This is a genomic window from Pseudomonas sp. URMO17WK12:I7 (assembly GCF_003269045.1).
In the GTDB taxonomy this organism is placed as follows: Bacteria; Pseudomonadota; Gammaproteobacteria; order Pseudomonadales; family Pseudomonadaceae; genus Aquipseudomonas; species Aquipseudomonas putida_J.
In genome coordinates this window covers 1-57671 of record NZ_QLTL01000025.1, presented here as the reverse complement: position 1 = coordinate 57671, position 57671 = coordinate 1, and the positions used below count along the sequence as shown (strand labels likewise).

The following is a 57671-nucleotide window of genomic DNA, read 5'->3' as shown; positions in this document are numbered from 1 at the left end:
GTAATAAACAAGCCGCTCACAGGCAGTCCTTAATGTTGTTCGTCGGGCGTCGGCACGTCGACCGGTGCAGCCTCGCTGGCGGGATCCTGCTCAGCAGGCCCGGCTGCGTCCTCGGGCGCACTTTGCGGAGCCGGACTGGACCGGTAATCCGCGCGACGCTTGAGCTGAAACTCGCGCACCGCCGAGTTGTGATCGTCCAGGTCATCGGAGAACACGTGGCTACCGTCGCCACGGGCGACAAAGTACAGGCTGGTGCCATCGGACGGATTGAGCGCGGCATGGATCGCCTCGCGCCCGACCATGGCGATCGGTGTCGGTGGCAGGCCCGTCATGGTGTAGGTGTTGTAAGGCGTCGGCTCGCGCAGGTCGGAGCGGGTGATCTTGCCGTTGTAGCGTTCACCCATGCCATAGATAACGGTCGGGTCAGTCTGCAGCATCATGCCTAGGCGCAGGCGGCGGACGAAGACCCCGGCGATCTGCCCGCGCTCCTGGGGGATACCGGTTTCCTTCTCCACCAGCGAGGCCATGATCAGAGCCTGGTAAGGGTCACGGTAAGGCAGGTCAGTCGTACGCTCTGCCCACTCCTTGGCCAGTACCTCGTCCAGGCGCATGTATGCCTGCTGCAGCAACTCGACGTCGCTCATGCCACGCACGAAGCGATAGGTGTCGGGGAAAAAGCGGCCTTCAGGGAACACACCGGTGTGGCCGAGCTTGTCCATCACCTCAGAATCGGAAAGCCCTTCCAGGGTGTGCTTGATCTTTTCATGCTTGGCCACCGCCGAGCGCACCTGGCGGAACGTCCAGCCTTCGACCAGGGTCAGGTTGTACTGCACCACATCGCCACGACGCCAGACGTCGAACAGCTCTTCCACGGTCATGCCGGGGGTGAGGCGGTACTCGCCGGTATGCAGCTGTGTGCCGGCCATATTGAAGCGCCAGTAAAGGCGCAGCCAGACAGCGTCATCGAGCAGGCCATCGGCCTGCATGCGATAGAACATGCGGTTGGGGTTGGTGCCACTGGGCACGTCGAGCATGCGCTCTTCAGCCACATGCAGGGGCTGTTCCAGTACCGAGTTGATCTTCCACGCCGACCAGCCCAGGGCCAGGCCGGCGAGGATCAAGCCCATTTCCAGCAGCAGCAGGAATTTGCGTCTCACGAATTCAGGTATCCAGTAACGTACGGGCAACGGCCTGCAGTTTACGGGTGAGCGGGCCCGGCGACCAGTTCAGCGCGGCAATTGCGCGCACGGGCCAGACACCGTAGACACTGTTGCAGACGAACACTTCATCCGCCTGCTGCAGTTCGTCGAACGCGATATCACGCACCTGCACCGTCATGCCCAGCCGTTGCGCCTGCTCCAGCAGGGCACCACGCATCACGCCAGCAACACCGCAACGGCTGAGGTCAGCCGTAAGCAGCACGCCATCGCGCACCAGGAACAGGTTGCTGTATACGCCTTCGACCACCCTGCCCTGCCCGTCACGCATCAGGCCTTCGGCATGCTCGCTGTCCTGCCATTCGGCACGGGCCAGCACCTGCTCAAGGCGGTTGAGGTGTTTGAGACCAGCCAGCAACGGTTGTTCCCCAAGCCGGGTCTGACAAGGGAACAGCCGCACGCCATGCTCGGCATTTTCGACAGGATAGCTGGGCAGCGGGCTGCCCTGGAGGATCCGGCGCGGCGCAATGCCGGCAACCGGCGCGTAGCCACGCTGGCTGTCGCCACGGGTAAGGACCAGTTTGGCGACACCGTCACCGAGCTGGCTGGCGAAACGCAGGATTTCATCACGCACCAGCGCCAGGTCGGCGTCGATGGCCAGGCGCTGACAACCCAGCGCCAGACGGGCCAGATGGCCGTCCAGCAGGCTGGGCCGTGCACCGCGCACAGCGAGGGTCTCGAACAGGCCATCGCCGTAGGCCAGGCCGCGGTTCTGCAAATTGATCGCAGTCGCGGGCTGGCCGTCGATCCAGCTGTGCATCAACCGGCGAACCGGCGGAACACCAGCGAACCGTTGGTGCCACCAAAGCCGAACGAGTTGGACAGCACCACATCGATCGGCATGCTGCGCGCCTGGTGCGGCACGAAGTCGAGGTCGCAGCCCTCGTCCGGCTCGTCGAGGTTGATGGTTGGCGGTGCCATCTGGCTGTTGATCGCCAGCACGCTGAAGATCGCCTCTACCGCACCGGCAGCGCCAAGCAGGTGCCCTGTCATCGACTTGGTCGAGCTGACGGCCAGCTTGTAGGCATGTTCACCGAACACGCGCTTGATCGCCGCGACTTCGGCGATGTCACCGGCCGGCGTCGAGGTGCCATGGGCGTTGATGTAGCTGACTGCTTCAGGCTGGATGCCAGCATCGCGCAGGGCATTGGCCATGCAACGGGCAGCGCCTTCGCCGCTGTCGGGTGGCGAAGTCATGTGGTAGGCGTCACCGCTCATGCCGAAACCGACCAGCTCGGCATAGATGGTCGCACCACGGGCCTTGGCGTGTTCGAGTTCTTCGAGCACGAGGGCACCGGCGCCGTCGGACAACACGAAGCCATCACGGCCCTTGTCCCACGGACGGCTGGCACGGGTTGGCTCATCGTTGCGGGTCGACAGCGCACGGGACGCACCAAAACCACCCATGCCCAGGCCGCAAGCCGCCATTTCGGCGCCACCGGCGATCATCACGTCGGCTTCACCGTAGGCGATGTTGCGCGCGGCCATGCCGATGCAGTGGGTGCCAGTGGTACAGGCGGTGGCAATGGCGTAGTTCGGCCCCTGCAGCCCCAGGTGGATAGACAGGAAACCGGAGATCATGTTGATGATCGAACCCGGTACGAAGAACGGCGAAATACGGCGCGGGCCCTGCTCGTGCAGGGTACGGCTGGTTTCTTCGATGTTGGTCAGGCCACCGATACCCGAGCCCATGGCCACGCCAATGCGCTCACGATTGGCATCGGTGACTTCCAGGCCGGCGTTGCGCACCGCCTGGAAACCGGCTGCCAGGCCGTACTGGATGAACAGATCAAGCTTGCGGGCCTCTTTGGCCGACAGGTACTGCTCAACCTCGAAGCCTTTCACCGAGCCGCCAAAACGGGTGGAGTAGGCAGACAGGTCCGTGTGTTCGATCGGACCAATGCCACTGCGGCCAGCCAGAATGCCCTGCCAGGTGCTCGGTACATCGGTACCCAGTGGCGACAGCATACCCATACCGGTGACCACGACGCGTCTACGCGACACAGTACTCTCCTTTTCTAATCACAGAGTTTCTTGCCATTGCATTCAAGCAATGGAATGAAATGGCAACAAGCTCTCGGTGCCAGCGAAGCGACGCTGGAGGCTCGCAAAGAAAAAACCGCACGCCGGCAAAGGCAGTGCGGTTCTTCTCGACAAGAAGCGTCGACTACAACGTCTTACGCCTTGTGGCTGTTGACGTAGTCGATTGCAGCTTGAACGGTAGTGATCTTCTCGGCTTCTTCGTCAGGGATTTCGGTCTCGAATTCCTCTTCCAGAGCCATCACCAGCTCAACGGTGTCAAGCGAATCGGCACCCAGGTCTTCGACGAAGGACTTATCGTTGGTCACTTCCTCTTCCTTGACGCCCAGTTGCTCGGCGACGATTTTCTTGACGCGTTCTTCGATGGTGCTCATACCTAGTTTTCACTCCTAATGGACATATGTCAGGCAGCTGGCCGGTGACCAAGTTTATAGAAAGACGTTCGCTTTTCAAGCGGAACGAACCTTCCCTTTAGCCACTTCAACCGCTGCCTGGAATCTGGTTGCAGCTTTATAACGGATTTTAGGCTCGCAGTATGACTCTTTTTTGAAGCAATCCGTCACATTGCATTGCAGTTTTACATGTACATCCCGCCGTTGACCGGCACGGTCGCGCCGGTAACGTAGCCAGCGCCGTCCGACGCCAGGAACGAAACCACCTTGGCGATTTCGTCAGCCTGGCCCAGGCGGCCCAGCGGAATCTGGGTCTGCAGGGCTTCGCGCTGCGCTTCAGGCAGCTCGCGGGTCATGTCGGTGTCGATGAAGCCCGGGGTCACCGAATTGACGGTGATGCCACGCGAACCCACTTCACGCGCCAGGGCGCGGCTGAAGCCTTCGAGGCCGGCCTTGGCCGCCGCGTAGTTGGCCTGGCCGGCGTTGCCCATGGCACCGACGACCGAACCGATGCTGATGATACGACCCCAGCGCGCCTTGGTCATGCCACGCAGCACGCCCTTGGACAGACGGTAGAGGCTGTTCAGGTTGGTGTCGATCACGTCGAACCACTCGTCGTCCTTCATGCGCAGCATGAGGTTGTCGCGGGTGATGCCAGCGTTGTTGACCAGAATGGTCGGCGCGCCGAACTGCTCGCCAATGGCGCCCAGCACTGCTTCCACGGACTCGGCGCTGGTAACGTTCAGTTCCATGCCGGTGCCGGTGATGCCGTGTTCTTTCAGGGTGGCGGCGATGCGCTCGGCACCGGAAGCCGAGGTGGCGGTACCGATCACGGTCGCGCCCTGGCGGCCCAGCTCGAGGGCGATGGCCTGGCCAATACCACGGCTGGCGCCGGTGACCAGTGCAACTTTACCTTGCAGGCTCATGCAAGCTTCTCCAAATCAGGCCAGCGCCGCACGGGTGGCGGCGACAGCGTCAGGGGTATTGAGGTTGTAGGTGGTCACGCCGTCGGCGCAACGCTTGTTCAGGCCGGCCAGAACCTTGCCCGGGCCGCATTCGACCAGGTTGACAGCACCGTTGGCTGCCAGGGTCTGCACGCACTCGACCCAGCGTACCGGCTGGTAAAGCTGCGCCAGCAGGTCCTGCTTCAGCGCATCGAGGTCGGCGGCGACGGCAGCGGTGACATTCTGCACCACCGGGATCTGCGGAGCCTTCCATTCGATGGCGTTGACGAACTCGGCAAAACGCTCGGCAGCCGGCTTCATCAGGGCGCAATGCGACGGCACACTGACCGCCAGAGGCAAGGCGCGCTTGGCACCTTTGGCCTTGCAAAGCTCCATGGCGCGATCGACCGCAGCCTTGTTACCGGCGATGACCACCTGGCCTGGCGAGTTGAAGTTGACGGCACTCACCACTTCGTCTTCGGCCGCCTCGGCGCAGATTTCCACGACCACGGCGTCGTCCAGCCCCAGGATCGCAGCCATGGCACCGTGGCCGGCTGGCACGGCTTCCTGCATCAGCTGGCCACGGCGCTCGACCAGGCGCACGGCGTCTTTAAGCGACAGAGCACCGGCAGCGACCAGGGCGCTGTATTCACCCAGGCTGTGGCCGGAAACGAAAGCCGGCTGCGCGCCACCTTCTTCCAGCCACAGGCGCCACAGGGCGATGGAGGCGGTGAGGATCGCCGGCTGGGTCTTGTCGGTTTGGTTGAGTTGTTCTTCCGGGCCTTCCTGGACCAGCTTCCACAGGTCGTAACCCAGAGCGTCGGAGGCCTCCTTGAAGGTCTCGACGATCACCGGTTTTTCGGCGCCCAGCTCTTTGAGCATGCCCAGCGACTGGGAACCTTGACCGGGGAAGACGAATGCGAGGGATGCAGACATTGAACAAGCCCTTATGATCTTGTCGTCGAATGGGGTGCGCCGAGCCCTGAGCTAGACGCAGAATTTGAAAACTTGGATGGATACGCAGACCAAGCGGTCACATTTAAGCACTTCATCGGCGAAATGCCTAAGGCAACAAATCTTCAAGGCGGCCATGCAGCCGCTGCGGAAGGTTTTCCTGGATCTCGATCAGCGCCCGCTGGATCGCACTTTGAAAACCCTGCACACCCGCTGAGCCATGGCTCTTGATGACGATGCCCTGCAGCCCGAGGAAGCTCGCGCCATTATGCCGCGCTGGCGCCAGGTCGGCCTGCAGGCGCTTGAGCAGCGGCATCGCCACCGCCCCGGCTACCCGCGACAACGCGCCACCCTTGAACAGCTTCTCGATACGCTCGCCGATCATGGTCGCCAGGCCTTCGCTGGACTTGAGCAGGATGTTGCCGACAAAGCCGTCACACACCACCACATCCGCCTCGCCGCGGTACAGGCCGTCACCTTCGACGAAGCCGACATAATTGAGGCCGCGGGCATTCTGCAGCAACGTGGCAGCCAGCTTGACCTGCTGATTGCCCTTGATGTCCTCGGTACCGATGTTCAACAGCGCTACACGCGGCCGGTGAATGCCCAAGGCCTGGGCAGCCACGGAGCCCATGACGGCGAACTGGTAGAGGTTCTCGGCACTGCAGTCGACGTTGGCACCCAGGTCGAGCAGCTGGCAGTAGCCTGCCTGCGTCGGAATGGCCGCGACCATGGCAGGCCGATCGATACCCGGCAGGGTCTTGAGCACAAAACGCGACAACGCCATCAGCGCCCCGGTATTGCCAGCACTGACGCAGGCCTGAGCCTTGCCGTCCCGCACCAGTTCAAGGGCGATGCGCATCGACGAATCCGGCTTGCCACGCAACGCCTGGGATGGCCGCTCGTCCATACCGATCACCTCACTGGCGGCGACAATCTGCAGGCGCGCGCGATCCGCAGCTGCAAGGCCGCTGACAAGATCTTCAAGGAGGGAGGGTTGACCGACGAGGGTCAGGTGCAGCGAGGGGGTAGCCGAAAGGCAGGCAATGCTAGCCTGGACAATGCTGCGGGGACCGAAGTCCCCGCCCATTGCGTCGATCGCGATGATCTGAGCGGACAAGGATTACTCGTCAGCGCCCTTGTCGATCACTTTACGACCACGGTATACGCCTTCTGGCGAAACGTGGTGACGCAGGTGTACTTCACCAGTGGTCTTTTCTACCGACAGCGCGTTTTCCGACAGAGCGTCGTGCGAACGGCGCATGTCACGGGCAGAGCGGGATTTTTTGTTCTGCTGAACAGCCATAATTGATTAACTCCTAAACGTTTGGGTCACGCTTTAACTGCGCCAAAACACTGAACGGGTTGGACCGCGATACCTCGTCCTTGCTCGATTCGGGCTCGTCTGCGCCCGCCGGCTGCTGGCATTCTTCCGGATGATGAGCAGGCACGATAGGCAAGGCGAGCAGCAGCTCCTCCTCGACCAAGGCCTGCAGATCCAAAGGATCTTCGCCCAGTTCCAGCACGTCATAGCCTTTCGGCAACGACTGGGTATTCGCACCCTCCTTCACCACGGCGTAAGTACATTCGCTGTGGATCGGCAGGGTGACCAGCTCAAGACAACGCTGGCAAACCATTTTGACCTCGACGTCCAGCTCGCTGTGGATAACCACCACGTGCTGTTCATCTCGTTCAAAATCGAACTTCGCCTGCACCGTACCGACATCGTCGGAAAGCGGGTCGCAGAGTCTTTCCAAATCAGCGAGTTGCAGCGTACCAGTGATGGATACGCCTCGGTCGGCTAATTTGCGCGGGTCAACGTGAGGTGGAATCGGGTCATTCAACATAGGCGCAGCATTCTAGGGATGCCCCCCGCCCCTGTCAAAGGAAATTCGGCGGCATCTTGCATGTTAGAATCAGGTTCAACTGACCAGGAGTCTATCATGCTGCCTCTGTTGCTGGCTTCCAGCTCTGCCTACCGGCGCGAACTGCTCGCGCGCTTGCGCCTGCCCTTCACCTGGGCAAGCCCCGACCTAGACGAGCAGCGCCTGGCTGACGAGCCCGCCGTGGAGCTGGTCCGGCGCCTGTCCAGGCAAAAGGCAGAAGCACTGGCTGACAGCCACCCGCAGCACCTGATCATCGGCTCAGACCAGGTAGCGGTACTCGGGGAGCAGATTCTAGGCAAGCCACACACCTTCGAGCGCGCCTGCGAGCAGTTGCTCGAAGCCAGCGGCCAGCAGGTGACTTTCCTGACCGGGCTGGCGCTGCTCAACACCGCGACCGGGCAATGCCAGGTCGACTGCGTGCCATTCACGGTAACAATGCGCGAGCTGGATCGGGAGCGCGTGGAGCGCTATGTGGAGGCAGAGCAGCCACTGGACTGCGCAGGGAGCTTCAAGGCCGAGGGGCTGGGCGTGAGCTTGTTCCAGAGCACCCACGGTTGTGACGCGACCAGCCTTATAGGGCTGCCGCTGATTCGACTGGTGGATATGCTGACCAAGGAAGGCGTGACGGTTCCCTGAGCCCGGCTTGAGGGTTGTGGCGCCTGAGAGATCGAGCGCCGCCCGCGCGGCGCATCGCGGATAAATCCGCTCCTACACCTGTTGCAACGTGCCGAACCTGTTACGCCATGATCGCCCGCCTTGGCGCATGGCTTGAGCCTTGCAAACCGACTGACAACCATGGCCTGTCAGGCATGGCCACGCTGCAGCAAATGCAGGCGCGGATTTATCCGCGATGCGCCGCGCCGGCGGCGCTCGATCGCTCAGGCGCCGCAAAACGCACGACAGGCTCAGCGCAACTGCGGCCCCTGGAAGCCCATCCACATGGCCAAGTGCTCGGCCACGCTGGCACCAATGCGCTTGGAGAAGCGATCGAATGGCGATTCCTGCACGGTGTAGTCGACCAGATCCTTCTCACCGACGATTTCACGCGCCACATAGCTGGCACTGCCCAACCCATCCACCAACCCCAGCGCCTTGGCCTGCTCACCTGACCAGACCAGGCCACTGAACAATTCCGGATGCTCCTTATCCTTCAAGCGGTCTCCCCGCCCCTGCTTGACCATGGCAATGAACTGCTGGTGGGTGGTATCCAGCACACCCTGCCAGAACGCACGCTCATCAGGCTTTTCTGGCGAGAACGGGTCAAGGAAGGCTTTGTGCTCACCCGCTGTATAGGTACGGCGCTCGACACCCAGCTTCTCCATGGAACCCACGAAGCCGTAGCCGGCCGCCGTCACGCCAATGGAGCCAACCAGACTGGCCTTGTCGGCATAGATCTCATCCGCGGCACTGGCGATGTAGTAGGCACCGGAAGCCCCCAGATCGGCGATTACCGCATACAGCTTGATATCTGGGTGCTCACCACGCAGACGACGAATTTCATCGTACACATAGCCCGCCTGCACCGGGCTGCCGCCCGGACTGTTGATGCGCATGACCACGGCTTTGGTCTTGGGGTCCTTGAACGCATCGCGCAGGCTCTTGACCAAGTTGTCGGCACTGGCGGCCTCCTGGTCGGCAATCACCCCGCGAACCTCTACCAACGCAGTGTGATTGCCGCTGCGCGAGGTGGCCTTGTCCATGTCCATCAATGGCGTGAACAGCACCAGAATGCCGAACAGGTAGACGAAGGTCAGCAGTTTGAAGAAGATCCCCCAGCGCCGGGCCCGACGCTGCTCCTGAACACCGGCCAGCAAGGTCTTCTCCAGCAGCTTCCAGCTCTTCTGCTCGACACGAACCTCTTCGTTCTGCGCTTCACGCGCCTCGCGGGCGAGGCGCTCCTCGTCGGTTTCGTTAACCGGCGCTTTCCACTCGTCAGCCATGCTCACCTACCTTGGAATTGAACTTGCCTGGAACCGGCCAGCCACTCGCGCAGCTGGGAAAAATGCTCGATACACACCTGCGGGCCGAACTCGGCCAGCGCCTGCAGCGACATGGCGCCATAGCCCACCGCCACCGAATGCATGCCGGCATTACTGGCCATTTGCAGGTCGAATGCCGAATCTCCGACCATCAGCGCCCGCCCGGGTTCGACGCCGCAATGCCCGAGGATTTCTTCGAGCATCAGTGGGTGCGGCTTGCCACGGGTTTCATCAGCGGCACGGGTGATGTCGAAGAACTGCTCCCAGCCATTGGCCTTGAGCACGCGGTCCAGCCCGCGGCGCGCCTTGCCAGTCGCCACTGCCAGGCGATAGCCTTCAGCACGGAACGCATCCAGCGACTCGACAACACCCTCGAACAAGGGCGAAGGCTGCTGATCCAGGGCCATGTAGATGTCGGCGTAGTGCCGGCGGAAAGTTTCGACCTGCAACGGATCAAGGTGCGGATACAGCGTCGAGATGGCCTCCCCCAGCGCGAGGCCGATGATGCCCTTGACCGCACCCTCGGGGCTAGGCGCTTCGCCGGCACGCTCGGCAGCGGCATTCATCGACTCGACGATGCGGCCGATGCTGTCGGCCAGGGTGCCATCCCAATCGAAAATCAGTAACTCATAGTCACGGCGCACTGAGTCGCTCCACGGTTTTCGCCCACACCTCATCCACTGGCGCCTCAAGCTTGAGCTCACCGCCATCGGGCAGCGGCACGGTCAGGGCATAGGCATGCAGGAACAGACGCTTGCCACCCAGCTCGCGAATCTCGCGACTGAAGTCTTCGTCGCCATACTTGCTGTCACCGGCGATCATGTGGCCGGCATGCAAGGTGTGCACGCGGATCTGGTGGGTGCGACCGGTAATCGGGCGCGCCTCGACAATGGTGGCGAACTCGCCGAAACGGCGCAGCACGCGGAAAAGGGTCAGCGCCTCCTTGCCTTCATCGTTGACCTCGACCATGCGCTCGCCGGAGCGCAGGTTGCTCTTGAGCAGCGGTGCATTGACCTGCTTCTTCGAAGTCGGCCAGTGGCCACGTACCAGCGCCATGTAACGCTTGTCCACGCCGTCACCACGCAGGGCGGCATGCAGGTGGCGCAGCATGCTGCGCTTCTTGGCGATCATCAGCAGGCCCGAGGTGTCGCGGTCCAGGCGGTGTACCAGCTCCAGCTCCTTGGCGTCCGGGCGCAGCTGGCGCAGCGCCTCGATCACACCAAAGCTCAGGCCGCTGCCGCCGTGCACAGCAATGCCGGCCGGCTTGTTCATCACGATCAGCGCCTTGTCTTCATAGACGATGGCTGCCTCCAGGCGCTGCAGCAGCCCCTGGGCCACAGGTGCCGGCTCGTCACGCTCGGGCAACCGGACAGGCGGAACGCGCACGATATCGCCGGCCTGGATCTTGTATTCCGGCTTGACCCGCCCTTTGTTGACCCGCACCTCACCCTTGCGCAGGATGCGGTAGACCAGGGTCTTGGGCACGCCCTTGAGCGCCGTGATGAGGAAATTGTCGATTCGTTGGCCGGCAAGTTCCGGCGCGACTTCGATCAGCTGAACGCCGGAAGTCGGAGGGGTATTGGTCGTCATGGCGGGGATCATAACAATTATTTATGGAATTGAAGCACTTAATCATTACTGCTATAGTCGCGAACGCCGCCAAAAGCGGCAGGCCAGTGAAACCAGGCCCTGGGCCGGTTCCTGACCTACGCAGTTCTCCAGGACGCGAGGCCGTCCTACGGGGTTTTCGCCAGTTTACCGAATTGCCTGGAATCGCCACCAGCGCTGTGTAGAGAAGACCGAAAAAAACGACAAGTGTGGTTTTTCACCTGCTTCCCGATTCTTTTCGCTGCACCTCTGCCCGCCCCCGTCGCTTCCACGCAACGCAAGGCGAATGCTTCGGAAATACCTGCCTTGGATATGTAATGGCGTCAGCTTCCCGTTCGAAGCTGGCGAAAAATGCAACCCGTTGCGGATTCAGCGCGCGGCAGCACCCGAATTATCAGGGATACGTGCAGGGTGGAGATGCACAGCCCTCGGACCGTGTAGCACCGCGTCCGGCCACCGGCCCACTGAATGGCCGGCGAGCGGATAAGGTCCTGAACAGATGCCTCCGGGCGTCCACGGCTGACGGTTGATTCCTCCTCCTGACTGAGTGCACGAGGCCCGCTTGGTTGATTCGGATACCCATTCGAAGCCACCGGGGCCTGGTAGGCACCGCAGCAAACAGGACGCGTCGTCGCGACAACGGCAGGCTGGGCAACCGGCTGGTGCCGAACGTTGCTCGACACGGGGGTGGCCCGGCCACCCTTTGCGCACCTTGGCACCGACCATGAGAAGTCGTGTGTGCCGAACGCCGTTTCCGGCAGCCCGGAAACCGACGGTACAACATGAAAAGAATGCTGATTAACGCAACTCAACCCGAAGAGTTGCGTGTAGCCCTGGTGGACGGCCAACGTCTCTACGACCTGGACATCGAGTCCGGCGCACGTGAGCAGAAAAAGGCCAACATCTACAAAGGCAAGATCACCCGGATCGAGCCCAGCCTCGAAGCCGCCTTCGTCGACTTCGGCTCCGAACGTCACGGCTTCCTGCCGCTGAAGGAAATCTCCCGCGAATACTTCAAGAAAGCCCCTGAAGGCCGGGTCAACATCAAGGAAGTCCTGAGCGAAGGCCAGGAAGTCATCGTCCAGGTCGAGAAGGAAGAGCGCGGCAACAAAGGCGCCGCCCTGACCACCTTCATCAGCCTGGCTGGCCGCTACCTGGTACTGATGCCGAACAACCCGCGTGCCGGTGGCATCTCCCGCCGCATCGAAGGCGAAGAGCGCAACGAGCTGCGTGAAGCCCTGAACGGCCTGACCGTGCCGGGCGACATGGGCCTGATCGTGCGCACTGCCGGCCTTGGCCGCAGCAGCGAAGAAATGCAGTGGGACCTCGACTACCTGCTGCAACTGTGGACCGCCATCAAGGAAGCGTCCCTGGACCGCGCCGCGCCGTTCCTGATCTACCAGGAAAGCAACGTCATCATCCGCGCCATCCGCGACTACCTGCGCCAGGACATCGGCGAAGTGCTGATCGACAGCATCGATGCCCAGGAAGAAGCCCTGACCTTCATCCGCCAGGTGATGCCGCAGTACGCCAGCAAGGTCAAGCTGTACGAAGACAGCGTGCCGCTGTTCAACCGTTTCCAGATCGAAAGCCAGATCGAGACCGCCTTCCAGCGCGTCGTCGACCTGCCGTCCGGTGGCTCGATCGTGATCGACCCGACCGAAGCACTGGTCTCCATCGACATCAACTCGGCGCGCGCCACCAAAGGCAGCGACATCGAGGAAACCGCCCTGCAGACAAACCTGGAAGCGGCCGAGGAAATCGCCCGCCAGCTGCGTCTGCGTGACATCGGCGGCCTGATCGTCATCGACTTCATCGACATGACCCCGGCGAAAAACCAGCGCGCAGTAGAAGAGCGCGTACGTGAGTGCCTGGAAGCCGACCGCGCCCGCGTTCAGGTCGGTCGCATCTCGCGCTTCGGCCTGCTGGAAATGTCCCGTCAGCGCCTGCGCCCATCGCTCGGCGAAAGCAGCGGCATCGTCTGCCCTCGCTGCTCCGGCACCGGCATCATCCGTGACGTCGAATCGCTGTCGCTGGCTATCCTGCGCCTGATCGAAGAAGAAGCCCTGAAAGACCGTACCGCCGAAGTACGTGCCCAGGTGCCGATCCCGGTTGCCGCCTTCCTGCTCAACGAGAAGCGCAACTCGATCACCAAGATCGAACTGCGCACTCGTGCACGCATCATCATTCTGCCGAACGACCACCTGGAAACCCCGCACTTCGAAGTCCAGCGCCTGCGCGACGACAACCCGGAAGTGCTGAACAACCAGTCCAGCTACGAAATCGCCGCTGCCGAAACTGAAGAAGCACCACAGCCAACCGCCACCCGCACCCTGGTTCGCCAGGAAGCCGCGGTGAAGACTGCGCCGGCCCGTGCCAACGCTCCAGTACCGAGCGCCGCCGAAGAGCAGCCTCAGCCTGCAGCACCGGTAGCCCCTGCACCGAGCGCACCTGAGCCAAGCCTGTTCAAAGGCCTGGTGAAGTCGCTGGTCAGCCTGTTCGCCGGCAAGGAAGAACCTGCCGCCGCACCGGTCGTCGCCGCCGCCGAGAAGCCGGCTGCCGAGCGTAACGCGCGCAACGAAGAGCGCCGTAACGGCCGCCAGCAGAGCCGCAACCGCAATGGCCGCCGCGATGAAGAACGCAAGCCACGCGAAGAGCGAGCCGAACGCGCCCCGCGTGAAGAACGCGCACCACGCGAGGAGCGTGCTCCACGTGAAGAACGCGCCCCTCGCGAAGAGCGTGCGCCACGTGAAGAGCGCGCACCACGCCAGCCACGCGAAGACCGCCGCGGCAACCGCGGTGAAGAGCGCGTACGCGAACTGCGCGAGCCGCTGGACGCCACACCGGCAGAACGCGAAGAGCGCCAGCCGCGCGAAGAGCGTGTAGCCCGCGAAGAGCGTGCGCCACGCGAAGAACGCGCCCCACGTGAAGAGCGTGCACCACGCGAAGAGCGCGCACCTCGTGAAGAACGTGCTCCTCGTGAAGAGCGCGCCCCTCGTGAAGAGCGTGCGCCCCGCGAAGAGCGTGCCCCGCGTGAAGAACGTGCTCCTCGCGAAGAACGTGCTCCTCGCGAAGAACGCCAGCCTCGCCCACCGCGCGAAGAGCGCCAGCCACGCCCAGCCGAACAGGCTGCTGAGCAGGCGGCCGAACTCGCCGAAGAGCAACTGCCGAACGAAGAGCTGCTGCAGGACGAGCAGGAAGGCACCGATGACGAGCGTCCGCGTCGTCGCTCCCGTGGCCAGCGTCGCCGCAGCAACCGCCGTGAGCGTCAGCGCAATGCCAATGGCGAGCTGATCGAAGGCAGCGACGAAGAAGGCAGCGAAGAGCAGCCGCAGCAGCATCAAGCCACCGAGCTTGGCGCCGAACTGGCTGCCGGCCTGGCCGTCACTGCCGCTGTCGCCAGCAGCCACATCAGCGCCAATGCCGAGGCTGAAGCCAACCAGCAGGCCGAGCGCGCCAGCGCCGAAGCTGTAACCACTGAAAACAGCGAAGTCGCCCAGCCGGCCGAGCAGGCCGAAGTGGTTGCTCAAGCCGAGGAAGCTGTCATCGCGCCGGTGGTCGAACAGCCTGTCAGCGAGCCGGTCACCGTAGTCGAAGCCAGCGCCGAGCCAGTGGTCGAGGTCGCACCGCAGCCAGTGGTTGAAGTAACCCCTGCCGCCGAGCCAGTGGCAGCAGCCCAAGCACCGGTTGAAGCACCTGCTGCCAAAGCCGAAGTGATCGAAGCGCCAGTGGTCGAGGGCGGTGAAGCCGAGCAGGCTCAGGTTGTGGCTGAAGAAGCACCGGTTGCCGAGCAGCCAGCTGCCGTCATCGAAGCCCAGCCGGAAGTGGCGGTAGAACCTGTTGCTGCCGAAGCTACCCCTGCGGTAGTCGTGCCAGCCCCTGTAGAAGCCCCTGCAACCGTCGAAGCCGCTACTGTCATGCTGCCTAACGGCCGCGCGCCGAACGACCCACGCGAAGTGCGTCGCCGCAAGCGTGAAGCCGAGGCCGCTGCCAAGGCTGCGCAGGAAGCTGCCAAGCCCGCACTGGAAACCGCCGATGAGCACAAGCCTCATCACGGTTGATAGCCAAGGCTGAATGAAAAAGCCCCGCCAGTGCGAACTGGCGGGGCTTTTTCTTGCCTGTCTGTTTTACCTGTTCCGGCCTCTTCGCGGGCAAGTCGGGGCCGGGAAAGGCAAAGCAATCAGTACAGGTTGGGCTCCATCTCCAGCTCCACGCCGAACCGCTGCAGGATATCTGCCTGAATCCGCTGCGCCAGCGCATGCACCTGCGCCCCGCTCGCCTGGCCATAATTGACCAGTACCAGCGACTGCAGCCGATGGACACCCGCATCGCCCTCACGGTAGCCTTTCCAGCCCGCCTGCTCGATCAACCAGCCCGCTGCCAGCTTCACCTGGCCGCCTGCCTGGGGATAGGCCACCACGCCCGGGTACTGGCTTCGAATGCTTTCGACCAGCTCAGCCGACACTACCGGATTCTTGAAGAAGCTCCCGGCGTTACCCAACTCCGCCGGGTCCGGCAGTTTTTCGCGACGAATGCTGCAAATGGCGTCGCTGATCGCCTGCGCGGTTGGCTGCTCAACGCCCTGCTCCACCAGGCGCTGGCGCACAGGGCCATAGTCCAGATGTGCCTGCAAGTCGTGGCTCAGCGCAAAGCGCACACGCAAGATCAACCAGCGCCCAGGGTTGCGCTTGAACACGCTGTCGCGGTAACCGAAGGCGCACTCCTCCAGGCTGAAATCGCGCAGCGCCCCGGTCTCCCGGTCCAGCGCGGTCAGCCCGGCGAACACATCCTTGATCTCGACGCCATAGGCGCCGACGTTCTGCATCGGCGCAGCGCCCACGGTGCCAGGTATCAGGCTGAGGTTCTCCAGGCCACAATAGCCTTGCGCCAACGACCATTGCACGAACGGGTGCCAAGGTTCACCAGCTTGCGCCTCGACCACCACCCGCTCGCCGTCATCACTCAGCACGCGCTGGCCACGGCTGGCCATGTGCAGTACCAGCGCATCGATATCGCGGGTCAGCAGCAGGTTGCTGCCCCCCCCGATCACCTGCACTCGCAACTGACGCTGGCGCGCCTGGGCCAACGCCTCGCGCACTTCGTCATCACTGTGTGCCTGGGTGAAATACCGGGCTTTTACGTCGATGCCGAAGGTGTTGTAGGGCTTTAGCGAAACCTGCTCCTGCCAAACCGCTGTCATAGCCGCCCCTTGATTTCCACGACCAGCTCGCGGCACGCAGCCTCGATCAGGTCGAGCACCTGCTCGAAGCCCTCGGCACCGCCATAGTAAGGGTCTGGCACCTCGTCCAGGGCCGCGCCGTAACGGCGCAGGAACAGGTCGAGCTCGCCACTGGCATTGTGCGGGCGCATGGCGCGCAGGTGGGCGAGGTTGCTCTCATCCATGGCCAGGATCAGGTCGTACTCGGCGAAATGCGCCGGCTTGACTTGCTGGGCACGCTGGCGCGACAGGTCATAACCACGCGTCAGCGCTGCCTTGCAGGTGCGGCTGTCTGGGGCCTTGCCAACATGCCAGTCGCCGGTACCGGCAGACGCCACATGCACCTGCTCAGCCAGGCCGGCCGCCTGCAACTGATGGCGCAGCACGCCTTCGGCGGTGGGCGAGCGGCAGATATTGCCGAGGCAGACGAACAGGACGCGCATCAGGCCTCCAGCAAGCGCCGTACGCGCTCCAGGTCTTCGGGGGTATCCACTCCCACGGCTGGCGCCTGGATGGCGTCTTCGACGTGGATACGCACGCCATGCCACAGCGCACGCAGCTGCTCCAGGGCCTCGGTCTGCTCGAGCCAGCATGGGCCCCAGCTGACGAAGTCCTGCAGGAAGCCGACGCGGTAGGCATACATGCCGATGTGGCGGCGATACGGCACGCCTTGCGGCAGCACGTCGCGGTCCTTGGCAAAGGCGTCGCGGGCCCAAGGCAGCGGCGCACGGCTGAAACTCAAGGCCAGGCCGTTCTTGTCGCTGACCACCTTGACCGCATTGGGGTTGAACACGGTTTCCGGCTCATGGATCGGCTCGGCCAGGGTGGCGATGCCGGCTTCCGGGTGGGCTGCCAGGTTGGCGGCCACCTGGTCGATGATCACCGGTGGGATCAAGGGCTCGTCGCCCTGTACGTTGACCACGATGGCATCAGCCGGCAGCCCCAGGTGCGTAGCCACTTCGGCCAGGCGGTCAGTGCCCGATTCATGGTCGGCGCGGGTCATCAGCACTTCGGCGCCAAAGGCCTGGCAGGCTTCGAGGATGCTGGCGTCATCGGTGGCGATGACCACCCGACTGGCGCCACTCTTGCGCGCCTGCTCCCAGACGTGCTGGACCATAGGCTTGCCAGCAATTGCCAGCAGCGGCTTGCCCGGCAGGCGCGTGGAGCGCAGCCGGGCGGGAATGACCACGGTGAAGTTCACGCTCATTTGTCCAGACGCTCGTCGTCGGTCAAGGTACGCGCTTCGCTTTCCAGCATCACCGGGATACCGTCACGGATCGGGTAGGCCAGGCCTGCGCCCTTGCTGATCAGCTCGGTCTTGTCAGCACTGAGCTTGAGCGGGCCCTTGGTGATCGGGCAGGCGAGGATATCGAGCAGTTTGGTGTCCATGGAGGCTTCCTTGAGGCCAGGTGGCCGGAACATTGAATTAGCTGAATGAGCGTTCAGGGCTTGCGCAGCAACCGTTGCAGCTGGTTGTCGAACCAGGCGCCGAAGGCAGGCGTGGGCTGTGCCTCGACCGCCAGGTACCACCAGTCGTCGGCGGCGAAGGCCCGGCATTTCACCGCATCCTTCTCGGTCATGATCAGCGGCAGTGCCGGGCTGAACGCCAGGCTTTCGGCACTGAACTGTGCATGGTCGGCAAAGGGGTGCGGCACCGGCTGCCAGTTTAGCTCCAGCAGGGTATTGAAGAAACGTTGCGGGTTACCGATACCGGCCACCGCATGCAGGCGCTGGCCCGGCGGGAAAAAGCCCAGTTCGCGGCGTTCGCCGCTGCGCAGGTTGACCAGGGCAGACGGCTGCAGACGGAAGCCAAAACCGTCCGCACGGTCGCCATCGGCACCGTTGTACAGCACGGCGTCCACCTCTTGCAGGCGCTCGCGCGGTTCGCGCAGCGGGCCAGCAGGCAGGCAGCAGCCATTGCCCAGACCACGTGCGGCATCGATCAGTACCAGTTCAAGGTCACGGGCCAGGCGGTAATGCTGCATGCCATCGTCGCACAGGATCAGGTCAAGTGGCTCACTGGCGAGCAGCGCCTGCACCGCGCCGGAACGGTCAGGGTCGATCATCAGCGGCACGCCAGTGCGCTGGACGATCAGCAAAGGTTCGTCGCCGGCTTGTTCGGCCGGCTGGCTCGCTTCTACCCGCCACGGGTAGTGCGGCGGCTTGGCACCGTAGCCACGGCTGACCACACCCACCTTGAGGCCCTGGCGGCGGCAATGCTCGATCAGCCAGAGAATCATCGGCGTCTTCCCGGTGCCGCCCACGGTGATGTTACCTACCACGATGACCGGCACCGGCGCCCGATAGCTGGCACTTTCGCCACTAAGGAAACGCGCGCGCTTGCGCCTCACAACGCGCCGGTACAACGCTTCAAGCGGGCGCAGCAGCGCCAGGGCCGGATGCCCGGTGTACCAGGCGGCGAGCAAGCGGTCGGCGAGCGCCATCAAGGTGTCCCCTGGGCAGCCTCGACGGTGGTCATGCGCAGGTGGCTGAAACCGAGCTTGCCGGCGGCATCCATTGCGGTGATCACGGCCTGGTGTGGGGTCTTGCCGTCGGCGCTGATGGCCAGCGGCAACTTGTTGTCACCGCCAGATTCGCGCTCGATGGCCTCGCTCAGGGTCGCCAGGTCGCTCTTGGGCAGCAGGTGGTTGTTCACCGAATACACACCATCGGCGCTGATGGTCACTTCCACCAGTTTGCCCTGATCGGCCGGTGCCTGCTCGGCGCTGGCCGCTTCGGGCAGCTCGACACGCAACTGGGTCTCGCGGGTGAAGGTGGTGGTGACCACGAAGAACAGCAGCAGGACGAACACCACATCGATCAGCGATGCAAGATTGATGTCGACGTTCTCCCGCTGGCGATTGCGCCGGAACTTCACGCCTTGCCTCCGGCCACTTCCACTTCGCGGTCGCCCTGGATCACTTCCACCAGCTTGATCGCCTCCTGCTCCATGCCCACCACCAGCTCATCGATGCGGCGCAGCAGGAAGCGGTGGAAGAATACCGCCGGGATACCAACCATCAGGCCGGCCGCAGTGGTGACCAGGGCCTTGGAGATACCGCCGGCCAGCACAGCGGCGTTGGCGGTCATCTGCGAGCCCATGAAGGCGCTGAAGATATCGATCATGCCCAGCACGGTGCCCAGCAGGCCGAGCAGCGGCGCCATGGCAGCGATGGTGCCGAGGGTGCTGATGTAGCGCTCGAGTTCGTGGATGACGCGCGAGGCGGCCTCCTCGATGCACTCTTTCATGATTTCGCGGCCATGGCGCGAGTTGGCCAGGCCAGCAGCGAGAATCTCGCCCAGCGGCGAATCGGCGCGCAGGGCCTTGAGCTTGTCACTGGTGAGTTGCTTGTCCTTGATCCACATCCATACCTGGCCCAGCAGGTGCGGCGGGCTAACGCGGCTGGCGCGCAAGGTCCACAGGCGCTCGACGACGATAGCCATGGCGGCGATGGAGCTCAGAATGATCGGCAGCATCATCCAACCACCGGACTTGACCAATTCCCACACAGTAAACGCCCCTCTGGAAAAAGGCCGCCACTCTAACACAGGAGCGCAAAGGGCTCATCTGCCGGAGGTCAGGCAAATGGCAGGGCCGGCCTCTTCGCGGGCAAGCCCGCCCCTAACGAGGCTTGCGATCGCCCGTGGGAGCGAGCTTGCCCGCGAAGAGGACCGGTCAGCCACCGCCAGCCTCCCGCCAGAATCGCCGCTGCCGACGCACACCCTCGACATCGCCATGGCTCCCCAGCACCAGCCGCAAGCCCCCTTCTTCCGCCGTGTCGTGAATGGCCACGCCATGCCGACCATAGCGTTCGACCACCTGAGCATGCGGGTGCCCGAAGCTGTTGTTGCGCCCCCGTGAAATCAGCACCCCACGCGCAGCCGTAGCGCGGATGAAGGCCTCGCTGGAAGAAGTGCGGCTACCATGGTGCGGCGCCTGCAGCCAGTCGATACGGGGCGCTTCGTTCTGTGCCAGCCAAGCCCGCTCTGCGCCGGCCTCCATATCCCCCGCCAGCAGCAAACGCTCGCCCTGCGCCTCGACCAGCAACACACAAGAGCGGTCATTGCTGCTTTGCCCGTCAGCCCAACGCCATAACGAAAAGCGTACGCCATCCCAGGTCCAGTGTTCGCCACTGGTGCAAGGTTGCAGCTGCACATCATCCAGCGCTTCGCCGCCAATCATTTGCCGGACTGGCAAACCACGCTCGATGGCCGCAGCACCGCCCGCATGGTCGGCATGGGCGTGGCTGATCAACATCAGGTCCAGGCTGCCCACCCCAAGCTTGCGCAGGGTCGGCAGCACCACCCGCTCGCCCAAGTCGATTTCGCCCTTGGCCGGCCCTGCGTCGTACAGCAGGGCGTGATGCCGCGTGCGCAACAGCACCGCCAGACCTTGACCGACGTCTAGCTGCCATACCTCTACCTGACCATGCGGCACTGGCTCTCTCGGCACCCACAAGGCCAGCAGCAGGACCCCGCCCAGGCCGCGCACCGGCACTCCGCGTGGCAGCAACCACAGCAGCGCTCCAATACACACAAGCAACCATGCATGCACCGGCAAAGCTGGCGGTGTCCATGCCGGGCGCCACGCTGCTATCGAGGCAAGCAGGCGCAACAACAAGTCCAGCATGCCTCCCGCCAGCCATAGCAAGCCCTCGCCAATGCCTGCCAGCGGCAGCAACAGGGTGCCGAGCAACGCCAACGGCAACACGCCCAGGCTGACCCAAGGCACTGCCAGCACGTTTGCCAGGGGTGCGGTCAGGCTCACCGGCAAGCCCGTGGCCAGCAACACAGGCAGCAGGCCTACGGCGATTACCCACTGGGCCCGCGTCCACGCCTCCCAAGGTCGCCAGCCGCCAAGGCGCGCGGCAAAGCTGCAGATCAGGATCGCCACTGCCGCAAACGACAACCAGAACCCGGGTAGCAACACCGCCAGGGGCTCTGCCAGCAGCACCAGGTTCAGCGCCAGCAGCAGCGGGAACATCGCACCTAGCTGACGAAAGCGCAGGCGCCACAACAGCACCACCGTCAGCATCAGGCAAGCGCGCTGCACCGGCACGCCGCCGCCTGCCAGCCAGCCATAAGCCAGCGCCGCCGTCAGCGCCAGGCCGCATGCCCAGGGCAACCATGGCCAGTCACGCGGCCACAGCCCCCAGCGCGCCAGCCCCGCTATCAAGGCATACAGTAGCCCTGCAACCAGGCCGATGTGCTGGCCGGAAATCACCATCAAGTGCACCGTGCCGGTAGCCTGCAGTACCTGCCACTGGTCGCGGGCCAACCCTGCGCCATCCCCCAGCACCAACGCCACCAAAGCAGCTTCCTGACCAAGGGCATCGACATTCAACAGCCGCTCGCGTAACGCATCTCGCCACCCCGGTGGCGCCGCGTGCAACACCTGGCCCGCTTTCACGGTGCCAGTGGCGCCGATTCGGCGCGCCAGCAGTTGAGCCTCACGGTCCGGGCCATGAGGGTTGAGCAACCCCGCCGGGCGCTGCAGGGTGACCGCCAGCCGCCAGTGCTCGCCAGCGCGAATGGCCGGGCCGTTGAACCAGCTCAATTGCAACCGCCGGGGCAACTCGGCGCGACGCGAACGTGGCTGCTCCAGCTCAAAGCGCACGCCCTGCGCAGTCCGCGTCGGCAAGCCTGCGACCCGGCCCTCCAGCCAAAGCGCGCGGCCATCGAGCCCCGCAGCCAGGCGCTCATCCAGCGCCTGCTGGGCCGACCAGCAGGCCCAACACAGCCCCAGCACAAAACAGCCCAGCGGCCACAGCCGGGTGCACGCGCAGACACCACCCCCCAGCACAAGCAGTAGCAGCCACCCGACCGACGGCAAAAAGGGGAGAAAGCCCAGGCTCAATAGCCCGAGCGCGAGCGCAAACATCCCTGTGCGCATGAGGTAGAGCTCCAGAAGCGGAATCGCCTACTGAGGCATAGCCGAAAAGCCGCCCGTGCCTGCTCAACAATTGTCACAAACTCTGAACAAGGCTGAGATGGAATCAAGGCATACTTCCCCGATCAATGCTCCGGGAGCCCACATGCCGCGCCGCCTTTTCAAACGCTACATGCCGGACCCGACCAGCATTCGGGAACACAAGTCCTTACGCTTTTTCGGCAAGTTGCTGCACGACCCTAACCTCTGGCACCTCAACCGCCACTCGGTGGCGCGGGCCATGGGCGTGGGCCTGTTCGCGGCGTTGATCCCCATCCCCATGCAGATGCTGCTGGCTGCAGCACTGGCGATCCCGGTACGCGGCAACCTGCCGATCGCCGTCAGCCTGGTCTGGCTGACCAACCCGCTGACCATGCCGCCGGTGTTCTTCGTCACCTACATGACCGGCGCCTGGCTGCTGCAGATACCGCCCCGCAGCCTGCCCGACGAACTGACCTTCGAATGGATCACCGACCAGCTGGCCACGCTGTGGCAGCCGTTCCTGCTGGGTTCGGTGGTGTGCGGGGTGGTGCTGGGCATTTTCGCCTACTTCACTACCTTGCTGTACTGGCGCTGGTGGATTGGCCGGCAGTGGCGCCGGCGCAAGCAACGGGTATCAGGCACGCATGCCGCGGCCACTGACCAGCAGGCGAACGCACAGCACATAGAGCACCGCGGTGGCCACCAGCATGAAGGTGATCGCCGTGCCAATACTGATATCCGACACCCCTAGGATGCCGTAGCGGAACGAGTTGACCATGTGCAGCACCGGGTTGGCCAGCGACACGGTCTGCCAGAACGGCGGCAGCAGGTTAATGGAGTAGAACACTCCGCCCAGGTAGGTCAGGGGCGTCAGCACGAACGTTGGAATGATCGAGATATCGTCGAAGTTGCGCGCAAACACCGCGTTGACGAAGCCCAGCAGCGAGAAGATTGTCGCGGTCAGCAGCACCACGACCACGGTCACACCCAGGTGATGCACCTGCAGGTCGGTGAAGAACATCGACAGGATGGTCACGATCACCCCAACCGCCAAGCCACGCAGCACGCCACCCAGCACATATCCCACGAGAATGGTGTGTGGCGACACCGGTGACACCATCAGCTCCTCGATGGAGCGCTGGAACTTGCTGCCGAAGAAGCTCGACACCACGTTGCCGTAGGAGTTGGTGATCACCGACATCATGATCAGCCCCGGCACGATGTACTGCATGTACGTGAAACCACCCATGTCGCCAATCTGCCGGCCGATCAGGTTGCCGAAGATGACGAAGTACAGAACCATGGTGATCGCTGGCGGCAGCAGGGTCTGCGGCCAGATACGCAGGAAGCGCCGCACTTCGCGGTAGACGATGGTGTTCAGGGCGACCCAGTTGGTGCGCAGTTCCACACTCATACGGCCACCTTCGACAGGTTTTTTTCCACCAGGGACACAAACAGCTCCTCGAGTCGGTTGGTCTTGTTGCGCAGGCTCTGTACCTCGATGTTCTGCAACGCCAGCTGGCCGAACAGTGCGGTAATGCCGATGTCCTTCTCCACCTGCACTTCCAGGGTGTGCGGGGTCAGCAGCCGGCAGGGGTAGCCTTGCAGCACAGGCGCCGAGGCCAGGTCCTGCTTGAGGTCGAGGACGAAGGTCTCGACATGCAGCTTGCCCAGCAACTGGCGCATGCTGGTGTTCTCGACGATGGTGCCGTGGTCGATGATGCCGATGTTACGGCACAGTTGCTCGGCCTCTTCCAGGTAGTGCGTGGTGAGGATGATCGTGATGCCCTTCTGGTTGAGCTCGGTGAGGAAGCTCCACATCGAGCGACGCAGCTCGATGTCCACGCCGGCAGTCGGCTCGTCGAGGATCAACAGCCGCGGCTCGTGGATCAGTGCGCGGGCGATCATCAAACGGCGCTTCATGCCACCGGACAGCGAACGCGACTGCACATCGCGCTTGTCCCACAGGCCCAGCTGGGTGAGGTACTGCTCGGCGCGCTCCTTGGCCAGCTTGGGCGGGATGCCGTAGTAACCGGCCTGGGTGACTACGATGTCGAAGGTCTTCTCGAACTGGTTGAAGTTGAATTCCTGCGGCACCACGCCCAGGCAGCGCTTGAGCGCCGAGGGCTCGCGGTCAAGGTCGTGGCCAAACACGTTGACTGTGCCACTGGTCTTGTTGACCAACGTCGAGAGGATGCCGATGGTCGTGGACTTGCCGGCGCCGTTGGGGCCGAGCAAGGCGAAGAAGTCGCCTTCGGCAACATCGAGGTCGATGCCTTTGAGGGCCTGGAAGCCGTTGCCGTAGGTCTTGGTCAGCTGTCGGATGGACAGGGCGGAACTCATAGCGGGTCACTTACCGAAGAAAAAGGTGCAGGACACGCCAGGGCAGATCACTGGCGCAGTGAGTGCGGCCATGGTGCAAGGCCCGGCCGCACAAGTACAGTCACATCTATTGATAATGACTATCGAAGCAAGCTCAGGTCAGCGCGGTCATTACGGCGGCCTGGTAGGCCGGGCGGGCCTTGAGGCGCTCGTACCAGGCTTCCAGATGACGCATGGCCGGGCGTTCGATGGGCATTTCGAACCAGGCGTAGACGAAGCTACCCAGTGGGATGTCGCCCATGCCGATCTGGTCACCGGAAAGGTACGGTTGGTGCGCCAGGGTTTCGTCGGCAATTGCCAGCAACTGCGCGCACTGCTTGTGCGCGGCGTTGATTGCCACCCAGTCGCGCTGGTCTTCAGGGGTGCGCAGCAGGCCCCAGAACAGCGGGCGGAACGGGGTGGCGAAGGATGAGGTGGTCCAGTCCATCCACTTGTCGGCCAGGGCACGCTGGCGGGGGTCTTCCAGGTACCAGCCCTGCTCTGCACCGTATTCGGCGCACAGGTAGCGGACGATGGTGTTGGATTCCCACAGAGTCAGGTCGCCATCTTCAAGCATCGGCACCAGGCCGTTGGGGTTACGTGCACGGTAGTGCGGCTCGTTGACCACGCCAAAGGCGCCACCGGCGTCAATGGATTCGAAATCAAGACCCAGCTCATGGGCGACCCACAGCGCCTTGCGCACATTGCTCGAATTCTTGCGGCCCCAGATCTTCAGCATGGCAATGTCCTTATGGAATGCAGTGGGTGAACAGTCTACTCCAGAGTTTTATTGCCTGTACTGGCCTCTTCGCGGGCAAGCCCGCTCCCACAGGATCATCACAACCTTCAAGCCGGCGATGTTCCTGTGGGAGCGGGTTTACCGGCGATGAGGCCGGCACAGGCGAACAATGATCTGAAACTCCCACCGCCACACCCTGTCACTGTTCTGAACAGGCTGTTCACAGTGTTGCGTCTACGCTGTCTGGGACGGCTCAAGCCCTTGGTTCCAAGGAGGACCGATTATGTTGCTGTTGTGGTTGGTGGTGCTGGTGATCGGCGCGGCATATCTCACGCACCGGCGCCTGGCGCCCTTGCAGATACTGGGCATCATGGCGGCCTATGTGCTGTTGATGGGCATTTTCAGCAGCGCCCCTGGCTGGCTGCTGACGCTGCTGTGGATTGTACTGGCCCTGAAAATCGCCCTGGTGGCACTGCCGGACTGGCGCCGCAAGGTGTTCACCGGCCCGGTGTTCACGTGGTTCCAGCGTACCCTGCCTCCCATGTCGCAGACCGAGCGCGAAGCCATCGACGCCGGTACTGTGTGGTGGGACGGTGAGCTGTTCAGCGGCCGCCCCGACTGGCGCACCCTGCTCGATTACCCGGCACCCAAGCTCACCGAGGAAGAACAGGCCTTCATCGACGGCCCAACAGAAGAGCTGTGCGCAATGGTCAGCGACTGGCAGATCGGCCAGGACATGGACCTGCCACCCGAAGCCTGGCAGCACATCAAGTCCCACGGCTTCTTCGCCCTGATCATTCCCAAGGAGTACGGCGGAAAAGGCTTCTCTGCCCATGCCCACTCCCAGGTGGCGATGAAACTGGCCACGCGCAGCGGCGACCTGGCGTCCACGGTAATGGTGCCCAACTCACTCGGCCCGGCAGAACTGCTGTTGCACTACGGTACCGACGAACAACGCGACCACTATCTGCCGCGCCTGGCTCGTGGCGATGACATCCCCTGCTTCGCCCTCACCGGCCCGCTGGCCGGCTCCGACGCCGGCGCAATGCCCGACACCGGGGTCATCTGCAAAGGCCAGTGGAACGGTGAAGAGGTCATCGGACTGCGCCTGAACTGGGAAAAACGCTACATCACCCTCGGCCCGGTCGCTACCCTGCTGGGCCTGGCGTTCAAGGCCTACGACCCGGATCACCTGCTGGGCGAAGAAGAAGAACTGGGCATCAGCCTTGCACTGATCCCCACCAATACCCCCGGCGTGGATATCGGCAAACGCCACTTGCCGCTGGGCGCAGCCTTCATGAATGGCCCTAATAGCGGCAAGGACGTGTTCGTGCCGCTGGACTTCCTGATTGGCGGCCAGGCCATGCTCGGCAAGGGCTGGATGATGCTGATGAACTGCCTCTCGGTAGGCAGATCCATCTCCCTGCCTGCCGTTGGCACCGGTGCCGCCAAGTACACCAGCCTGGTCACCGGCCAGTACGCGAACATTCGCGAGCAATTCAATGTGCCATTGGCGGCCTTCGAGGGTATCCAGGAATCACTGGCACGCATCGGCGGCAATGCCTGGCTGATGGACAGCGCCCGCCTGCTGACCGCCAAAGCCGTGGACCTCGGTGAGAAACCTTCGGTGTTGTCGGCGATTCTCAAGTACCACCTGACGGAGCGTGGCCGCGAATGCATCCAGCACGCCATGGACGTGCACGGGGGCAAGGGCATCATCATGGGCCCGAACAATTACCTGGGCCGCAACTGGCAAGGAGCACCGATTTTCATCACTGTCGAGGGGGCGAACATTCTTTCGCGCAACCTGATGATCTTCGGCCAGGGTGCTATCCGCTGCCACCCGTTCGTGCTCAAGGAGATGGCCCTGGCCGGTCGAGAAGACCGTGATCAGGCACTGAAGGAATTCGACGACCTGCTGATGAAACACATCATGTTCGCCGCTGGCAACGCGGCCAGCACGCTGGTGTTCAATCTGGGGCTGGGCCGCCTGGAAAAGGTGCCGGGTGATGCCCTGAGCCAGGGCTACTTCCGTGCTCTCAATCGCCAGGCCGCCGCATTCGCCCTGCTCGCGGATCTGTCGATGATGCTGCTGGGCGGCGCGCTCAAGCGCCGCGAACGCCTGAGTGCGCGCCTGGGCGATGTGCTGAGCTATCTGTACCTGTCCAGCGCCGCACTCAAGCGTTATCACGACCTGGGTTCTCCGGAGCACATGCAGCCACTGCTGCGCTGGGCCATGGAAGAAAGCCTCGGCCAGGCTGAAAAGGCCTTGGACCGGCTGCTCGACAACTTCCCCAACCGCTTTGTCGGCTGTGCGTTACGCGTGCTGGTGTTTCCGTTCGGCCGCCGTCATACCGGGCCATGCGATGAACTGGATGCCGAAGTGGCGGCGCTGATCGGCCGCAGCAAGGGCGACCCGGCCCTGGAGGAGTTGCTTGCAGGATGCTTCCGCCCGCAGGCCAATGGCGACCCAGTGGCGGCACTGCAACGGGCCTGCGACTTATTGGATGAGGCAACCCCGCTGCACAAGGCGCTGCACCAGGCTATCAAGGAAGGCAGGGTTCAGCCTGCACCAGGGCAGTCGATGATCGATGCGGCAGTGCAAAGCGGTGCGCTGCAGCCAGGTGAGGGGCAACGGTTGCACGAGGCAGAGCACGCCCGCCGGGCGGTGATCGATGTGGATGCCTTCGACAAGGCACAGTTGCTGCCCGAGCCAGGCAAGGTGCGCTGAGCAAGGGGCCGTTTTGCGGCCCCTTCCGCAACCCGCGTATACTCCGCCACCGTTTCGACTACCCCGAGGACCTCCCCCATGGCCAACCCCCACCTGGAATATCACCTGCAACTGCTCAACCACCTGCGCACCATCCTGGTGGCACTGGGGGATGCCGAGCAGGTGCCAGAGGAAAGCCACGCCCTGTTCCTCGAACGCTTCGACGAGCTGCTGGCCCTGTTGCCGCAGAATCCGCTGGAAAGCCAATATCTGGGCCAGGACCTGATTTGCCAGGTGATTCAGCGCTACCCGCAAATCGCCCACCTGGTGCCTCGCGACCTGCTGTGGTTCTTTGGCGGTGATTGCCTGCACTACATGCCTGACGAGGAACTGGACCTGTACCAGCGCCTCGAAGACCGCCGCTACGAGGCGGAGCAAAACGACGAACCTTTCGACTGGCACCAGGAAAAGCAACTGCTCTCGATGCCAAGCGGCTCTGCCAGTCATTGACCAGCTCGACGGTCGCGCCTGCACCCAGGCGCGACCTGACGCTGTAGCCAACCGCCAATGCCCCGCCTTCAAGTTGATTCGCCTTACAGACGCTCAGTGCCGTGCTGCTTAACCTGCACGCGTCCCTGCTACAGCTGAGCAACGCTGTCCAGGACTCCAAATGCGCCCATCATCCGTAACGATGATCGCGGCCATCAACTGACCAACGGGTATTTCCAATGAAAAAAACCTTGATCGCCCTCGGCTTGGCCGTGGGCGCCAGTACTGTCCATGCCGTACCGGACACCGGCACCATCCTCTTCACAGGCAAAGTCAACGGCAACACCTGCTCCATCGAGATTGTCGACCCTTACAACGGTGCGGTACTGAACCCGATCGTGCTGCCTGAGGCTGAAGCCTCACAGCTCACGGGTGGCGTTGACAAAGAATCATCCCCTCTGGGCTTTGGCCTTAGCATCACTGCCGGAACCAATTGCGACCCGACAGGCAAGAAAGGCGTCGTCTCCTTCTCTGGCAAAGACGGCCCAGCAGGCGCGGGCGACACTCTGCATGCACTTCACCCTGGCAGCGCCGCTGGCGTAGCGCTGGCAATCAAGGACAACACCGGCACCGTCATCCCTTGGGGAGCCGAATCCAAGGAATATGACCTGAACGCCACTGGCCAGAGCATGATGCTGTTCTACGCCAACCTGCGCTCGACCGCAGCAACCGTCAGCGCCGGGCCAGTCAACGCCACGATTCCTTTCGTGTTCAACCTGAAATAGCCCCAAAGGCCGCACCATGCGCGGCGCGGCCCTTCCTTCACAATACTCTGTGCAGATCATGTCTAACACCGGATACCAACGCCTTCGACGCGCCCTGCTTCCTCTGTGCCTGGCCCTTTCATTACCAGCCGCCGAAGCCGCGCTGACCATCAACGCCACACGGGTGATTCACACCAGCGACGCTCGCAGCTCATCGGTTGTGATCGCCAACCCGACCAACAGGCCTTTCGCCGTGCAGACGTGGGTCAATACCCAGACAGACGATACCCTCACGGCCGTACCTTTGGTCCCGACCCCCGTGCTTTTCCGCCTGGCCCCTGGCAAAGACCAGCTTGTGCAGATCAACCGCCTGCCTAACGACCTGCCGCAAGACCGTGAGTCGCTGTTTTTCTTCAATGTCCAGGAAATCCCGCAGCAGGAAGCGTCTGGCCAAAATCAACTGAACATCGCCATGCGCACACGCATCAAGCTGTTCTATCGGCCCAGCCAACTCAAGGGCTTGCCGCAAGATAACGTCAAGAATCTGAACTGGTTCCTGGAGCAACGCGATGACGGCTTGCATCTGGTAGTCGACAACCCGACGCCTTTTCACTTCACTTTCGACCAACTGGAAGTCAATGGCGCCGGGCAGTCGGAAAAACCCAGCACCATGGCCATGGCACTTCCGTTCGCCCAACAGTCCTACCGCCTGACGCAGGTCCGCAAGCTGCAGGGGCTGCAGGTGACCTTCAATACCCTTAACGACTATGGCGCCTCTACCGCCGTCATGCAGCAGCCTCTGTCACTCAGGCCAGCAAGGTGATCTCCAGCGGCTCGAAATTCGGCAGCGCCGGCCAGGTACGGCCGGCGTCGAAACTGACCATCACTTCGATCGTGAAGTTCTGCCCCAGCAGCAAACTGCTCAAGAACGCAAGCGGCACCGTCGCGTCACCTGTTGCACCGATTCCTGACGTCAACTCACCCTCTGTGACGGCATGATTGCGCATGACCTGCAGATCACTGGCGCCTTCAGCGGACACACCGCGAATTTCGATACGAACCCATTGGTCCTGGCTTATCAACTTCCAGGGCGCCAGAGTGATGGCCGGGTCCCGCGTCTGCTGCTTCAAACTGAACGTGGTACCTGTCGTACCTGATAGCTGTGGAATCGGCATGCTGGAGCGTGGAAGCGGCTCTATCACCACCCGCCTGACATCAGACCACCATGGGCCGTCGCTCCCGTCTACCGTGTAACGCAGCGGCACTGTCTTGCCGCTCAGGGCAACCACATGACGCTCGGCAACACGATAGCTGCTCACACCCTCCACACCCTGCAACAACTGCTCACCGAACAGCCCAGGTGCCCATTCCACCGTGAACGGCTCGCCCGGATGAATGACCGCCGTTCCAGGGATTCTTATTTCCACAGGCTCATCAACGTCGACCAGTTTCAGGGTCACCTGCTCCTGGCTGCCAGTCGCCAGCGGCACCTCTGGCCTGGGAAGTACCCGCGGAATCGGTTTGGCATCGACGGTAACGGCCTTGGGCACAGAGACCGGGCTACTGTTTCCTGCGCGATCGCGCACCAGATACTGGGCATAGCGGCCACCATCACCGCGTTCCCGGATCATCTTGCCGTCATATTCGATGATCACGGGATTGCCGGCATCCTGACTGGTCAACGTGACTTCGCCTACCTGGGTATTGTCCAACGGCTCATCATCCCAGTAGTACACGATCGTGTCGCCCGGCATGAATGTCTGGTAGACCGGCACCTGCCCGCGCAACACTTCGCCATTGTCCTTGAGAAACTTGTCCGTCACCGGTTGCGAGCCCAGGTCGGGAAATTCCAGGCGCCCTCTGTCACCCCCCAAAACCGGAGCGGTGCGATCAATGGTCAAGGTCAAGGGCTTGGAACCGATTTCGACACCGTTATAGCCCAGAACACGGTAGGTGACCTGGAACTCACCCTCTTTGAGCAATGAGTCGGTCGGCACATCGATAAATAGCTCATCGGGGTTGATGGCCGCATACCAGGTCTTTGCATCAACCAACTCGCCCCCCCAGTACAAAGAGAGTGTTTCCGGCATATCCGGCCCAGGGCTGGAAATCGGCCACTGCGGTACCTCGATGCGCAAGGGCTGGCTGAGGGCTGCAACTGGCAACAAACCTGGTGCGCCATCTGTGATGTCGTCCAGCATCGCCGGTGCTAACGGAGGCTCCAGAACACCGTCATTGTGTGTTAAATCCATTGGCATGATGCCTTCCTCCAGGACTGGAAACGCCAAGGGCGAGCTTGCGCTCGCCCTTGGCCAACATTACCAGCGGTAGCTCACGCCAACATTGGCGCCCCAAGGCTGCTCGATCCGTTCACCGTTGCTGTAATCGAAATCGGCATGCAGTTGAAGGCGCTCGTCCATCGCCACCGCGACCCCGACCCCCAGTTCACCACGCGAACCGGCCAGGTCATTGTCGAAACGGTGGTCATTGACTTTCACTTGGTTATTACTCACGAACTCATGTGCATACGCGGCGCGCACATAGGGCTGGGCGAAACGCCCCTCACCCAGGTCGAAGGTACGCCCCAGCGTGGCACCAGCCTTGCCCAGCAGCGACCGGGTGTCGTCACCCTTTGCCTGGAGACCGTTGTCCAGGTGGTAATCCTTGCCCGCAATGTTCACGGCCGACCACTGGGTATAGGGCTCGACGAAGTAACCCTCACCCAAGGCGATATGGCGGCCAAACTCTACAGACCCACCGACGCCCAGGTTGTCATAGCTGCCCTTGGCACGCCCGCCATCGCTCAGCGTTACTTTCGAATCGTTGTCGAAGCGGTTGAGTTTGACCACGCTATCCAAGTAGTAGCCGCTGCTTGCATCGAGCCAGGTGGCATACAAGCCGAGGTAGTAACTTTTGACTTCGGCAGAACCGCCGCGGGTCAGGTTGAGGTCGGACGAACTGTGGCCGGCCATGACCCCGGCCAGCCACTGCCCATCGCCCCAAGGCAACGGTGTGTCAGCCCCCAGGGAAAATCCTTGTTGGGTTTGCTTGTAACCTGCTTGGTCGCTGACGTTGTACTGGTTGCCGTAGGCTCTGGCCCAAGCCCCGGCCTTGCGCTCGTCCAGGCGCAATTCGCCCATGCGTCCACGCAAGGTGGTCAACTCACCGTACCAGACCGTTGGCGCCGTATTGAACAGCGCCAGCACCGATGCAGTGCCAGGGCTGATGACCTTGCTCGAGCCGTCAAGGTACCAATCGTTACCGCGCTGCGCCAAGCCATAGGAAAACGCCCCCAGGTCGACCGGCCCGTTGAGCAACGAAAACGAAGCATCGCCACTATCGACGTGAACCAGGTGCAACGAATTCGGTCCGGCCGGCTCTGCACCGCTGCTACCGACCAGCAAGCTGTGGTTGCCGCTGGCATTCCCGGTCACTTCAAGGAAGTCGGTCTGCCCGGTGGCGAAATCGGCGTCCATGATGAACGTACCGCTCCCCGACAACTCACCCAGGGTCAAACGCTGGTACTGGTTGGCTTCACCGAAGCGCACCTCACCGCCGTTCATCTGCAGCTTGCCGACCTGGCTGCCCTCGACCATAGTCCAGCGGCCCTGATTGGCCAGCGTCAGGCTTGCCACATTTTCCAGGCGGCCGGTAAGGCTGGCATGGTTATCCAGGCTCACATTCGCGGTCGAACCTGCTTCGGCACGAATGTCTCCGACCAATTGGGCGTTGTCGACACTCAGGTTTGCCGTGGAGTCGCCCAACACCTCCAGCAGGGTGCCGTTGCTGCCCTTGAGGGTCGACCCTGCCCCGACCAGGATATTGGCGCTCGCTGGCCCCAGGAAGGCATCGCCCACGACGATTGCCGAACCGTCCAGACCTTCGACATGCGTCCCGACCAGGTTCACCTTGGCCGCATCGGCAAAATCTGGGTCGGCCAGAATCTCCAGACCGATGCGCGCACCACGGATGATGCTGCCCCTGGCAGTCAGGCTGGCATCACCGAACAGTTCCGCCGCTGCTAAGTTGCCATTGCTGACCAGCGTGCTGTTTTCCAGCACCAGTGTAGAGCCAGCACTCAGCGACGCGCCCCCACGCCCCCCTTCGATATGGCTGTCACTGACCGTCACCGTCGAGCCCACACTGCCTTGGCGACCAAGGCGCAAACCGAACAGGTCGGCGCTTATGGAACTATTGCCGCTGATAGTCCCGTTCGCTGAAACGAGTGTCACGCCCTCCGATGCTCCCCCATCAACCGTGGTGCTCTGCAGGTTCAACCCACTGCCTGCGTTTGCCCTGATGCGCTGGGTGGTGGCGCCAGTGGCATTGAGTTGCCCCCCCGCATTGACCTGATAACTGTCAAGCGCGGTCGAAGGGTCAATGTTCAACTCACCATCGACAATAGTTTGCGCCCAAACCGGAGCGGTCCAGAGCAGCAGCAAGGAGGCTCTTAGGCTTCGGGTTAACCCATTCAGACCGAAACAGTGAATAGACTTCATAAGAAAGGCTCGCCTGTAAGAAATGCGTCGAAGACTTACAAAGCTACGAAGAAATTACGCCAAAATCTGTAGGAAAAGCCGTCAAACGCAAGTGGACGGCCCTCCCTCACAGGCTCAGGGTTTCAAAGGGCAGGAGCCTGAAGGTCCATGCATGGAAACCACCTGTTCCTCGATGTCCGATACATAAGAGCGCCCAGCCAACGTAAATTCATAGTGCACCCTCCCTCGCCCATCGTGATCAGGAGGCGCAAAGTCATAAATGGGGAGAATATGGTCTTCATAAGGCTGGACACGCCAAACGAAACCATTGATGTTGGTCGCTGTGAGTTCGATAGCTTCTTCCAGGGCCACACCCGGTATTACTGTCTCACCAACAAACCCTTGAACAGCTGTCCATTTCAAAGTCACCGTGTCACCTGCCTTGAGCCCGTACTGTGCCAGGTCCGGCACCCGAACACGGATTGCAGGGTCAAGCGGGTCAGGATTATCCTCATCGTACAGCGCACCGCAGGTTAGCCAGCCGACAGGTGCACCGGTATTGCCGCCCAGGAACTCTGGTTTCTCCGGATGGATGTCGATGGCAGTCACGTCCACATCGACGGTATCGGACCCTACAACGTTCGGGTTGCCGGGTCGCCTGACCTTGTAGTGGACCGGAACGATATCGTTGCCCCTCGCTGCGATGGCCGCCCATGGCACCTCGAACTCCACCTCTTCACCGATATCATCGCTTGCTAATGGATAGTCCAAACTGTCGAGATGGGCGTCGTCCCAGTAGAACGTGAGTTCGTCTTTCTCCTGCAACGATTTATCAATAACCAGCATCAAGCGCGCATTTTCAAACTCATCAACAGGAAGCAATTCGTTCTCGGTGTCGGACACTTTGCCGTAAACAGCAGGAAGTGGCAGCCGCGGGTTTACCGGGTCTGGCCATTCCGGATCAGGATCGGGACCCGGGCCGACTGGGCCAATGCGCTCGAGATTGACCATGACCTCGATGCCCCGCCCCCCTTGCGGCACGGTGCCCCTGCGCACTTCGTATGCCACCGTCACGGCAACCTCACCCTTGCTGCTGCCACCGTAGCTGTCCCAAACAACCTTCGGTGTCATCCGAAAGTCCATCGGAAATGCGTTGAGGCTGCCCACCTCACGCCACTCGGACTCATCGCTACCCCAAATCACCCGCACCTGGTCGGTAGGCTTGGCGTTATCGAATGCCAGCACTTGCACGACGATACCGTCGAAGACATCCTGCTGGTCGATCACGCCATCAGCAGCAGCATTCACTACAGGGTCTTTCAGGTTGCCAGGCAGTGGGCCTACGGCCACCCCCACCTCTCGTGCGGCCGAAATCCGGCTGACATTACCCGCCTTGTCCATCAATACGTAGAGCGCGTATATACCGCCGTCCCCCCTCGCTCTGATGACGTCGGCAGGCACGGGGATATCCTGCGGCAACTTACCCACGTCGGCAAAGCCGTCAGGGTCGACGTCTTCACCTTCAGCCGGTACTTCGTTGAGCCAGAACCAGAACACCTTGTCGCCGTCGGCCCGGTCTGGATAATCGGGCAATGAAAGTTTTACGGTAGCCATGTTAGCGTCAGTAATATTGGCGATTACCGGGAACGCAGCAGGGTACGCTTTCTCGTAGGGTGGTTTGCGGTCAAACCTGACGTCAAGGGGGCCCGATGCGTCCTCCATACCGTTGTAGTACATCACCTGGTAGTCAAAACTATTTACACCATCCGACCACGCGTCCAACTGCGCACGGTTAAATTCGATTGCGAGTGGAAATTTATCGGCATCGTCGCGATTAAATTCATTCTCCAAGACCGGCGTACCGCTTTGCACATGCCGAACAACCAATGTGTCGTACCGCCCGGGGGGCGCCAAGACCCAGGTAGGAATGGTAATTCTAAATACCTTGCTATCATCTTCCAGGTATTCGACCTTGACCGTATTATCGGCAGGGTCTGCAATCATGACTGTGTCAACGCCCGGGGCGGACAACGCGAGTGGCTGAGCATGATGAATACGAATCGGGCGAAGTTTCGGCTGACCCTTGTTCACCGCAGGTCGCTTACCAGCTGAATCACTCATTGCAAGATCTCCCGTTGATCGGCGCAGTCATAGTTCAGTGACTGAGGTACCTGATCGGCAGCAGCATCCCGGATGCCTCGGTCCTGACTGAAGCCTGTACTCAATCGCCTCGCATCACAACTGGCATTTTTATCAGGTATCTGAACCCTCCCCTGACCTTGACAGGCATGAAAAAGCCCGTGCAAGCACGGGCCGTTTCATCACCGTTTACACAACCAGATTCTAACTATCCTGACTGGCCAACCGGTCCACAGGGTCATAGCCGTAGTGACACGTTTGCTCGGGAACATCGTCCTTTGCAGGCACGATCACTTTGATCATACGGTTCAAACCGTCATAGGTCATATCACGCCCTGCGTCATCCTTGATCATACACCCGTTCAGGTTATATTTAAGTTCCACATTACCACTGGCGTAATCAGGATGATCGTTGATGATACCGGTTAACTGTGCCGGGTCATCGGGATTTTCGAATAGGTAACTTGCCTGATTGCTGCCCCCTTCAAATGCCGTTACTACATCGGTGATATTATCGATTTCATCAAAGCGGAAGTACTGCTCACGGATCGTCTTGCCAAATGGATCAACCGGGGAAAGTTCACCGTCGCTGGCATACTCCTCCAACCGCGCTCGATCGTCGTAGCCATAAGTCTCCTTACGCAGTACATGCTCACCCTCCTGCAGCGTTCGCGAGATCAAAGCGTCCCGTACATCATATTCCTGCGCCAGGCTTTGCTCTGTTGTATTCATCGTGAATGTGCGCAACACTTCTCGGTCAAACGCGTCGTAGCGCAACTCCGTTATCAGGAACTGCTCCCCTTCACGCGTATCCGTCTTGATCAGACGGCCAAGGGTGTCATACGTGAAGCGCGCCGTTACGTCCCCTAACGTCGTCAGCGCCAATTGGCCTGCAGTGTTGTATTCATAGCGCTGAACCTGGCCGAGCACATCGGTGTAGGTCAGTTCGCGCTCACGTAAGCTGGCCTGGTAATACATGCTGTAAGCGTTGCGCACTTCCGACTTGATCGCACCCGTGCTGAAATAGGTACGCTCGAGCTGCTCCCCTTGCTCGACGGCAGTGCTCAAGCGCGCGTTCTGCTTGTCGTAAGCATACGTGGCATCGAGGTTCTTCGCAGCAACCTGGGACGTCGGATCGACGACCTTGCGCGTGACAGGTTCATCATTCAATTGAGGGTTGTACGTGTAGAGAATGGTTTCACCGGCTGGCGTAATCACCTTGTGGGGCTGGCGCTGGCCCGGCAGGTAGAACATCTGCCGTTTGCGCCCCCCCGTAATTGATCCGACCATGCGGGCCAGGCCATCGAACTCTTGTTCACCGAGCACCTTGTTACCGACCTTGATGAGCACCGGCAAATCTTCTCCGCTGTGCGAGGCATAGTCGCGGTGCACCACGCTCCCGTCAGCGAGGGTTTCGTCCACCAGCCGGTCAAACAGGTCGTAGACAAAGTGTTTGCTGGCCTTGCGAGGGTCTATCTCCTGCGTCAGGCGCCCCAGGCCATCGTAGTGGTTTTGCTGCACGCTGTAGGATGCGCCGACCTGGCCCGGCGTGTCGAGGTCGAAGCGCTCCACCTGTACGGGCATTTCAAACAGGTTGAGCCAGCTGACAGTCTTGCCGGTTCGGCCTACTCCGCCAGTGGGCAGTAGTTCACCCGTGCTGGCGTCACGCAGTTCGCCATCCTCCGATTCGCGCCAACTGGTTTGCACCGGGCCTTTATTCCACTTGTCACTGCCCTGCGGGTCGGTCTGCTCGAAATGCCTGACGTTGTCCGGGCCGATCTGGCAATACTGCTGGCCCCAATCATCGTAGAGGTAGCGCGTGGTGTAGGCGGTTTCCGCTGCCGTCGCCTGCACCGGCTTGCCAACCTGTTGTGCGGCCCGGGCATCGACGTTGCCGGGCTCATAGTCCAGCCAGTCGTACTCGGTTTCCTCGACAAGGTTGCCGAAGCCGTCATGGGTCATCTTGTAACTGCTACGGAAGGCCTTGGCACGCAATTTATCGGGGTTGTCCGCATCCTCACGTTCCTGCGCCACAGCGCGGTTCAGGCCATCTACCCAGGTACGGGTGACCACTCCCTTGACATCCTCGCTGGTTTGCTCAGCCTGCTGGCCGGCCAGGGTAACCAGACTGTAAGTGTACTTGCGCGTAGCCCTGAACTCCGCGTCGTTGGGCGAGACAATCTCCTCGATCACTCGACGCAGCGGATCGTAGACGTACGCAATCTCTACCTCATTGTCGTCACGGTTGAGCAGCGGCAGGTTGGTCAACACATCCTGACGCAGGGTAATGACCTTTTCAGCATGACGAGGGCTGCCGTCCGCCTGAGGCTTGCCATGGTCGAAGCCGGTATGCGTCTGTACCGTTTGTAGCACATTGGCACCGATCTCCTGCGACATCTCATAAACGTAGGAAATGCTGGTCGGTTTTGCGTCGAGTGTGGTGACCTGCGTTTTGAGGCGGCCGTATTCCATACCGGCGCGGTGCGTATCGTAATACGTGTAATCCGTCGCACTGTATGACTGGCCGATCTGGTCGCTTTCACTGGCAAGGTTCAGTAAGGTCTCACTCTTGACCAGTAGCGTACCCGCCCTGTCTTGGGCGCCCTCCCTGGCTGGCAGCTGCGCATAGGTAAAGCGAGTACAGCGGATTGGCGCCACCGTTTGCCCCTGCTCGCCAGGGCCAGGTATCACCGTCGTGTCGCGCAGGCTGCGCACAAACTGCTGGGGATCCGGCGGGCAGTCGGTACCCGCCCCCTCCTTGGCGTAATACGCATAGCGGGTGCGCACACCGTTGGCCAGCACTTCGTCAAGCAGGTTGCCGTAATCGTCGTATAGCGTCTTGTCAGTTTCTTCCCGTGACCCTGTAGAGCCGCTGCCTTTTTTCCAGCGCCGCGTTACGGTGTCTGGCATCTGGAAGAACTTCGGCTGCCGTCTGAAGGGCAAGCCAGGCACCTCGTGATACTGCGTGGCCACTTCGTGCACGTTTTCGTTCTGCGCAGTGACTTGGCGGGTCATGAGGTGAAAACGGTTGTAGTACTGTGTAACGGTTTTCAGCACCTGCTCTGGTGCATTCTCTGGTTTGTCGGCGTGCAGGTAATGAGTGATCTGCGTGTGATACGCGAAATCCGCACCCGTAAACTGGTAGAGGTTGTCAAGGCCATTGTCGAGCCAACTGACACCAGCAGCCCCGCGCCCCAGGAAGTTATTGTCCGAGTACGCGTAGGTGGTCAACATGGCGGGCTGCCCGGCACCAGGCTCGATGCGATGACGCTTCACCCTTGGCAACGCCGGATGTACATCCCCCGGGAAGCGATGGCCAATCCTGTCACCGTACTCGTACTCGATGGTCTCGCTGCCACCTACTGGGTTGTCCACCTTGCGCAGCACCGCAAGGTTGCGGTCGCGCTCGTAAGCGAAGTGTTGGTATTGCATGCGCCAACTGCCCTTGCTCGCGGTTGGATCATCCTGGTCAAAGGGCAGTTGCACCGATACCGGCAAGCGCAATGCAGGTGTACCCTCGGTGCTCAGGCCCAGGGTATACCGCGCCAACGGCCTGCCCTGGCTACCTGAATCTGGGTGCAGGTCAAGGCGTACCTCGCCACTGGTGTACGACAAGCCAAGCAGCTTGAGCCCGGCGCCGTCTTCGATGCTGGTCAGGCAAGGTATGCCGTTGTAACTGTAGTCGTAGGCCAAGGTAATCCAGTGCCCCAGTGGGCCCTCGACGCGTACCGGCAGTGCAACGGTATTGTTACCACTGCCCCGCAGCTCCAGAAACTCTACCAGGCCGGACTTGTGCACTACCCGCCAGTGGGTGCCTGGCGTGTCTTCATGCATGTGGAAGCTTTCCAGCGTACGCTCGTCGATGCCCAGCCCGGTGCCATCGCCCATGTCAGACCCGGTGACCTTGTAACGCTCCCCGGTGTGCAGTTCCAGCATATTGCTGGCGGGCGTGTATTGCGTAAGGTTTAAACTCCAGCCATGACCAAAGCCTGAATCTTGACTGCTCATCGGGTTGAACCCCAGGCGCAGTGGCAGCGAGGGGCCCATGAGCTGGTTGCCCACCAACTCCGGCAAGCTGATACCCAGGGTGTACTGCCCGGTACGTGGGTCCACACTGTTCTGCACGAAACTCACGAAATTGAACGCATTCGAATGCAACCAGTTTTTATTGCTCATCCTTGATCCCTCGATTACTGCCTACGTTAAGTACCAGCAGGTTGCGGCTATCCAGCACGGTACGACCCAGGAAGTCGATCCGCAGCTCATGAAGGTTGCCCTCTTCATCGTACAGCTGGGCTTCGAGCCCTTTGTCCAACTCGGCTCGGTACATTTTCTGGAAGCTGCCCTTGGCCATCTTGTCGTGCCAGTACGGCATGTCAGGTACGCGATGCAGGCAGATCATCAGCTGGCCTTTGCCAGGCACCTTGTTATCGACAAAGTCGGATTTCAGCCCTTCGTACTTCAGTTCATCAGCCATCGCCAACAGGCGGCCGTCGATCGTCAGTTCCGTCGGCGCGGCCTCACCTGGGGAGTTGAAGGCATATGACAGGTAGCTGAAGTAGGTTTCCTTGAGTTGCTCGCTTTCCCAGCGAACAGCAGATGCCGCACTCAGCGTGCAGGTCATGAAACGCACCGGAACACCCAGGTGGTGACACGACAAATACCAGTAGTCGATGGTTTCGTCGCTGAAACTGAATTCGTCCTGGCTATCGGCAGGAGGCGGCGGCTCATTGAATACCCGCTCACGCTCGAACGTGTAGTCCGACTTGGGAAAGCTGGGGGCAGTGAGGCTCTGCAACTTGAGTGTGTTCTGCTTGTCGCGGGAGTCCCATTCACCGCCGCCGTCCTTGGTGAACTTGGCGTAGAATTCCGGGTTTCCGGCAGTGGTGCTCTGGAAGTAGAACAGCTTGCGCTTGGTCGCGCCTTCCCCTTGTACCTCACCCCGCACGGTCGGAGCTCCGCGGCGTTTGAACGAGTTTGCAGCCAGGTTGACATGCCAGGGCGCAACACCTGGCCCAGGACGTACCCCATCGGCATCCGCCGGTACGAATGGCAATTGCACATTGCTGATGAGGTCATAGAATTTCAGCGTACCCATCTCGGTCGGGCTCAGCGGAATTTCCAGGTCGCCCACTTTTTCGGTCTCGATGGTGACCAGCACTTCCACCTGTTGCATACCGTTGGCCAGGCATTCGGGAGTGCCACGCACCTCCAGCCTGAACGAAGACAAGCCGCGCCAGACCGGCGGAACGTTCGATTTCTCGGCCAGTTCAACCACGGCATAACCGCTGGGGTCTTCGTTGACCTCTGCCATGACCACAGCTGCAATGGATGAACGCATGGCCGGCGGGGTGTACAGCCCACTCTGGTCAATGCTGCCTTCCCCGAACACTGCCCAACGCGTAGCCAGGGCCGGGTCAGGCAGGCTGAGGGATTTTCCATTTTCCAGTTCAACCTGCTGTGCGGCCAGCGCGAACTGGATGGGTTCTGCGGCATCGACTTCGGCTACATAATCGGGCTCGAGCGTCAGCGTGCCGGGGTAGGCATAGATGACCACCACGGCTTCGGCACTTTCCCCGCTGCTGGCAGTCGCCACAATGCGCTGCATCAGTACTTCCGGGACATACTCCGTAGGTGTGTCAGGCACGAACTGCGCCATTCCCCCACCTTGGTCAGTCAGCTTGCCGTGCGCTGGCTCACCCGGCGCAATTGCAAAGGTTACCGAACTGTCGGAACTCGAAAACGTGATAGCCCGGTCGCCCTCCGACCAGGTGGCGACCCGCGGCGATAGCTCCAGGGCCTTGACCGACTCGACAATCAGGGCATTGCGCACTTGTTCGCCCTGCTGGGTCTGGAAGTGGTTGGAAACCACCACCACCTGCTGCGCCTGGCGGAAGCCTTCGGGTTGCGAGGTATAGTTCCCGCCTTGGGTAATATCCTTGGAACCGATGGAGAACTGCATCAACTCGGCCCCCCACAACTGCTGGGCGGCGTCGACGGCTGTTGTGCCCCCCTTCAATGTCAACTGGCGCCGCTGGCCGGCCTCCATCTGCGAGCGCAACGGCTCGACATTGTAGGTGTCCGGGGTTGGATCGATGCTGCCGAACAGCACTCGATCCAGAGGGTCATGCTGCTCCAGCACACCCACTGCCTGGGCGTTGGGCATGCGCAATTGATCCAGCATGCCTGACTGATACTTGGTGAAAAGGCCTTTAAGTTCCTGGTTCAACAGCACCGTGGTATTGAACGTCGGCACACCGTCTGCGCGAGTATCATTCGGAATCAGGTAGGGGAATGTAGCCGGGTTGGCTGGTAAGGTGCCATCCTTTGCACCGACCTTGAGCCTGCAAAACAGCACCACCGCCCCCTCTCCAGCATGTGGCGAATCCTTCAACAGGCCTTCAGGATGTGGCTGGGTGCGCACGGTGAAGTCCACGGGGCACAATGGCCCAAAATCACTGAAGTCCAGCGTAGCGGCAACCGTGGTCTGACTATACGAGGGGTGTTCCAGGATTTGCTGGTTGATACGCTGGCCTATGAGCGCAGCTGCCCTCTCGGTCACCCCGAGGTTACAACTGGGTAGCTCGCCCTTCGCCAGGTCGAGCGTCAAACGGCCCTGGTTGCTGATGCCGGTCGCCTGAACTTGCAACATGACCGTCATGCTCAGCTGATAACCCATGCGCTCATGCAAGTTCTTGCTGTAGTTCAGACGCGGCGGGCGGCCGGAGAAGTGCAGCCTGGAGACGACACTGCCGGTGAGGATGGGCAGCGTGACCTTGGCCTTGGCATTGGCCATCGAAGCGCTTTCGAACGAAAGCTGCGGCGGCCCGAGCACCACATTGGAGAGGGTGAGGAATTCGGTCTGGCTATCATCCAGGGCGAAGGCATCTTCGAAGGGCAGGATGAAACGCTGGTCGTCGAATGCGCTCAAAAATTGCTGCTCAAGCATCCGATTGATTTGTGCGCCATCAATCGCCACGATCGCGCCCCAGTCATGCATCACGCCACCACTGCGCAGGCGTTCCAGGAGGGCATCTTTGGAATGGATGTTCATTTCAGGTCCTCCTTGACCATGTCAAGGTAGGTTTCCACCCCAACGAACGGGATCGGCAGAATAGCGGGCACCCACTTATAGACGTCGTCGTTTTCCTCGATCGCCACGATGACGGCGTAGGTTTCATCAGACGAAGGATCGGGCGTATATACGCCGTCAACGAGCGTTCCCGCGCCCTTGACTTTGAACCAGAACGTCTTCTCCTTGGGCACGATGTGATCACCCAGCTTTTTGTTGGTGCTCCAGTGCTCCAATTGGATTCCCTGGCCTGACGGCTTGAATTCGAACCAATTGGTGATGTTTTGCATGAGCAGCAGCACTTCGACTTCCTGCTTGCTTCCTTTGGAACCTTGTGCAATTACCTGCTCAACATGCAAGTACTCGGACAGCTCTTCTTCAAGGGTCCATTCTGGCGTCTTGCGGTATGCCAGCCATTGCGCCGGAATGGGTCGTGGCCCCGAAGCAATGTCCGCTTGGCTGGCAGGGGGGACATACAGTTTCGAATAAGGGACTGCAGGATCGGCGTCTGGGTCGTCGATCACCTTGCCCTTCGCGCCGTTCGACATTTTGAAGGTAATCGTTTCGCTGCTATCCAGACCTGCGGCGCGGACCTTGTAGCCGGTGTTACCGGGGTTGGCCATCATCACAATCGGGTCAAGGCCGATATCCCGGCTGACGATGCCGACCAATGCCTGGCTCACTGCATTACCCGATTTTGCTTTCGCGGTGACGATTACCCGCTTATGGTTGCCGGGCAAGTCTGCTTGGACGGGGGCTGTGTATTCGCCTGTGTCGGGGTGGATCTCGCCTGTTTTACCGCTCTCATCCGGAAGGTTTGCGACCGACCAGGTGACCGGTACGTTTGCACCCGTGGTCTTGAATTTAAACGTGCGGCCTGCGCCCACGATGGTTTCTTCCGGGTTAATCTGGAAGGTTGTCAGTTTCGGGCTCAATTGGCCGAGCGTTACCAAAGGGCCGGGGGCATGGGTACTTTCGGTGTGAAACACCTGCCTTCCTTGGAATAGCAGATTGTGTAGGAGGAAGGTGTCGATTTCCGTGTCCAGACGCTCAAATCCTTCCGTCAACTGCGGAACGAGTTTATTATCGAGGAATTCTTTATAGCCCGAGCTGTACAATACAGCGTATGCGAATATTACGTCTTCAAAACCGTCCACACTCATCGAGGAACTGTAAACTTTCTCTCCAAACTTAAAACTAATAACACCATTCACATCAGGCGACAAATCATACGCACCCTCATAGCTGTGCCGAAATAAGAAGTCCCCGTAAACCATTTTGTTGTGAACATGCTCATAAATTTTCACGGGAACAGCGGCACCCCCCGTCCACGTCAATTTAATCTTGCCATCAACAAACCGTAACTTCAGGTCTCCATAATGACCATATTCATCACGCTGATCCGTAAAAACCGCACCGAAATCAGCGGGATACAAAGTAAAGTAATCTTTTATGACCCAAGGTTGAGACATTACCCTCCCACCACTCGTAGCAGTAATCGCACCATTCTCGTATTTCGCAAAAAACTCGATCCCATTGTAGTCCATATTTTTGATGATAACGGGCACCGTCCTTTCAAACATCTTGGTTCCCGAAAAAAGCATCGCAGCCGAGAATTCACCAGCCTTACCCGGGAGAAAGTAACTAAATCCTTTTGCCGGAAGCTTCAGGTCTGATTGATTGCCTTCCATCTTAACAAAAACCAATACAACGCCATCGCCCTCGCTGTCGGCACCCAATACCTTGCTGTCCGCGGAAGCCTGTGTCCGTATCGTTATGGACTGGGGCTTCATCAAGTTGTCCGTGCGTGTCATGTGGCTGAGCTCAAAAATCTTATGTGCGCCCAACCAGCTTTCAAACACCTTCTTTACGGCGTCCCCGCCAATCGCGTCCTCTATAGGGGTGTCCGCAAACGAGAGTTCGTATGCCGTCCCCTTGCTCAAATCCATGCCAACACGCCCTCTGGTCAGGCCGACGTTGACCTCCTCCAGGTTCACACGCGCACGCAGGATTGGACCATTCAAAGCATCCGCCATCTTGATACGGGTCACTTGCCGCAATTTTTTATTATTCGGATTTTCGATCGTAATCTGCTTGCCGCCAACGACTTTCATAATCAAGTCTAGCCGCGAACTTTCGAGGTTGGCGTTAGAAAAGGACAGGCGTGGCTTATCAAACCGATAGTCGATGACTCGCTCAATCACGCCAGCGGTGGTGGATGCATCAAACGTAACAGGTGGGAACCAGGATTCTTTATTGAAACGCTGAATATACTCCTGCAGCAGAATGACGTTTGTCTTGACCCTGTCGTAAACAAGAATCGCATCCCACCCAAGGCCATCCACCTCCTTCGCCATCAAATCCAGATACGCCTGTAGTGACAAGCGCTCACCCGCCGCAAAAAGTCCAGTATTCTTTTCCATGATCAATACTCAGTTAATAAAATCAGCCATTTATGGATTCAACGTCAAATCCAACCCTGGGAAATCAAACCAGGTGTCGTCTTGACCCGTATTTTCAAAATTAACTTTTACATCCAGCAGAAAATTGCCACCCAGCTTCTGCTCCCCCAAAATCCCCTTATCCAGCTTCACCACTACTTCGCGATTACGCACCTCCTCTTCGCTCGCGAATTCACTGCGTAACAACTCCACGAGGGCACTGCCATTTTTTTTCACGCCGCGGTAAACAACGTTGAGCCGCTGCCCAATTGCCATGAACGCCCAGGCAGGCAGCCTCAACGTGGCACCTGCACTTGGCACCGCAGCCAGCGACAACGTCGTACCCGACGCTTCGTCACACTGAATGGTCGGATAGCGTGTCCGCGCCAGGGGCAGAACCCGCAATTGCACGAGCGGCGACTCCAATGGGGGCAAGTTGTCGCGTAGCAAGCGGAAAAACACCGGGAAGCGCTTAGCCGTTGCACTTTCAGTCGCCTCCATGTTGGCGGCGACGGCAGTGGGCGGAACAGTGAAGCGATACGGAGGAACACTTCCCTCCACCAGTGTCTGTTCGTATTGCCCGGCTTGCGAACGTCCTTGCCAGACCAACTGCAGCCGCTCACCCGCGCGCAGGTCAGGGTCGGGCACCACGACGGTGGCACCGGCTGTCGCCTGTTCAGCAGCCAGCCACATGTTTGGTTCTGGGGGTTCTGTCTCCCCATCCAGCACAAGAACGGGCAGGAAAGTTCGCGGCTGCAGCACTTCGATGTCCAGCAGCTGCCCTGCAAGGCCCAGCCCTTCGCGAGCAACCTGGTAACCCAGCGTCAGCTGCTTCGCGCCTTTGAGCACCTGCGCATCCAGGTGTACACCCTGCACCCCCGTGGCAAGTGTGGTCAGGTCGGCACGCAACGCAGCAGCACCTGGCTCATCGTTGACATGCAGCAATGTCCAGTCAGCGGTATTCAACGCCGGGTACGGAGGCACCTGCACCGTCAGGCCGTCAGGGAACCTTTCAGGATCCAGTGGGCCACCGGTGTAGCCCACAATATCAACGGCAGGCAGCAAAGCCGGGTCTGCGGGTATCGCGTCAATTCGATAGGTCTGGACTGGCCCATCAACCCCTTCGTTGTGATGGGAAAAAGCGATCTCGTAATGAACTTCTGCATGTCCCTTCTTGATGAAGTTGAACGGCCCCTTAGGTACCAGCCAAGCCAGGCTGTGGCCAACACGGTCCTCCTCCACTTCCAGCCGATAGGCATACTCCTTGTCCAAAGCACCGTTGGCTTTGTAACCGCGAAGCACCAATGTCACGGTGTCCCCCGCACGCATCGCGGCATAGGGCGGCGCCACGAACATAACGCCGCTGCTGCCCAACGCGTCCGGATCGATATGCAAGGCATGGGATTCAACGGCCTGCGCCACTGGCATATGCTCCATGCGATGCGGCCGTACGCCGATGAAGCTGAAGGTACGCAGTGAGCTGGCAGGCGTACCGCTCACACGCTCATAGTGATAGAAGGCATAACCTTGATCGGCCTGGCTGAGATAGTGATTGGCAATATGCACGCGCAGACGTTGTTTGGCCGGGTCAAACTCCGGCTCTTCGACCTCGATCTCTGTACCCACCGTCTCCAGGGCACTTCCCTCAGCCGTGGCACCTCGCCAATAAATCCTGATCTTGTCGCCTACGGCGATCCCATCGTATTGAATGTACGTAACCAATGCCTCATCGCCTAACTCCTTCAGGTCGATTTCGTCATACGAGTTACGGTTTTCAATGGTCGGCGCAGGAAGCAAGTCTTCCTGCCTAGCTGCAGGGGGGCGTCGCATGAAAATTGCCTTATTCGAATGGACTGGCCATTAGTAATAAGCTCAATCAGCACGTTCACCAACTGGCAAAAATACTAGGTAAGCGCCGGGCTAACACACTCTTGACGAAGACGCACCTGACAGTTTTAACAGGTACGCCCCTGTCATTTCTGCCAGGTGCCTGCGGCCACGCAACCTTTTAAGCTTTTTGTGCGGCCTCCCCCCTGAGATGACCAATCAAATAGTCAGCCATAGGACACAATGATGAAAGTTTTAAGAAAGGGCATCCTGCTTCCTCTGTGCATTGCCATGTTCAGTGCAACACTGAGCACACAGGCCTATGCCAGCGAGCCACTCGGCGGCGTCACACTGTTGAGCAAAAACAACATGCCTTGCGGTTTTCTTCCGCCTGCCGAGGGTTCGGGGCAGACCTATAATTATGCGACGAATAGCCCAAGCTACGAATGCTATCCCAACACCGTGCGGAGCGTTCGCTTTGACCGGCTACCTTCAGCCATGGAAGTAATCTTTTCCTCCCGACCTGACTGCAATACGACAGCGGCCGGAGAAAACGACTATTGGCTTAAATTCAAAACCACCGCCACCAACACGGGGTCCCCACGAATCTATTCACTTGAAGAACTTCAAACCTATTCAAAAGGCCAAACTATATTTCGCGGCTTGAAACTCGTGGACAAAAAAGCGGTGTCTGGCGATACCATGCGCGATGCGACCACGTGCGTAAAGTTTGTTGCATCCGCCGATATTGACACCCCGAGCCCGATGGCGTCGTTAAAACTAAAGCCTGGCGGAACGCTGGGTGAAAAAAAAGAGAGCGAAGACATAGAACGTGTCTGCCCTGACGCTTCGATGATATATGAACGAAAACACCGTGGTGATGAAAACGGGAAGACCTCTTATAACTGCCGCACTGCTGAAGGTTATGTGATCGAAGACCGAAAATGGTCTGTCACGTTTCGGGAATCGGGCCTGGACCCAGACGAGGAAAGCGCGATGCCATCCGGCAATGACAAGCGCTATATCTATTTTACCTGCCCGATCAACACCGTCATGACCGGCCGCCATCATAAGGACGATGAAAATGGGAACACCCGGTATCAATGCGCCTCCCTCGTCGACTCAACCAACAAACGCAGCGTTCTTGTCGAACCCACCCAGTGGTCACCCGAGCACAGCGAAAGCAGTGACACAGACGAAACATGCGCAGAGAACGAAGTAATGATCGGCCGTGCGCACAAAAACGATGAGAACGGTGAAACCCGCTACCTCTGCGCAACCCTTCGACCTACCGCACAGTAAAGGAGCAACTGGATATGTCGACGACCTCAACAGCGCAATCCAACGCCTATAACTTCAGCAGTTTCGTGCAGAACAGCGTAGACCCGCGCACCGGTCAATTCACCCTGGCTATCGTGCTGCCAGAACTGGTAGGTAACGATCAGATGGGCCCGGCATTGCCGCTGCGCCTTGGCTTCAACCCGATGAACCATCTGGATGCCGGTTTCGGCCACGGCTGGAGCCTTAACCTCAGCCAGTATGTGCCTGCCAGCAATATGCTCAGCCTGCAGACCGGCGAGACGATAAAGGTGACCGGCAGCGATAAGGGCGACGGTACCGGGCTGGCAATCGACGAGCGCAAGCTGGAAAGCTTCCACCTGCACCAGGAAGATGCAGAAAACTGGCGTGTGGAATACAAGAATGGCTTGGTGGAGTTTCTGCAGCTCAAAGGCCCCAGCAACCGCCGCGTTGCCCTGCCGGTCCGCATCGAAGCGGCGTCTGGGCATGGGATCACCCTGAACTATGATGACAACTTCAACCAGATACCCTGCCTGACAAGCATCGTCGACGGAAACGACGTGACACTGCTGAACATTGCTTACAACAGTGGCAGCGTAGTGTTCGACCTGTATCCGAACGTCGACAGCAAAACCCTGCCTGCGGCCCGTTATGAGGTCAAACTCGAAAAGCGTGGAACCCCAGCGCTAAGGCTCCCCAACCAAGTGCTGCTACCGACCGCGGAAGGTGCCGGCTGGGCATTTGATTACGAGTACATCGAGTATGACAAGGACCAGGAACAGAACCTGGCACTAATCAAGGAGATGACCACCCCTTACGGGGCCGTGGAAACGATCGAATATTGGGTCGGAAACAATGGACACCGGTTCCCGAACGATGCCCGCCCGCCGCTGCCACGGGTCAAGCGCCATGCCATCGACCCACGCTTCGGTCAGCCGGTCATGGTCACCACCTACGATTACACCGACAACAACTACCTCGGCAGGGGTGCCAGTGGCATCACGTGGCGTGATGATGGCCTGGACAATTTGTACCAGTTTACCGGCAACGATTTCGAATATGGTTCAACCGCCAGCCATTGGCTCAAGGCAGCCGATGACACTTCAAAGGGCGATGGCAAGGTGCTGAAAACCACTACCAGTCGCTATAACCGCTTTCACCTGATAATCCGCGAAACCGAAGTGCAGAACGGTTGCGTGCAGGAAACCAGCACCGAATACCACGAGCAAAAGGGGATGCCATTTGCCCGGCAACCGGCGTACTTCCAGCTGCCGCACAAGGTGACCCTACGCTGGAAGCTCGAGGGGGGGGCCACCTGGCCCCGCGAAGAAACCAAAACGACGACTTTCGATGAGCATTGCAACTTGCTCGAGGAGATCGAGCACAACGGAATCCGCACCGCATACACCTATTACCCCATCGAAGGCGAAAAGGAAATTATCGATGGCAAGGAACAGGTCGCCTGCCCAGCCGACCCGCAGCACTTCAAGCGACGGATCAAGTACAAGACCACCTATCCCTCTACTCAGGCAAAAAGTGAGGCGGCCATCCTGCGTAGTCATTATCGCCACAAGGCAATCGCCCCTCTCGATGGCGCACGCAAGAGTTTCGGCGATACGTTGATCAGCGACCAGCGCACCTTGCAACTGGCCAGCGCCGAGGAGGGTGCAGCCGGTACCCTGTTGCAACACAGCGAACTTACCTATCTCGAGAAGCCGGACAACCCTCTGCTGCACATGCGCCCGAACACCGTGCGCCAGACCATGAAGCATGGTGACGACCCGCTCAAGGACAAGACCACCACCAGCTCATGGTTCTACAGCCTGATCAATGGCGATGACGGCAAGCAGAGCCTGCTCCAGACCCGTCACACCACGAAGGGTCATGACCTCATCGAACGCACCCTGCTCAATGCCGTATCACGCTACACCGGCCAAGTCATGCGCCAGCAGGACAGCAATGGCGTGTATACGCACATCTACTACGATGCGCTGCGTCGCCGGGTCCGCGAAACCGTGGCACCAGATACCCGCTTCGAGGAATCGCGCACCTACGCCTACCACTTGAGTGTGAACGGTTCCCAGCCATCAAATGTGACAACCGATGTGCAGAAGGTTGTAAGTACCCTGTTGTTCGACGGCCTCAACCGCAGCGTAAGCGAGAAACGCGAAATCGATACGGCCAATGACCCTGAAAAACCGGTACGCCAGACGTTTCTGGTGGCGACGAAGCAATACGACAGCGTGGGGCGCCAGTGCGCTGAAACGGTCTATGACGCGCTCGATGACAACGAACGCCTCGAACTGACCACCCGCTTCGAATACAGCGACTGGGGCGACCTGAGCAAGACCATCCGCCCTGATGGCGTCATTGAGCGCCGGCAACGCGACCCGTTCGGCACAGACGGCGAGATCATCGAAACCTGGCAGGAGCGCCCGAATGAAGGGACGCCGGAAAAACCGGTCAGGCGCCAGTTGCACAAAACAGAACTCAACCGCTTTGGCAAACCCGTGTATGAACAGCGCATTGACCTGGATGGGCAAGAAGTGGGAAGGCGTGATTACCTGTACGACGGCCTTGGCCGTAGCGTGCAGGAGACACGCACCCAGCGCGACCCGCGAAGCACTAAAGCGGCGCCCAAGGCTCCCATGCGCCATACATGGAAGTTCAGCTATGACGTCTGGGGCCGCATGGCGCGCAACGAACGCCCCGACCAGAGCGCATTAGTGCGTAAGTTCGCCAACTTTACCAGCGAGGACCTCACGACGCAGCTTGGGCTCGAAGGCGATGCGACCCCTATCTGCACTCGCACCTTCGATGGCCTCGGCCGCATGAGCACGCTGGCCGTCGGGCCGCGGATCGAGCGCTATGACTACCAGGAAGGGCGTACCCTGGTCCACCAGCATCACCGCAGCAGCAAACGCACCCATACCTATAGCTATCAGCCTGAAGTCACGACCCAACCCACTCTGATCAGCACCACCCTCACCGACGAAAAAGGGCAGCAGACGACAAGTCTCGACAACCCGAGCTTCAATTTCGAACGCCCAGACGCCTCCATTACCTCGGCCACCAACACCGAGGGCAAGCGCACCTACCTCTACACCGACCAGGGCTACTTGCTACAGGAAAGCTGGGCAGGTGAAAGGACTAACAGCCGTATCACCGACGACCATACCATCCACTATCGCCACTCGCTGCAAGGCCGCACCCTGGCGCGCACCAGTCATGATGAGGCAACTGTTCACCGCTATGACGCGCAGGGCCGCCTGGCCACAACCACGCGGGGTAAACTTGAGGCCAGCTTCGAATACGACGACGATGGCCGGCTGAAAAAAACCGAAACCGTGGACCAGCACAGCAAGCGCAAGGTCACCTGTGAACAGCAGTACGACTGCTTCGGCCGCGAGGTGCAACGCACCTTCACCCTGGACGACGGAACGGTACAGGTGTTGACGCAGCAGTGGCGTGACGATGATCAGCTGCACACCCGTACACGCCATCAGGGCGAAGAATTGCTACTTGAGGAGACCTTCGCCTACGATCAACTGGACCGCCTTGACAGTGTCGAATACAAAGGCTCGCAACTGCCCCGCAACACGGCCGGACGCGCCATGACCGAGCAGTACATGCGCTTCGATGAAAGGGACCAACTGACCGACTGCATTACCAACTTTGCAGACGGCGAAACGGACGAAGCCAGCTTTACCTACAAGACTGATGGCAGCTGCCAGCTCGAACGCGTGACCCACAGCCTGCAGCCAGACTACCCAGCCGACCAAGCCTTCAGCTACGACGCCGACGGCAACATGCGCAACGATGAATGGGGCCGCCTGCTGCACTACGACGACCGCAGCCGCCTGACCGAGGTTCGTGCCAGCGACGATGTAGAGGTACTGGCCAAGTACCGCTACGACGGCCATGACCACTTGCTCGGGGTGAAGCACGGCAACGCCGCCGAGGTGCAGCGCCGCTACCAGGGCTACCGCCTCAGCGCCACCCACGATAGCGGCGTGCTCACCCACTACCTGTATGACGGTGAAACCCCACTGGCCATGCAGGTGCAAGGGCAGCCTGCCGACGACCGCCTGCTGCTGACCGATGCAGCGGGCAGCGTGGTCGGCGAGTATGCCGAAAGTGGCCTGCACAACACCCGTTACAGCGCCTACGGTGAGCGCACGCTGGATAAGAAGGACGAGGAAGAGCAAAACCTGGCCTGCCTGTTGGCGTTCAATGGCGAGGTACGTGAAGCCGCCTTTGGCTGGTACCTGCTGGGTCGCGGCTACCGTGCCTACAACCCCGGCCTGATGCGCTTCCACAGCCCGGACTCGCTCGCACCGGAGCAATCCGGCACCAACCCTTACCTGTATGTACTGGGCAACCCGGTCAACTGGCGCGACCCCACCGGGCATTACGCCGAAAGCAACAACGATCCGCTACCGCCGGTCATCGACCCCATCAAGAAGCCCAAGCTGTCCTTCTTAGAGAAGTGGCAAAACGTGATGTATGCCGCGATAGGTGCCATTGTCGGCCTGGCCTTCGTAGCTGCCTTCCCGCCTGCCGGCATCGGCATTCTATTCGCCGTGGCCGGTGGTATTGCTGTGACTGCTGGGCTAGGTATGGCGGTGTACGGCACAATGGCCGATAACCCAGAGATTACCCAATACGGCATGATACTTTCGGCCGTTGGTGGTTCTATCATGTCCTTGGCATCAGTAGGCCAGAAACTTCATCAGTGGGGTAGAAGCAAGTTTTCCAGCAAGGCGGGGGCTGATACGGATTTGAGAGGGCCGCAGGCTGACCCCGTTCAAAATACAGTTAATTCCCCCGTTGTCCCTGATCCGTTGCCTGATCCAATTCCTTCGCCTGTTGCATCTGCCAGGGGCAGCGTGCGTTCAACAGCCTCAGCAGAAACAAGCATTCCGGCTGTCGATTATGATAGTACCCCCAAAGCCAGCCCTGTGGCCGTTAGAAAGGAAGCGCCTCGCCCTCCTGCACAACAGGCAGCTTCGACTGGCAACCATTCAACGCTCCTAAACGAACTCTCGACGTTCCAGTTCAAAAGACGTATCAAGTTGGAAGATGCTTCGAATACATTGACCCGGAACACCAAGGGAGAAAGCTCGGGAGGCAGCACGCTTTTCGGGAGTAAACAAGGGATAGTACTAAACAGCTAATTTTCCGTACACCCTTCACTCCCACATCTTCAAGGCGGAAAATCTCTGTTCTTCAGGGCCCTACGGGGCCCTGATTCTTCCCCCGCTGCCACTGCAAAACAATTCCCCTCCCCAAAAAGAAATCACCTACATCCTGCATCGCCATTAATTCCTATCGTGCGGCCCTTCGTTTCCGCTGCCACGGCCAACCTGCGCAAAGGCCAGGCCCGTCGCCCCCGATAGGTACCGTCCATGCCCCCCCTCCCCCAACGCTCACGCACGCCATCCCGCCTGCGCCTTGCGCCGTTGCTGGCGCTGGGTGGCACCAGCCTGCTGCTGTGTGCCTACCGGCCAGCGCTGGCCAGCCCGCCTGCACCGGCGTTCAACCCCAGTTTCATGCGCCAGGCCCCTGGCGAGTCGGCCGACGCCGCACAGCTGGCGCTGCAGTCACTCGCCGCCAGTGACTCCCTGACACCCGGCCGTTACCGCGTCGGCATCACGCTGAACCTGGCCCACATTGGCGAGCGCGAACTGGACTTCTTGCCCAGCCTCGACCAGCAAGGCCTGCACGCGTGCCTGTCGGCCGACCTACTGCGCGAATTCGGCCTGCGCGAGGAGGCCCTGGAGCAGCCGCTGGATGACAGCATGCCCTGCCAGGACCTGGCCCACCTGCTGCCCGACGCCCGTGCCGAACTGGACCCTGGCAAGCTGCAACTGGCCGTGTCGATCCCGCAGTTCGCCCTGCGCCGCGACATTGCCGGCGCGGTACCGGCCGAGCGCTGGGACGCCGGCATCAACGCCGCTTTCCTCAACTACCAGGTCGCCACCCAGGCCCTCAACCGCCGCGATGGCAGCCAGGCCAGCCATGACCTGCTGTTCAACAGCGGCGTCAACCTCGGCGCCTGGCGCCTGCGCAGCAGCCAGGCGCTGCGCGACGATGGCCAAGGCGAACGCCACTGGACCCGCACCAACACCTACGTGCAACGCGACCTGCCCGACAACCGCGGCAACTTCACCCTCGGCGAAACCTTCAGCCACGGCGAAGTCTTCCGCAGCCTGCCATTCAAGGGCATGCAGGTAGCCTCCGACATGGGCATGCTGCCTGATGTGATGCAAAGCTACGCACCGGTCATCCGCGGCGTCGCACAAACCCGGGCGAAACTGGAGGTGCTGCTCAACGGCTACCCGATCTACACCACCTTCGTCGCCCCTGGGCCCTATGAGATCGATGACCTTGGTATAGGTGGCGGCAGCGGTGAACTGGAAGTGGTCCTGACCGAGGCCGACGGCCAGGTACGGCGCTTCATCCAGCCGTATTCCAGCCTGGCCAACCTGCTGCGCCCAGGCGTGTGGCGCTACAGCGCCACATTGGGCCGCTACAATGGCGCCGAACACCTCGACAACCCACTGCTGTGGCAGGCGACCCTGGCCCGCGGCGGCAGCTGGAGCACGTTGTATGGCGGTGTACAGGGCGGGGATTACTACCGCGCTGCACTGCTCGGCATGGCCCGCGACCTGGGGAACCTGGGCGCAGTGTCACTGGATGTCACACAGGCCAGCGCCGACCTCGGCGAGCGCTTCGGCCAAGTGCAAGGCCAGAGCTATTCCGCCCGCTACGGCAAGGCGTTCACTACCGGCACCAACCTGCGGTTCGCCGGCTACCGCTACTCCAGCGAAGGCTACCGCGACTTTGACGAGGCCGTACGCGAACGCCATGCCTACAGCGGTTACCTGGGCAACCGCCGCAGCCGCCTCGAAGCCTCGGTGTACCAGAGCCTGGGCAGTCACGGCTCGCTGAGCCTGACCCTGTCCCAGGACGACTATTGGCGCAGCAACCTGCAGCGCAGGCAGTACCAGCTGCAGTACAACACCCAGTACCGCAACATCAACTTCAACCTGTTTGCCTCGCAATCGCTTACCCGCGGCAGCCACCAGGACCGCCTGATCGGCCTGAGCATGACCTTGCCCCTGGACTGGTTCAACGGCGCCAGTGCCACGTTCGCCACCCAGGCCAGTAATGGGCGCCAGAGCCAGCGCGCCAGCCTCAGTGGTGGCGCGCTGGACAACCGTTTCAGGTATACGGCCTCCACCACCCGCGACGTTCAGCAACAGACCTCCGGCGCATTCTCGGTCGGTTACCAGGGCGCCAAGGCCAACGTCGGTGCTGGCTACACCCAAGGCAGCGATTATCAATCTTTTTCGGCCAACGCCAGTGGCGCCATGCTACTGCACGCGGGTGGCCTGACCCTGGCCAGCCAGCTGGGCGAAACCAATGCCTTGATCGAGGTCCCCGGTACGCCTGGCCTCGGGGTGCAAAACACCCCTGGCGGCAGCACCGACAGCGCAGGCTTCCTGATCGCACCACACCTGCGCCCGTACCGCAGCAACCCGCTGCATCTGGAAACCGCCAACCTGGCCCCGCAGATACAGATCGACAACGGCAGCACCCAGGTTGTGCCCCGTCGCGGCGCAATCGTCAAAGCAACCTTTGCAGCCCGCAATGTCAGCCGCCTGGTCCTGACCTTGCTACAGGCCAACGGCAAGCCGCTACCCTTTGGCGCCCAGGTCAGTAATGAGCAGGGCGAGGTACTTGCGGTAGTCGGTCAGGCTGGCCAAGCGCTGGTGGCCACCGACGACAAACCACAGCGATTGCGCGTGCAGTGGGGCACGCAGACCTGCCAGTTGGCAATCGCCCCTCGCAGCATGCGACAAGAACAAGGTTACCGCCTGGAAACCCTGCAATGCCCGAACCCCACGACAGCCAGCACCCGGACCTGAACCCATGAAATTATCCCCTCGCGTCTCGTTGACCTCCCTGTGCCTGGCACTGATGGCCAGCGGAGAGGCATTTGCAGCATCGTTGTGCGAATGGGCCGGCAATAGCGGCGAACTGGTGCACAACCTCACTCTCAGCCCGCAATGGGTAGCCCGGGATGCGCCAATCGGCTCGGTAATCGGCCAGGCAGACGTGCGCTACAACCTGCCTAACGAGGCGGGCCTACGGCTGGTTTGCACCAACTTCCTGGCCCAGGGGCCGCGCCTCACGGCCAGCGTGAACAATACCCAGCCACTGTTCACCGGGTCACTGCCGCCGGTCAACGGCGAAGACCTCACCGGTCGCGTGATCCAGACGGGCGTGGACGGTATCGGCATTCATGTGCGCCTGGACAACCCCTATCACGGCGCAGGCGGCACGCCCGACAATGCCTGGACCTTCATCAAATGGACATCAGTGCCCTGGCAAGGCTATGCCGACCATGACCCCGGCCCGCTAGGCATCGAAATGACCAACCTGCGTGCGTTCATCACGCTGATCAAGACCGGCCCGATCGCGCCCGGCCCCCAGTCGTTCAACGGTGTGCAGCTGTTCAGTGGCACCTACAGCCATGTCGGCACCGTGATGCGGTATCACCTGCATGGCACGGTGACCGCCGCGCAATGTACGCTGAAGGCCGATGCGGTCAGCCCGTCACCGGTCGACTTGGGCGCCCACGAGGTGAAGGACTTCGGCAACCCTGGTGACGCCACCAAAGCAGTCCCCTTTCAGATCAGGCTCAACGACTGTGAAAGTGATGCGTCTGGCGGCACTCAGGCCTATGTTCGGCTCGACGGGGCCAACGGGTCGACTCCGATCGACGTAGACAAAGGCGTGTTCAGCCTGTCCAGCGGTTCGGGGGCTACCGGCATCGGCATCCAGGTGCTGCAAGCAGACGGCATCACCCCCTTCCGACTCGAAGAGGACATTGCTGTAACACCGCTGAGCCCAGGCGACATCACCCTGAACTTCCAGGCCCGCTATTACCAGACCGCAGCCACTGTCACCCCTGGCGAAGCCAATGGGGCGCTCAATTTCACTATCACTTATCGCTGAGACGCGCCCAGCCTGGCAACGTGCTTGCCAGGCTTGCGGTTTTCAGAAAGGCGAAAACGCAAAAAGGGACCCTAAGGTCCCCTTTTGCGTTACATATTTGGAGCGGGAAACGAGACTCGAACTCGCGACCCCGACCTTGGCAAGGTCGTGCTCTACCAACTGAGCTATTCCCGCAA

Annotated in this window: 42 protein-coding genes and 1 tRNA gene (1 of these 43 running past the window's edge); 11 read left to right on the top strand and 32 right to left on the bottom strand. The window is 60.8% G+C overall.

What is annotated here, in order from left to right; all coding sequences use genetic code 11:
* The 10 genes from tmk to H040_RS25505 form a co-directional block, all read right to left on the bottom strand.
* Positions 1–20, bottom strand: partial view of a dTMP kinase gene (gene tmk / locus H040_RS25550; protein ID WP_027919438.1) — the 5' end (the start) only. Its footprint begins 613 nt before the window's first position; only the first 20 of its 633 coding nucleotides appear in the window; its start codon is at positions 18–20; its stop codon lies beyond the left edge, outside the window.
* A 9-nt stretch (positions 21–29) separates the two neighbouring features.
* Positions 30–1157: an endolytic transglycosylase MltG gene (gene mltG / locus H040_RS25545; protein ID WP_027919439.1), complete on the bottom strand. Its 1128-nt coding sequence runs from the start codon at positions 1155–1157 to the stop codon at positions 30–32.
* Between the two features lie 4 nt (positions 1158–1161).
* Entirely contained in the window at positions 1162–1977 is an 816-nt protein-coding gene (gene pabC, locus H040_RS25540; protein ID WP_027919440.1) for an aminodeoxychorismate lyase, read from the bottom strand.
* Positions 1977–3221 (bottom strand): beta-ketoacyl-ACP synthase II, encoded by a 1245-nt coding sequence (gene fabF / locus H040_RS25535; RefSeq protein WP_027919441.1) that lies wholly within the window; start codon positions 3219–3221, stop codon positions 1977–1979. The genes pabC and fabF overlap by 1 nt, the downstream gene beginning before the upstream one ends.
* 173 nt (positions 3222–3394) lie before the next feature.
* On the bottom strand, positions 3395–3631 hold the full coding sequence (acpP, locus tag H040_RS25530; protein ID WP_027919442.1) for an acyl carrier protein: 237 nt from the start codon (positions 3629–3631) through the stop codon (positions 3395–3397).
* A 203-nt stretch (positions 3632–3834) separates the two neighbouring features.
* Positions 3835–4575 (bottom strand): 3-oxoacyl-ACP reductase FabG, encoded by a 741-nt coding sequence (gene fabG, locus H040_RS25525; RefSeq protein WP_027919443.1) that lies wholly within the window; start codon positions 4573–4575, stop codon positions 3835–3837.
* A gap of 15 nt (positions 4576–4590) precedes the next feature.
* Positions 4591–5529, bottom strand: coding sequence for an ACP S-malonyltransferase (gene fabD, locus H040_RS25520; RefSeq protein ID WP_027919444.1), 939 nt, complete (start codon positions 5527–5529; stop codon positions 4591–4593).
* 127 nt (positions 5530–5656) lie between these two features.
* Positions 5657–6667: a phosphate acyltransferase PlsX gene (gene plsX / locus H040_RS25515; protein ID WP_079227052.1), complete on the bottom strand. Its 1011-nt coding sequence runs from the start codon at positions 6665–6667 to the stop codon at positions 5657–5659.
* Between the two features lie 3 nt (positions 6668–6670).
* The gene (rpmF, locus tag H040_RS25510; protein WP_010223221.1) at positions 6671–6853 is read right to left on the bottom strand and encodes a 50S ribosomal protein L32; all 183 of its coding nucleotides are present in this window, start codon (positions 6851–6853) and stop codon (positions 6671–6673) included.
* A gap of 13 nt (positions 6854–6866) precedes the next feature.
* Complete coding sequence (locus H040_RS25505; protein ID WP_027919446.1) at positions 6867–7394, bottom strand: YceD family protein; 528 nt, start codon at positions 7392–7394, stop codon at positions 6867–6869.
* Positions 7395–7490: 96 nt separating this feature from the next.
* Here H040_RS25505 and H040_RS25500 point away from each other — a divergent pair, with 96 nt between their 5' ends.
* Positions 7491–8069, top strand: coding sequence for a Maf family protein (locus tag H040_RS25500; RefSeq protein WP_027919447.1), 579 nt, complete (start codon positions 7491–7493; stop codon positions 8067–8069).
* Between the two features lie 269 nt (positions 8070–8338).
* On the opposite strand, the gene H040_RS25495 is transcribed toward H040_RS25500, so the two are convergent.
* The 3 genes from H040_RS25495 to rluC are packed head-to-tail and all read right to left on the bottom strand — an operon-like array spanning position 8339 to position 11002.
* A complete protein-coding gene (locus H040_RS25495) occupies positions 8339–9373 on the bottom strand; it encodes a S49 family peptidase (RefSeq protein WP_027919448.1) in 1035 nt (344 codons plus the stop codon).
* A gap of 2 nt (positions 9374–9375) precedes the next feature.
* A complete protein-coding gene (locus H040_RS25490) occupies positions 9376–10056 on the bottom strand; it encodes an HAD family hydrolase (protein ID WP_027919449.1) in 681 nt (226 codons plus the stop codon).
* Positions 10046–11002 carry a 23S rRNA pseudouridine(955/2504/2580) synthase RluC gene (gene rluC, locus H040_RS25485; RefSeq protein WP_027919450.1) on the bottom strand — a complete coding sequence of 319 codons (957 nt, stop codon included), beginning with the start codon at positions 11000–11002 and terminating at the stop codon, positions 10046–10048. Before rluC ends, H040_RS25490 begins: the two co-directional genes overlap by 11 nt.
* A gap of 800 nt (positions 11003–11802) precedes the next feature.
* Between rluC and rne the strand changes: the two genes are divergently transcribed.
* A complete protein-coding gene (gene rne, locus H040_RS25475) occupies positions 11803–15081 on the top strand; it encodes a ribonuclease E (protein WP_027919451.1) in 3279 nt (1092 codons plus the stop codon).
* A gap of 119 nt (positions 15082–15200) precedes the next feature.
* Here rne and murB read toward each other — a convergent pair whose 3' ends face one another.
* The 8 genes from murB to H040_RS25435 all read right to left on the bottom strand — a co-directional run bounded on the left by murB (position 15201) and on the right by H040_RS25435 (position 22131).
* Complete coding sequence (gene murB, locus H040_RS25470; protein ID WP_027919452.1) at positions 15201–16220, bottom strand: UDP-N-acetylmuramate dehydrogenase; 1020 nt, start codon at positions 16218–16220, stop codon at positions 15201–15203.
* Positions 16217–16681, bottom strand: a complete 465-nt coding sequence (locus tag H040_RS25465; protein WP_027919453.1) for a low molecular weight protein-tyrosine-phosphatase — start codon at positions 16679–16681, stop codon at positions 16217–16219. The genes murB and H040_RS25465 overlap by 4 nt, the downstream gene beginning before the upstream one ends.
* Positions 16681–17445 carry a 3-deoxy-manno-octulosonate cytidylyltransferase gene (gene kdsB / locus H040_RS25460; protein ID WP_027919454.1) on the bottom strand — a complete coding sequence of 255 codons (765 nt, stop codon included), beginning with the start codon at positions 17443–17445 and terminating at the stop codon, positions 16681–16683. Before kdsB ends, H040_RS25465 begins: the two co-directional genes overlap by 1 nt.
* Positions 17442–17627 carry a Trm112 family protein gene (locus H040_RS25455; RefSeq protein ID WP_003247142.1) on the bottom strand — a complete coding sequence of 62 codons (186 nt, stop codon included), beginning with the start codon at positions 17625–17627 and terminating at the stop codon, positions 17442–17444. The genes kdsB and H040_RS25455 overlap by 4 nt, the downstream gene beginning before the upstream one ends.
* A gap of 53 nt (positions 17628–17680) precedes the next feature.
* A complete protein-coding gene (gene lpxK / locus H040_RS25450) occupies positions 17681–18682 on the bottom strand; it encodes a tetraacyldisaccharide 4'-kinase (RefSeq protein ID WP_027919455.1) in 1002 nt (333 codons plus the stop codon).
* Positions 18682–19116: an ExbD/TolR family protein gene (locus H040_RS25445; RefSeq protein WP_027919456.1), complete on the bottom strand. Its 435-nt coding sequence runs from the start codon at positions 19114–19116 to the stop codon at positions 18682–18684. Before H040_RS25445 ends, lpxK begins: the two co-directional genes overlap by 1 nt.
* Positions 19113–19748 carry a MotA/TolQ/ExbB proton channel family protein gene (locus H040_RS25440; protein ID WP_027919457.1) on the bottom strand — a complete coding sequence of 212 codons (636 nt, stop codon included), beginning with the start codon at positions 19746–19748 and terminating at the stop codon, positions 19113–19115. The genes H040_RS25445 and H040_RS25440 overlap by 4 nt, the downstream gene beginning before the upstream one ends.
* Before the next feature lie 166 nt (positions 19749–19914).
* Positions 19915–22131: a DNA internalization-related competence protein ComEC/Rec2 gene (locus tag H040_RS25435; protein WP_027919458.1), complete on the bottom strand. Its 2217-nt coding sequence runs from the start codon at positions 22129–22131 to the stop codon at positions 19915–19917.
* A 142-nt stretch (positions 22132–22273) separates the two neighbouring features.
* Between H040_RS25435 and H040_RS25430 the strand changes: the two genes are divergently transcribed.
* Complete coding sequence (locus H040_RS25430) at positions 22274–22900, top strand: DUF2062 domain-containing protein (RefSeq protein WP_027919459.1); 627 nt, start codon at positions 22274–22276, stop codon at positions 22898–22900.
* On the opposite strand, the gene H040_RS25425 is transcribed toward H040_RS25430, so the two are convergent.
* The 3 genes from H040_RS25425 to H040_RS25415 all read right to left on the bottom strand — a co-directional run bounded on the left by H040_RS25425 (position 22784) and on the right by H040_RS25415 (position 25249).
* Positions 22784–23563, bottom strand: coding sequence for an ABC transporter permease (locus H040_RS25425; RefSeq protein ID WP_027919460.1), 780 nt, complete (start codon positions 23561–23563; stop codon positions 22784–22786). The genes H040_RS25430 and H040_RS25425 overlap by 117 nt on opposite strands.
* Positions 23560–24492 (bottom strand): ABC transporter ATP-binding protein, encoded by a 933-nt coding sequence (locus H040_RS25420; RefSeq protein ID WP_027919461.1) that lies wholly within the window; start codon positions 24490–24492, stop codon positions 23560–23562. The genes H040_RS25425 and H040_RS25420 overlap by 4 nt, the downstream gene beginning before the upstream one ends.
* A 133-nt stretch (positions 24493–24625) precedes the next feature.
* Positions 24626–25249, bottom strand: a complete 624-nt coding sequence (locus H040_RS25415) for a glutathione S-transferase (RefSeq protein WP_027919462.1) — start codon at positions 25247–25249, stop codon at positions 24626–24628.
* A gap of 283 nt (positions 25250–25532) precedes the next feature.
* Between H040_RS25415 and H040_RS25410 the strand changes: the two genes are divergently transcribed.
* The 4 genes from H040_RS25410 to H040_RS25395 all read left to right on the top strand — a co-directional run bounded on the left by H040_RS25410 (position 25533) and on the right by H040_RS25395 (position 30035).
* Entirely contained in the window at positions 25533–27980 is a 2448-nt protein-coding gene (locus H040_RS25410; RefSeq protein WP_027919463.1) for an acyl-CoA dehydrogenase, read from the top strand.
* Positions 27981–28058: 78 nt separating this feature from the next.
* Positions 28059–28469 (top strand): PA2817 family protein, encoded by a 411-nt coding sequence (locus tag H040_RS25405; RefSeq protein WP_027919464.1) that lies wholly within the window; start codon positions 28059–28061, stop codon positions 28467–28469.
* Positions 28470–28687: 218 nt separating this feature from the next.
* A complete protein-coding gene (locus tag H040_RS25400; protein WP_027919465.1) occupies positions 28688–29233 on the top strand; it encodes a fimbrial protein in 546 nt (181 codons plus the stop codon).
* 16 nt (positions 29234–29249) lie between these two features.
* Positions 29250–30035, top strand: coding sequence for a fimbrial biogenesis chaperone (locus H040_RS25395; RefSeq protein WP_256208094.1), 786 nt, complete (start codon positions 29250–29252; stop codon positions 30033–30035).
* Here H040_RS25395 and H040_RS25390 read toward each other — a convergent pair.
* The 7 genes from H040_RS25390 to H040_RS25360 all read right to left on the bottom strand — a co-directional run bounded on the left by H040_RS25390 (position 30019) and on the right by H040_RS25360 (position 47172).
* Positions 30019–31470: a hypothetical protein gene (locus tag H040_RS25390; RefSeq protein ID WP_143512537.1), complete on the bottom strand. Its 1452-nt coding sequence runs from the start codon at positions 31468–31470 to the stop codon at positions 30019–30021. The two genes, H040_RS25395 and H040_RS25390, sit on opposite strands and share 17 nt — an antisense overlap.
* Before the next feature lie 60 nt (positions 31471–31530).
* The gene (locus H040_RS25385) at positions 31531–33711 is read right to left on the bottom strand and encodes an autotransporter outer membrane beta-barrel domain-containing protein (RefSeq protein ID WP_050437228.1); all 2181 of its coding nucleotides are present in this window, start codon (positions 33709–33711) and stop codon (positions 31531–31533) included.
* Positions 33712–33825: 114 nt separating this feature from the next.
* Positions 33826–35811 (bottom strand): hypothetical protein, encoded by a 1986-nt coding sequence (locus H040_RS25380; protein ID WP_027919469.1) that lies wholly within the window; start codon positions 35809–35811, stop codon positions 33826–33828.
* 222 nt (positions 35812–36033) lie between these two features.
* On the bottom strand, positions 36034–40005 hold the full coding sequence (locus H040_RS25375; protein WP_027919470.1) for an RHS repeat domain-containing protein: 3972 nt from the start codon (positions 40003–40005) through the stop codon (positions 36034–36036).
* On the bottom strand, positions 39995–42883 hold the full coding sequence (locus H040_RS25370) for a hypothetical protein (RefSeq protein ID WP_027919471.1): 2889 nt from the start codon (positions 42881–42883) through the stop codon (positions 39995–39997). The genes H040_RS25375 and H040_RS25370 overlap by 11 nt, the downstream gene beginning before the upstream one ends.
* A complete protein-coding gene (locus H040_RS25365) occupies positions 42880–45324 on the bottom strand; it encodes a hypothetical protein (protein ID WP_027919472.1) in 2445 nt (814 codons plus the stop codon). The genes H040_RS25370 and H040_RS25365 overlap by 4 nt, the downstream gene beginning before the upstream one ends.
* Before the next feature lie 30 nt (positions 45325–45354).
* Positions 45355–47172, bottom strand: coding sequence for a hypothetical protein (locus tag H040_RS25360; RefSeq protein WP_143512536.1), 1818 nt, complete (start codon positions 47170–47172; stop codon positions 45355–45357).
* A gap of 243 nt (positions 47173–47415) precedes the next feature.
* Here H040_RS25360 and H040_RS27330 point away from each other — a divergent pair, with 243 nt between their 5' ends.
* The 4 genes from H040_RS27330 to H040_RS25340 all read left to right on the top strand — a co-directional run bounded on the left by H040_RS27330 (position 47416) and on the right by H040_RS25340 (position 57495).
* The gene (locus H040_RS27330; RefSeq protein WP_143512535.1) at positions 47416–48471 is read left to right on the top strand and encodes a hypothetical protein; all 1056 of its coding nucleotides are present in this window, start codon (positions 47416–47418) and stop codon (positions 48469–48471) included.
* Positions 48472–48485: 14 nt separating this feature from the next.
* The gene (locus H040_RS25350; protein WP_050437230.1) at positions 48486–53645 is read left to right on the top strand and encodes an RHS repeat domain-containing protein; all 5160 of its coding nucleotides are present in this window, start codon (positions 48486–48488) and stop codon (positions 53643–53645) included.
* 231 nt (positions 53646–53876) lie between these two features.
* Entirely contained in the window at positions 53877–56402 is a 2526-nt protein-coding gene (locus H040_RS25345) for a fimbria/pilus outer membrane usher protein (RefSeq protein WP_027919475.1), read from the top strand.
* Between the two features lie 4 nt (positions 56403–56406).
* Positions 56407–57495, top strand: coding sequence for a fimbrial protein (locus H040_RS25340; RefSeq protein WP_027919476.1), 1089 nt, complete (start codon positions 56407–56409; stop codon positions 57493–57495).
* A 98-nt stretch (positions 57496–57593) separates the two neighbouring features.
* Here the strand turns inward: H040_RS25340 and H040_RS25335 are convergent.
* Positions 57594–57669: transfer RNA gene (locus tag H040_RS25335), tRNA-Gly, on the bottom strand.
* Positions 57670–57671: the final 2 nt, after the last annotated feature.

Excerpts from the sequence above, each read along its gene's own strand:
- rpmF (WP_010223221.1), bottom strand. The coding sequence starts at position 6,853 with ATGGCTGTTCAGCAGAACAAAAAATCCCGCTCTGCCCGTGACATGCGC.
- H040_RS25350 (WP_050437230.1), top strand. The coding sequence starts at position 48,486 with ATGTCGACGACCTCAACAGCGCAATCCAACGCCTATAACTTCAGCAGT.
- H040_RS25500 (WP_027919447.1), top strand. The coding sequence starts at position 7,491 with ATGCTGCCTCTGTTGCTGGCTTCCAGCTCTGCCTACCGGCGCGAACTG.
- H040_RS25390 (WP_143512537.1), bottom strand. The coding sequence starts at position 31,470 with ATGCCAATGGATTTAACACACAATGACGGTGTTCTGGAGCCTCCGTTA.
- lpxK (WP_027919455.1), bottom strand. The coding sequence starts at position 18,682 with ATGGCGCTCGCCGACCGCTTGCTCGCCGCCTGGTACACCGGGCATCCG.
- H040_RS25360 (WP_143512536.1), bottom strand. The coding sequence starts at position 47,172 with ATGCGACGCCCCCCTGCAGCTAGGCAGGAAGACTTGCTTCCTGCGCCG.
- H040_RS25455 (WP_003247142.1), bottom strand. The coding sequence starts at position 17,627 with ATGGACACCAAACTGCTCGATATCCTCGCCTGCCCGATCACCAAGGGC.
- H040_RS25375 (WP_027919470.1), bottom strand. The coding sequence starts at position 40,005 with ATGAGCAATAAAAACTGGTTGCATTCGAATGCGTTCAATTTCGTGAGT.
- acpP (WP_027919442.1), bottom strand. The coding sequence starts at position 3,631 with ATGAGCACCATCGAAGAACGCGTCAAGAAAATCGTCGCCGAGCAACTG.
- H040_RS25415 (WP_027919462.1), bottom strand. The coding sequence starts at position 25,249 with ATGCTGAAGATCTGGGGCCGCAAGAATTCGAGCAATGTGCGCAAGGCG.
- H040_RS25405 (WP_027919464.1), top strand. The coding sequence starts at position 28,059 with ATGGCCAACCCCCACCTGGAATATCACCTGCAACTGCTCAACCACCTG.
- H040_RS27330 (WP_143512535.1), top strand. The coding sequence starts at position 47,416 with ATGAAAGTTTTAAGAAAGGGCATCCTGCTTCCTCTGTGCATTGCCATG.
- H040_RS25505 (WP_027919446.1), bottom strand. The coding sequence starts at position 7,394 with ATGTTGAATGACCCGATTCCACCTCACGTTGACCCGCGCAAATTAGCC.
- H040_RS25370 (WP_027919471.1), bottom strand. The coding sequence starts at position 42,883 with ATGAACATCCATTCCAAAGATGCCCTCCTGGAACGCCTGCGCAGTGGT.
- H040_RS25385 (WP_050437228.1), bottom strand. The coding sequence starts at position 33,711 with ATGAAGTCTATTCACTGTTTCGGTCTGAATGGGTTAACCCGAAGCCTA.
- H040_RS25340 (WP_027919476.1), top strand. The coding sequence starts at position 56,407 with ATGAAATTATCCCCTCGCGTCTCGTTGACCTCCCTGTGCCTGGCACTG.
- fabD (WP_027919444.1), bottom strand. The coding sequence starts at position 5,529 with ATGTCTGCATCCCTCGCATTCGTCTTCCCCGGTCAAGGTTCCCAGTCG.
- fabG (WP_027919443.1), bottom strand. The coding sequence starts at position 4,575 with ATGAGCCTGCAAGGTAAAGTTGCACTGGTCACCGGCGCCAGCCGTGGT.
- H040_RS25495 (WP_027919448.1), bottom strand. The coding sequence starts at position 9,373 with ATGGCTGACGAGTGGAAAGCGCCGGTTAACGAAACCGACGAGGAGCGC.
- rluC (WP_027919450.1), bottom strand. The coding sequence starts at position 11,002 with ATGACGACCAATACCCCTCCGACTTCCGGCGTTCAGCTGATCGAAGTC.
- rne (WP_027919451.1), top strand. The coding sequence starts at position 11,803 with ATGAAAAGAATGCTGATTAACGCAACTCAACCCGAAGAGTTGCGTGTA.
- H040_RS25410 (WP_027919463.1), top strand. The coding sequence starts at position 25,533 with ATGTTGCTGTTGTGGTTGGTGGTGCTGGTGATCGGCGCGGCATATCTC.
- H040_RS25420 (WP_027919461.1), bottom strand. The coding sequence starts at position 24,492 with ATGAGTTCCGCCCTGTCCATCCGACAGCTGACCAAGACCTACGGCAAC.
- H040_RS25465 (WP_027919453.1), bottom strand. The coding sequence starts at position 16,681 with ATGCGCGTCCTGTTCGTCTGCCTCGGCAATATCTGCCGCTCGCCCACC.
- H040_RS25435 (WP_027919458.1), bottom strand. The coding sequence starts at position 22,131 with ATGCGCACAGGGATGTTTGCGCTCGCGCTCGGGCTATTGAGCCTGGGC.
- H040_RS25430 (WP_027919459.1), top strand. The coding sequence starts at position 22,274 with ATGCCGCGCCGCCTTTTCAAACGCTACATGCCGGACCCGACCAGCATT.
- murB (WP_027919452.1), bottom strand. The coding sequence starts at position 16,220 with ATGACAGCGGTTTGGCAGGAGCAGGTTTCGCTAAAGCCCTACAACACC.
- pabC (WP_027919440.1), bottom strand. The coding sequence starts at position 1,977 with ATGCACAGCTGGATCGACGGCCAGCCCGCGACTGCGATCAATTTGCAG.
- H040_RS25365 (WP_027919472.1), bottom strand. The coding sequence starts at position 45,324 with ATGGAAAAGAATACTGGACTTTTTGCGGCGGGTGAGCGCTTGTCACTA.
- kdsB (WP_027919454.1), bottom strand. The coding sequence starts at position 17,445 with ATGAGCGTGAACTTCACCGTGGTCATTCCCGCCCGGCTGCGCTCCACG.
- H040_RS25395 (WP_256208094.1), top strand. The coding sequence starts at position 29,250 with ATGCGCGGCGCGGCCCTTCCTTCACAATACTCTGTGCAGATCATGTCT.
- H040_RS25400 (WP_027919465.1), top strand. The coding sequence starts at position 28,688 with ATGAAAAAAACCTTGATCGCCCTCGGCTTGGCCGTGGGCGCCAGTACT.
- H040_RS25345 (WP_027919475.1), top strand. The coding sequence starts at position 53,877 with ATGCCCCCCCTCCCCCAACGCTCACGCACGCCATCCCGCCTGCGCCTT.
- H040_RS25380 (WP_027919469.1), bottom strand. The coding sequence starts at position 35,811 with ATGAGTGATTCAGCTGGTAAGCGACCTGCGGTGAACAAGGGTCAGCCG.
- H040_RS25425 (WP_027919460.1), bottom strand. The coding sequence starts at position 23,563 with ATGAGTGTGGAACTGCGCACCAACTGGGTCGCCCTGAACACCATCGTC.